The following is a 55,111-nucleotide window of genomic DNA, read 5'->3' as shown; positions in this document are numbered from 1 at the left end:
CGCGCGCCCATTCCCTGGTGGCGCGATGCGCCCGGCGGCGGCGCGCAACCGCATGCCGGTGCGGTGCTGCGTCATGTCGGCCTGTACGGCTACCACGCCGGTTTCCTGCGCCGCTTTCCCAGCTTGGCGGTGAGCCCGCTGGAGCAGATCGAGGCCCTGGAGCAGCTGCGCGTGCTCTGGCATGGCGAACGCATCGCGGTGCATGTGAGCGAGCAGCAGCCTGGGCCCGGCGTCGACACCCCCGAGGATCTGGCGCGCGTGCGTGCGCTCGTTGCCGCCGGCCCGGCGGCCGGCTAGCCCCGGGTTACACCCCATCGTCGGCCTGCCGCGCGTCAGCGGCCAGTAGGCTTGCCCATGCTATCCTCGCCGGCAGTGTCTGGGGCCGGCCCGCCGTATGGGCAGCCCTTGTTGAGTATTGAGGAGACCCATGCGACTGATTCTTCTTGGCGCGCCCGGCGCCGGTAAAGGCACCCAAGCGGCCTACATCTGCCAGAAATTCGGCATCCCGCAAATTTCCACCGGCGACATGCTGCGTGCCGCCGTCAAGGCCGGCACCGAAATGGGTCTGGCCGCGAAGAAGATCATGGACGCCGGCGGCCTGGTCAGCGACGAGATCATCATCGGCCTGGTGAAGGAACGCATTGCCCAGGCCGATTGCGCCAAGGGCTTTCTGTTCGACGGTTTCCCCCGCACCATCCCGCAGGCCGACGCCATGAAGGCGGCCGGCGTGAAGCTGGATTTCGTGCTCGAGATCGATGTGCCCAACAGCGCCATCATCGAACGCATGAGCGGCCGGCGCGTGCATGTGGCCTCGGGCCGCACCTACCACGTCAAGTTCAACCCGCCCAAGGTGGATGGCAAGGACGACCTCACGGGCGAGGAACTGATCCAGCGCGACGACGACAAGGAAGAAACCGTGCGCAAGCGCCTGGACGTCTACCAGGCGCAGACGCGACCGCTGGTGGACTACTACTCGAACTGGGCAGCCCAGGGCGATGCCCAGGCGCCCAAGTACCGCCGCATCGAAGGCATCGGCTCGGTGGATGAGATCACCCAGCGCGCCCTCGCCGCACTGAGCTGATCCGGCGCAAGCCGCAAAGCCCACAAGCCGCTTCTCAGCGGCTTTGTTTTTGCCCGACAATTGACGTTTACGTTAACGTCACTCAGCAGGAGACATCATGGAGATCGCAGGCAAGGTATTCATCGTCACAGGCGGCGCCTCGGGCCTGGGCGAAGGCACGGCACGCATGCTCACGCGCGAAGGCGCCAAGGTCGTGATCGCGGACTTGCAGGCCGAGCGCGGCGAGGCCTTGGCGGCCGAACTGGGCGGCGCATTCGTCAAGTGCGATGTGAGCCAGGAGGCCGATGGCCAGGCAGTGATCGCCAAGGCGCTGAGCCTGGGCAAGCTGATGGGCCTGGTGAACTGCGCCGGCATCGCACCGGCGGTGAAAACGGTGGGCAAGGATGGCGCGCATCCGCTGGCGCTGTTTGCCAAGGTCATCAATGTGAACCTGGTGGGCAGCTTCAACATGATCCGCTTGGCCGCCGAGGCCATGTGCAAGAACGAGCCCGAGGCCACCGGCGAGCGCGGCGTGATGATCTCGACCGCCTCGGTGGCCGCCTACGACGGCCAGATCGGCCAGGTGGCCTACGCCGCGTCCAAGGGCGGCGTGGTGGGCATGACGCTGCCGATCGCGCGCGATCTGGCGCGCAACGGCATCCGCAACATGACCATCGCCCCCGGCATCTTCGGCACGCCGATGCTGTTCGGCATGCCGCAGGAGGTGCAGGATGCGCTGGCCGCCAGCGTGCCCTTCCCCTCGCGCCTCGGCCGCCCCGAGGACTATGCCAAGCTGGTGCACCAGATCGTCACCAACGAGATGCTCAACGGCGAGGTGATCCGCCTGGACGGCGCGATCCGCATGGCACCGAAATAATCCTACGCGGGCTTGCAAGACAAAAGGCCCCGGAGTGTTGCCACTCCGGGGCCTTTCTCGTACGGGCTCAAATCAGCCGCGCATCACTTCTTGCTGGTGCGCGCCTGCACGCTCCACAGACGTGCCAGATCGGCGACGCCGTCCGTGCCCTTGACGCCGCGCCAGGTGGCTTGGGCCTTGACCGCATCGCCGCCGATGAACTGGGCCAGACCCAGGTAGAGCTTGGCATCTTCGGGGCGCTTCAGATTGCCCTTCTCGATGCCCTGCTCGATCAGCTTGACGCCCTTGGCGGCCTCGCCGCGATGGGCAAAGGCCAGACCCAGGGTGATCAGCGCATTGCCGTCCTTGGCTTCCTGAGCGTCCTTCTCGGCACCCGTCTGGGCGGCCTTGGCCTCAGCGATCTTCTTGGCCAGCAGGTCGGCCAGGCGCTTGTGGCGCGCACCCTCGGTACCCTGGCCCAGCACATTGGCGGCCAGGCCCTTGTCGACCACCTGCTTGCCCTCGTCGGGATAGCCGGCCTGGGCAGCGAGCTGCGCCATTTCCATGTAGTCGTTGGCGTCGCGCATATTGCCGGTGACCAGCTTGAGGCGATAGACGTCCAGGGCGAAGCGGTCCGAGAAACCCTTCTTGCTCGGCAGGCTGCCGAGCAACTGGGCCCACAACTGCTTGGTGGGGTAGTAGTTCAGCAGCTTCTCGGTGGCAAAGGCCTCCGCGCCGGCGTCGTTCTTCTTCTGGGCCGCGTACAGCAGCAGGTTCAGCTTGTCCTGAGTCGGCACCTTGCCGGCCTTCTCGTCCGCCTGCAACTCGGCCAGCGTGTCCTTCAGCACGGCGCCCATGTCGCCGGACTTGAACTGCGCCTGGCTCTGCACCTGCTTCATGGTCGGGCTGCTGCCGCCGGCCGCGAAGTATTTGTTGGACCATTCCAGCGCCTTGGCGGCATTGCCACCGCGCAGATAGGTGCCGGCAATCGACTCCATCATCTGCAGCTGGCTGGGGCCGGCCAGCTTGCCGGCGGCCTTCAGCGCCTCGAAGCCCCGCACCATGGACTCGGCGTCGCCCGCGCCCGACGCAGCGGCCACGCGCATGCCTTCGATCGCGTTGTTCTCGGCGGCGGTTCGGCCCGCCACGGCCTCGGCGTCACGCACCTTGGCCAGCGCTTCCTTGTACTTGCCACCCTTGATGAGGGCTGAGGCATCTTTCAGATGCTTGCCCACTTCGGGACGCACGGTTTCGGCCTGCGCGACGGCTTGAGCAAACCCAAGCTCTCCCTGCGGGCTCAGGCTGAACACCAATGCCGCGGCACACAGGGTCGCCGAGGCCAAGCTTTTGAGCTTCATTCGTCTATCTCCTACGAAGAAAAACGCGCCGGCCTTGCGGACAGCGCGTTCAATTCAATCAAGCGGTCATCAGTTCAGGAACTGTTCGTTGCCGACCATGCCCATCTTCTTGACACCGAGTCGCTGCGCCGCGGCCATCACTGCGGCCACATTACCGTACTCGACCAGTTTGTTGGGCTTGATGTGCACCTCTTCCTGGTCAGCCATGGCAGCGATTTCGGCCAGCTTGGCTTCCACGCTGGCCTGATCGGCCAGCGCCACGCCATCCCAGCTCACCGTGCCGTCGAAGTCGATGAACACTTCGTGCACCACCGGCTCCTTGAGCGGAGGCGGCGGGTTGCCCGCGGGCATGTCCAGATTCACCGAATGCAGCTGGATGGGGATGGTGATGATCAACATCACCAGCAGCACCAGCATCACGTCGATGAGGGGCGTCGTATTGACGTCCATCATCACTTCCGGTTCGTCCGAGCCGCTCGAACTACCAACATTCATTCCCATGCTGTTCTCCTGGGCTCAACCACCGCGAGCCGGAGGCTCGGTGACGAAGCTGATCTTCAGGATGCCGGCACGTTGGCAAGCCACCATCACGCGGCCCACCGATTCGTAACGAGCCTTGTCGTCGCCGCGAATATGGACTTCGGGCTGCGGATTGAGCACCGAAACCTTCTTCAGGCGTGTGACCAGGGCCTCGTTGTCCGGCACCAGGGCGGTGTACCAGTAGACGTCGCCGTCCTTGGTCACCGCGATTTCAATGTTTTCCGGCTTGGTAACGCGGACTTGGTTGGTCTCCTTGGGGAGATTCAACGCCACCGACTGCGTCACCACCGGAATGGTGATGAGAAAGATGATCAGCAGCACCAACATCACGTCCACGAGGGGCGTGGTGTTGATGGCCGAGACCACTTCATCATCGCCGGAAGATGATCCGACGTTCATGCCCATGATGGTGCTCCGGGGCTATCGATTAGCGCTTGACTTGACGGTTGCCCATCAGCACGCCGTGCAGGTCGCCAGCGAAGGCACGCACTTGCGCGATCACCGACTTGTTGCGGTTCACCAGCCAGTTGTAACCCAGCACGGCCGGCACAGCGACGGCCAGACCGATGGCGGTCATGATCAGGGCTTCACCCACAGGGCCAGCCACCTTGTCGATCGAAGCCTGGCCGGCCACACCGATGGCGGTCAGCGCTTGCAGAATGCCCCACACCGTGCCGAACAGGCCGATGAAGGGAGAGGTCGAACCGACGGTTGCCAGGAAGCCCAGGCCACCTTGCACGCGGCTCTGCACTTCTGCCACCGAGCGATCGATGTTCATCGTCACCCAGGTGTTGTGGTCGATGTTCTCGGTCAGCGCGCCTTCATGGTGCTCGGAAGCCTCGATGGCGCTCTGAGCGATGTAGCGGAATGCGCCGGTTTCGTTCAGGCCCTTGACGCCTTCAGCCAGATTGGCCTTCTTGAAGAAGGTGGCGCGGACTTCCTTGGCTTCGCTGCTCAGCTTCTGGGTGTCCCACAGCTTGGTGAAGAGGATGTACCACGAACCCATGGACATGATCAGCAGCAGGCCCAGCACGCCCTTGGACACCATGTCGCCATGCGACAGGGTATGCATCAGACCGTAGGGGTTTTCTTCCTTCTTCGCGGCAGGCGCGGCGGCAGGAGCGGGAGCGGCATCGGCAGCCACTGCGGAAGCGGCATCAGCAGGAGCTTGAGCTTGAGCCATGGGCGAAACGGCCAGGGTCGCAGCAAAGGCGATTGCCGCAAACAAGGCGGAGATACGAGAGATCATGGAGTCAACTCCTACGCAAAAGAGATCGGGAACTCAGGTTAGACAGAACGGGATGGGTCCCAGCCACATCCCGGTATTCGGAAACTAGGGTGATCAGTTGATACGGAACAGGAATTCCTGCTCGAACACGTGATCGCCCGGGCATTCATAGCTGTCGCGCAGCGTGGCTTCGATCGCACCCAGCATCGCGCGTTGCGCCTTGCGGTCGTTGCCGCCCTGCATCTTCACGCTGGTGACTTCGATGGCCGTGACGCGACCCGACTTGACGGTCGCCAGCACCTTGAACAGCGCTTCACCACTCCAGCTCACGCCAGGCACTTCGGGCTGACCCATCTTGGTACAGACCATGCTCGCCTTGGGCGGGCCTTCGCGCTTCACCGGCGCCGGCGGAGCTTCCACAGGCCTGGGCGGAGGCGTGGCAGACACTTCGCGCGTCGGCGGCGGCGTGTTGCTCTGGACGGAAATCGTTTGTTGCGGCGGCGTCGGCGCGGTCACCTGCACCTCAGGCGGCGGCACGAACGGCGGCGGCGGCGCCTTCATGTCGGGCGGAGGCGGCAACAGCTTCTCCACCGGCGGCGGCGGCTTGACCTTCTCCTCCACCACCTTCACATCGATCGGACCCTTGATGGCCTCGACGGCCTTGCGGGCCAAACCGCTTGCCAGCGCCCAGATCAGGAATACGTGGATCACCACCACGACACCGAAACCTGTCACGCGCGACGAGCCGTTGTTCTCCTGCGCAAAGTTCATGCGCGCTCCTTCATAAGACTGCGAAACTCATTCATCAAGACACGTGGGGGAGTACGACTCTTCACAGCGCCTGCACGAGGGACGCCTCCTGACCCAGCATTTCAAGACCTGCGATCAACGAAAGCACTGGGCACGACGGAAACCCGACTCAACAAAAAATGCCCGCTGGCTTGCGGCCACGGGCGCAACGAAAGCCGGCTTCCGTCTGTAGTTTCACTACATTTGGACCCTGCTCCGTCGGGCGAGATCATAACCGAGATGGGATTCGCGCCTGACATGGGGCTTACCCCAGCCCGGCGCGAAGCTCACTTGGCGCCGATGCCGCCCCGCAGGCCGCATCGCAGACCCCACGTCTTCATATTTGGTATCTTACTGGTATTTGATTGGTGCAATGCAACGCGCGGTTCCGTGTTTACCCGCAGCAGCTCATACTCAGAGGTCGAAGCCCCCCGCCCTGCCCAGGAAGGCCTGTTCGGCCTGGGTCAGCAGAGTGACGGCGCGGCGCTCCGCTTCGCTGAGGGCCGGATGCCAGACGTCGAAGATCAGGACCACGCGCAACTTGTCGCTGTCATTCCAGGCTTCGTGCTCGATGGTGTCGTCGAACACCCAGGCCTGGCCGGGCACCCATTCACGAACCTGGTTGCCAACCCTGAAGCCGCAACCCGCCGGCACGATCAACGGCAGATGCGTCACCAAACGCGCGTTGCTGATCCCCACATGCGGCGGAATGCGGGTGCGCGGCTTGAGCAGCGAGAACATCGCCACCGGCGTACGCCCGAGCTGATCGGGCTGCGGGGCGGCGCGCAGCGCCTGCATGGTGCGGGGGCATTTGGCCGCGTTGGCGGGCACGGGCACGCCGTCCTTGAGCAGGTGAAAGGCGCTCCAGCGCGGCGAGTTGTTGAGTTCGGCCCATTGGTTCAAGGGCGCGTCGCTGCCGTAGGTCAGATAGGGCGTGAAGCCCTCCTCCTGCGCCAGCACGCCAAGAAATTCGTCGCGTATCGCATCGGTCGCCGCTTCGATCTCGTCCAGCCAGGGAAATGTCTGGCGCTCGAAGAACTCGACGGGCACGAGTTGCGGCATGAAGTAACCCATCGGTTGCGCGTCATAGCGCTTCTTGCGCCCGAACTGAATATCGAGCGACAGGCGGAAGCGGTCCAGCTCCCTGGACTCGAGCTGCACGCCCTGCTCGGCGATGAAGCGATCGACAAAATCGCCGAAACGCTGCTTGTAGCGCAGCACGTAATCGCGCGCATGCTGGACCGGCGCACGCAACTCGGCGACGACGCGTTCAGCATCCGGCGCCACCGCGGTGACACCCTCGTAGGCGCTCACCGCCTCGTGCGTGCGGCCCTGCCGCTCCAGCAACTTGCCGCGCATGATGAGCGCCATCAAGTCATGCGAGTCGGCCTCCAGGGCGCGGTGCAGCACGCGCTCCTCGTTGGCCTCGTCCTTGAGCATGCGGAACAGCATGGCCAACTGCAGCCACGGCTGCGGGTTGTTAGGCTGGAGCTCGCTGAGGCGCTCCAGCAGGGCACGGGCAGCCGCCACGTCGCGCCGCATCAGGGCCTGCTGCGCACGCGCCGCCAGGTCGGCGAGTTCGCCGGGCAGACCGGGCACAGCGCCGGATGTCGAAGTGTTCATGTTCAGACGGTACAACAGCAAAGAAAAAAGCGCCTGTGCAAGCACAGGCGCTTTGACTTACGCGCTGGAACTTAGAACTTGGCGTTCAGGTTCAGCGTGATGCGACGGCCCAGGGCGTCGTACACCACCGGGTAGGTGTTGCCGTTGCCGAAGGGGGCGCCGGTCACGGCCAGCGGGGGATCCTTGTCCAGCAGGTTGTTGATGCTGGCAGCCAGCGTGATGTTCTTCGTCAGCTTGTAAGAGGCCGACAGGTCCAGATAGTTCTGGGCGCTGAAGGTCTTGCTGATTTCGCTCACCGTACCAGCCAGTTGCTCGTTGCTGCTGCTTGCATCCACGTCAACCTTGCCGAAATAGCGCCAGGTCAGAGCTGCGTTGATGCCCCAGGGGGTAGCCCAGGAAGCGCGCAGCTTGTGACGCCACTTCGGAGCGGGCGTGCCGCAGGTCGAGCCGTAGTAGCCAGCGCAGTCAAACGAACCCAGGCCAGGCACGGTCTCGTAGGCCAGTTCCTTCAGGTAGGTACCCAGGAAGCTCAGGTCCAGCTTGCCCATGTCGCCCAGGCGCATGCCGTAGTCCACGCCCACGTCCAGGCCCTGGGTCTTCTGCGACGCAACGTTGATGTTGGTCGAGATGATCTGGGCGCCGGTGGTCAGCCACAGCGAGCCGAACTTGTCGCGCTGGATCAGGCTGCAGAACTTCGGATCGCCAGTCTTCAGGCACTGCGACAGCGTGGTCGTCGGCGGCAGGGCGCTGATGGCGTCCTTCAGCTTGATCGAGAAGTAGTCCAGCGAGACGTTCAGGTCCTTCAGCGGCGAGGCCACCACACCGAAGGTGATACTGTTGGCAGTCTCAGGCTTCAGGTTGGGGTTGCCACCGAACAGACCGTTGTACTGGCCAGCCGGGCTGTCGATGATCTTGCCGTACTGGGCCGCCGTCACGCCGGTGCGTGCGCATTCCGCCAGGGTGGCGGTAGGCGCGGTGCCGGCGCAAGGATCGCTGTCGTTGTTGTAAAGGCCTTGCGACTGCGAAGCGTACAGCTCAACCACATTGGGCGAACGTGCGGCCTGCTGGTAGCTGGCGCGCAGCTTCACTTCCTTGACGGGCGACCACTCGAGGCCGGTACCGTAGGTATCGGTCTGCGGGCCGGTGCTGTACTTCGAATGGCGGTACGAAGCGTTCAGGTTCATCGCATAGGCGTAGGGCTGACGCTCGGCCAGCGGCACGCGCACTTCGCCGTAGATGTCGTCCACGCTGTACTTGCCGCCCACGCCGATGGTGGGGCCGCCCTGACCAGCCAGGTCACCGGTGGTGAAGGCCGAGTCGGTCGACAGTTCCAGCTGCTCGGTGCGACGCTCCACACCGAAGGCGACGCCCACGCCAGAGCGTGCGGTCGGCAGCTTCAGGCCGTACTCGGTCAGGTCACCGGCCACCGAGGCGCCGAAAACGCCCTGGTTGGTGAAGCCCTTCTGGAAGCCCGGGGTCTGCAGATAGGCCAGCGCCTCAGGAGTCACCTTGCCCAGCGCCCAGATGTTGTAGGGCACGCAGTTCGGGTCGGAGCCGTCCAGGGCCGAGCGGCAGACGATGTTGCCGTTGGCGTCCTTCACGGCGTCCAGCGACTTGCCGATGCGGTTGTTGGAGAAGTCGTTCTTGTAAGTCTCTTGGTAGACCACGCGAGCGACCTGGCCGAAGGCGTCATAGCTCCAGGCACCGATATCGCCCTTCACGCCGACGATGGCACGGTAGGAGGTGTGGCGCAGGTCGTCCTGACGGCCGCCGCCTTCGACGTTGCGACGCGCGATCAGGATGTTGGCGACATCGCCAGCCTTGTTGAAGGTCTTGCCTTCATCGGCGTTGGACGCGGCCAGCACGGCCTTCCACGAGTCCGTCAGGAAGGGGTTCTCGAACTTGATGCCACCGGCGGTGGAGGTGTCGAACACGAACAGGCCGCTAGGTGCGATCTGTGCCACGGTGTGGTCATCGTGGAAGCCCAGCTGTGCGTACACGCGGGCCATGTCGTTGATGTCGTAGTGCGCGATCGCGGTGGCCGAGTAGCGGTCAGCCGGGCGCTGGAAGTAGTTCAGCGGGCCGAAGTTGTACTGGTCGGTCGCGGCCGAGAACGGACGTGCATTGCCGGCGGCATCAGCCACCGTGAAGCTGCCCTGGTTCAGGAAGAAACGGCCGGGGTAGCTGGTGGACGAGCCACCGCAGTTGAAGGCCTTGCCGCCAGAAGCAATGCCCAGCGAGCAGGACGAGAAATCGCGCTCGCTTTGCAGCAGCGCGTTTTCCTTGTGGGCCGTGAAGTTCAGCGTGGCGTTGCCCTTGCCGTCGGCGAAGTTGCCGCCCACGGTGACGCTGAATTCGCGCGTGATGCCGTCCAGGCCCTTGTCGCCAGGGACTTGGAAGCCGGTCGGGTTGGTCTTGGCACGGCCGGCGACGATGTCAGCCACGCCCGAGGGGTTGTTCTGCTGGTGGTTGTAGCCCGAGTAGGTGGCGTCGAACTCCACACCCTGGAAGTTGTCCTTCAGGATGAAGTTGACCACGCCGGCCACGGCGTCGGCACCGTACACGGCGGAAGCGCCGCCGGTCAGGATTTCAACGCGGCTGATCATCGAAACCGGGATCTGGTTCAAGTCAGCGGCGGTGTTGCGCGGGCTGCCGGCAGGCATGCGGCGACCGTTCACCAGCACCAGGGTGCGGCTCGAGCCGAGGTTGCGCAGGTTGACGGTGGCGGTGCCGGTGGAGCCGTTCGACACGCTGCCGCCGTAGTCGGCGAAGACCTGGGGCAGGTTGTTCAGCAGGCCTTCCGCGGTACGGATACCGTCGGCCTTGATGGCTTCGGCGCCCAGCACCACGACCGGGCTCTGGCCCTCGGTGTCGATGGTCTTGATGCGCGAACCGGTGATCTCGACACGCTGCAGTGATTCTTGCGCCATTGCAACGCCGGGCAGGGCAGCGCCCAGGGCGAGCAGGACGGCGACGTTAACGCTCTTCCTCTTGAACATGTAAGGACTCCTTTGTGAGAAACATTCGCGTACTGAAACTGGGCACGCTTGGCGAGCCACGATAAGGCTCGACCTTGGCCTGAGCATCCATCTCAGATTGGGGTCGTGCGAGTGTCAATTCAGTCACGCGTCAGCTTCCCCCGTAATGTCCCTAGGGCCTTCGGCTAAGTGCCGTAAGTCATTGAAAACACAGCGCTTACCCCAGGAAACCCAGCGGTAACCTCGGGGGCCTTCGTTGCAACAACGCCACGCCGGACGGCCCACGTGAACAAGGGCTTGTCAACTGCCTAAGGTCATGGGCGCCGAGCCCAGCCGCGGCACGGCCTGCAGCAGGCTGCGCGTGTAGGCGTGCCGCGGCCGTTCAAGCACCGAATCGGTGCGTCCTGCCTCGACGATCGCACCGCCCTGCATCACCGCCACGGCGTCGGCGATGTACTCCACCACGCCGATGTTGTGGGTGATGAAGAGAAAGGCCAGGCCCTGGCTGCGCTGCAGTTCGCGCAGCAGATTGAGGATCTGGGCCTGCACCGAGACATCCAGCGCCGAGGTCGGTTCGTCGCAGACGATCAGCCTGGGCTGGACCGCGAGCGCACGCGCGATCGCGATGCGCTGGCGCTGGCCACCCGAAAACTCGTGCGGAAAACGCTCCAGGGCATCGCGCCGCAGGCCCACCTGGTCCAGCAGCGCCAGCAGCAGCCCGCGCCGCGCCGGCGCGTCCAGCTCGGGGCGCAGCGCCAGCAGGCCCTCCTCCAGCACCTCCATGACGCGCATGCGCGGGTTCAGCGACGCGAACGGGTCCTGGAAGATGATCTGCACCTGGCGGCGCGCCGCGCGCAAGGCCTGACCCTGCAGACCGAACAGGTCCACCCCATCCAGCAAGGCCTGACCCTCGATGCGCGCCTGCTGGCGCAGCAGTTGCACGATGGCCTTGCCCGAGGTGGTCTTGCCGCAGCCCGATTCGCCCACCAAAGCCAGGGTCTGCCCTGCAGGGATGTCGAAGGACACGCCGTCCACCGCCCGGAACTCGCGCTGGCCGCCGCCCCACAACCCACCACCCAGGCGGTAGACAACGCGCAGATCGCGCACCGCCAGCAGGGGCTGCGCGCCCGGCGCTGGCGCCGCGGCCGGGGCGGTGTCGGGCCGCGCCGGTGCGGCGGCCGGCAGGGCCTCGCCCGGCGCGCTATAGAGCAGGCAGCGCACCTCATGCGTCGGCGCCACCTGGCTCAGCAGCGGCGGCTGCGCGGCGCAGTGCCGCATGGCGCGGTCGCAGCGCGGCGCAAAACGGCAGCCCTCGAACTGCAGCCACAGCGGCGGCACCGTGCCGGCGATGGCCGCCAGGGCCGCGCCGCGCTTGCCGGCATCCGGCAGGGCCTGCAGCAGCAGCCGCGCATAGGGGTGTTTGGGCTCGGCAAAGAACTCGGCCGCCGGCGCCAGCTCGACGATCTGGCCCGCATACATCAGCGCCACCTGGTGCGCCATGCCGGCCACCACCGCCAGATCGTGGGTGATGAGCAGCAGGCCCAGGCCGCGCTCGCGCTGCAGTTCCTTGAGCAGCTGCAGGATCTGCGCCTGTATCGTCACGTCCAGCGCGGTGGTGGGCTCGTCGGCGATCAGGAAATCCGGCTCTGCGGCCAGCGCCATCGCGATCATGACGCGCTGCTTCTGCCCTCCCGACAGGCGGAACGGGTATTCGTCGATGCGGCGCTCGGGCTCGGGAATGCCGACCCGCCTCAGCCAGTCGATCGCCTTGGCGCGCGCCTGGGCGCCGCGCAGGGCGGTGTGCGCCTCGATCGCCTCGACGATCTGCGCGCCCACCCGCATGACCGGATTCAGGCTGGTGGCGGGCTCCTGGAAAATCATGCCGATGCGGCCGCCGCGCACGCCGCGCATCTGCGCCTCGCTGAGGCCGAACACCTCGCGCCCGTCCAGCTCCAGCCGCCCTGCCGTGATGCGGCCGTTGTCGGGCAGCAGGCGCATCAGCGCCAGCGCCGTCATGCTCTTGCCGCAGCCCGATTCGCCCACCAGGGCAAAGGTCTCGCCGCGCTGGAGCGTCAGCTGCATGCCGTCGATGGCGCGCACCAGGCCGGCATCGGCATCCAGGGTGACCTTGAGATCGTCGATGTGCAGCATGTTCAGGCCTTGCGGGTCTTGGCCAGGCCCAGCACGCGCGGGCGCAGGCTGCGGGCGCGCGGGTCGAAGGCATCGCGCACGCCATCGGCAAACAGGTTGGCGGCCAGCACCAGGCTCACCATGAAGCCGAAGGCCGCGGCAAAGCTCCACCACACCAGCGGGTCGCGCGACATCTCGGCGCGCGCCAGATTGATCATGCCGCCAAAGCTGTTCATGCCCGGGTCCACGCCCACCCCCACATAGGTCAGCACCGCCTCGTAGAGGATCAGGTCCGAGAAGCTCAGCACCGTGGTGATCAGCACCAGGTGCATCACATTGGGCACGATGTGGCGCCACATGATGCGCAGCGGCCCGACGCCGAAGGCGGTGGCGGCCTGCACATAGTCCAGCTCGCGCAGCTTGAGCGTCTCGCCGCGGATCAGCCGGCACAGCGTGGCCCAGCCCGTCACGCCCAGGATCAGGCACAGCAGGAACATCTTCAGGTCCGCGCGCTCCACGCCGGTCTCGAACAGATCGGGGTTCTTGTCGAGGAAGACCTGCACCATCAGCACGCAGGCGGCGATCAGCAGCACATTGGGCACCGAGGTCAGCAGGGTGTAGAGGTACTGGATCAGCTCGTCCACCCAGCCCTTGAAGTAGCCGGCCAGGATGCCCAGCACCAGGGCCAGCGGCAGGGTCGCGAGGGTGGAGAGCGCGCCGATCACGAAGGCGGTGCGTATGCTCTTGAGCGCCTGGTAGAGCACGTCGTTGCCGGTGCGGTCGGTGCCGAACACATGGTAATGGTCCATCAGCGCGATGCTGGGTCCGCTCAGCAGCGCGGTGACCGCCAGGGTCAGCAGCACCGCGCGCAGCGGGTAATGCGTGCGGTCGCGCAGCAGGTCCTGCAGCGCCCTCCGCCAGCCGCCATGGCCGGCGGCGAGCGCCGCCGTCATGGCCAGGCCCAGCAGCAGCACGGCCAGCAGGCCCCAGGCCAGCCCGCGCAGGGCGCGGCCCAGCACATCGCCCGCCCATTGCTCGGCCGGCAGGCGCAGATGGGCGCCGCCGAACTGCAGGCGCGGGTAGTCGCGGCGCACCTCACCGCCCTCGCTGATGTTGTCCTTGTTGAAACCCTGGTAGGCCAGCGGCGCCGAATAGCTGGTCTCGCGCATCGCCACCTGGCGCGCCAGCAGCAGGTCCAGCAGCGATTCGGTGCGGGTGCTGTAGAACTGCTGGCCCGTCGCGCCGGCGCCCTCGGCGCCATCCAGGGCGCGGCGGAAATGCAGGCTGTCCAGCAGCGTCACCGCCATGAACAGCAGCAGCACCACGCCGGCACAGCAGGAGGCCGCATCGCGCAGCACGCGCGCCCAGGTGACGCGCACATGGGGCTGGCGCAGGATGCGCAGCAGATAGCCCAGCAAGGCGGCGAACATGGCCCACAGGGCCACATCGGTCCAGAGCACGACGATCTTGAACGACGACATGATTACTAATCTTCGATGTGGGGCTCAGGACAGCCGCACGCGCGGATCCACCCAGGTGTAGGCCAGGTCGATGAGCGCATTGCTGGCCACATAAAGGGCCGCGCCCAGGAACACCATGGTGCGCACGATGGCGAAGTCCTGGCCCGAGATGGCCTCGATGATGAAGGCGCCCAGGCCGGGGATGCCGAAGAAGCTCTCGAACACCAGGCTGCCCAGGAACACATAGGGCAGGTAGGAGCCGGCGCTGGTGATGATGGGAATCAGCGCATTGCGCAGCACGTGGCGGAACAGCACCACCGGTTCGGAGAGCCCCTTGGCGCGCGCGGTGCGCACATAGTCCTTGCCCACCTCCTCCAGGAACATGGCGCGGTACAGGCGCGCCTCGCCGCCCAGGCGCGAGAGCAGCGAGAGCACGATGGGCAGGGCCAGGAACTTGATCGCATCGAGGCCCGGCTCGTAGCCGCCGATGGGCACCAGCCGCAGCAGGCGCGAGAAGAAGTACTGGCCGACGATGATGTAGAACAGGCTGGAGATCGACAGCATCAGCACGCACAGCACCACGCCCCAGAAATCGATGCGGGTATGGCGGAAGAACACCAGCAGCAGCGCGAAGGCGGTGCTCACGATCACCTGCAGGACGAAGAGCGGCACCGCCAGCTGCAGGCTCACGCCCATGCGCACCTTGACCTCGTGCCCGATGTTGACGGCCTGGCGTGCATCCGAGCGGCCGAAGTCCAGCAGCATCAGCGAGATCGAGCGCTCCCACAGAATCGTGTGGGTGAACTTTTGGCTGCCCGCCTGCGCGGCGTCGTAGTACAGCGGCTTGTCGTAGCCGCGCTCGGTCTTCCACTTCTCGATCTGCTCCTGGGTGACGCGCTTGCCGCCGATGTTCAGGCGCGCCATGTCGTCGGGCGTGTTGACCGAGAAGAACAGGAAGAAGGTCAGCAGGTTCACGCCCACCAGCACGGCGATGCCGTAGCCGAGGCGACGTAGCAGGTACTTGATCATGTCGTCAGGCCTCAGGCGCCGCGCGCGGTGGCGAGCTCGCGGGCGCGGAAGGAGCGGCTCGTCAGCCAGGCGATCACGGCCGCGCCCGCCGCCAGCAGCAGCAGGGGCCACCAGATCGGATGGTTCCACTCGGCCTGCCTGCGCGCGCGCTCGGCGGCATCGACGCGGTAATAGCGCCCCACGTCGCGCACCACGATGCTGGGCTTGCCGTTGTAGACCCAGTGCTGGAAGGCCAGGCCCACATAGGGCCAGTAGCCCCAGGACCAGGGCGCGTCCTCGCGCACGATGGCCAGCATCTCGTCCATCACGCGCTGCTTTTCCGGGCCATCGTCCAGGGTCTGCAGGCGCTTGTAGAGGCGGTCGTAGGCGGGATTCTCGTAGTTGGAGGCGTTCTCGCCCTCGAACTTGGACTTGCTGTTCGGGCCGTAGAGCAGGAACAGGAAGTTCTCGGCATCCGGATAGTCGGCCAACCAGCCCCACCAGTAGATCTGGTGCTTGCCCTTGAGCACCTTTTCCTGGAACTGGTTGAAGTCGGTGGCGCGCACGTCCAGCTGGATGCCCAGCTTGGCGAACTGCTTGACCATCCAGTCGTTCTCGGCCTTCATCTCGGGCGTGACCACGCGCATGAAGTCATAGCTCAGCACCAGGGGCTTGCCGGTGCCGGCGTCGCGCCCCTCCGGGTAGCCGGCCTCGGCCAGCAGGGCCTTGGCCTCTTCGATGGAGCGCCGTTGCACCTTGCCGTCCACCAGCTTGTGCGTCACCGGGTTGTGCCAGCCCGGCTGGCCCTCGCGCGAGCCGAACACGCCGGGCGGCGTGGGGCCATGGGCGGCATCGCCGCCCTTGTTGCGGAAGATGCGGCCATAGCCCTCCTCCCAGTCGATCGCGATCGAGATCGCCTGGCGCAGCTTCTTGTTGCGCTCGCGCTGCTCGGGCGTGCTGCCCTGCCCCACCACCGGATCCAGCCAGTTGAAGCCCACGTACCAGCTGCCGATGTCGGTATCCATGGGCAAGCGGTAGCCCTTGGCCGCGTAGTTGCGGAACACCTCGTCGGAGTCGCTCTTGTCCACCATGAACTCGACGCCCCAGTCGGTCCGCTCGATCTCGGGCAGGTCCAGATAGCCCTGCTTGAACAGTTCCTTGCGCGGCACCCGCTCCTTGATGATGTTGGCGACGATCTTGTCGACAAAGGGCAGGCGCTTGCCGCAATCGTCCAGCAGCCCGGCGGCCTGGTCGCCGGCGGCACCCTCGCAGGGATAGCTGTCCTGCCGGTAATAGGGGTTGCGCGCCATCACATGGCGGCGGTCCTGCACATACTCGGTCATCATGAAGGGGCCGGTGCCGACCGGCCATTGATTCCACGACAGGCTGTTCTCGTTCATGCCCGGCTGGGCATAGAAGGCATCCACCTCCCAGGGCACCGGCGCGAAGAAGGTGGTGGCCAGCCAGTACTGGAACTGCGGGTACTTGCCGTTCAGGCGGATGCGCAGGGTGTGCGAGTCCAGCGCCTCGGCCCCCTCCAGCGGCCAGCGGCGGAAGTCCAGGAAGGGCTTGTCCGCGCTGTTCTCGGGCAGGCCCTTGAGCAGCTTGGCGTTCTCGGCGCGGATCAGCTGGCTGTAGGCCTTGAGGCCGCGCACATGCTCGGAGAACACGCCGAACAGCGGCGCCTCGATGCGCGGCGTGGCCTGGCGCTTGATCGCGAACACGAAGTCCTCCGCCACCAGCTCGCGCGTGCCCTGCTGGGCAAACTCCCAGGGCGAACGCTTGTCCCCCAGCTCCGCCCGCGTGAGGTGGTGGTAGATGTACTGCCCCTGGGCATTCTTGGCAAAGGCCGGGTGCGGCGCGTAGCGCAGGCCCTTGCGGATGGGGATGTCGTAGACCGCCTGGGCGATCTGCTCGGACGGCGCATCGTCGGGCAGGCGCACGCCCTTGGCATCCAGGTAATAGGGCTTCACCACCTCGGTGGCGGCGTGGCCCTCCAACTGGTAGGGGCGCTTGAGGTAGTGGTAGCCGTAGAGCGGCTCGTAGATATGGTAGGCGTAGGCACCCTCAGGCGCGGTGTAGGAGGCGGTCGGGTCCAGATAGCGCGGCGAGCGCTCATCAAAGGACATGTAAAGCGTGTTGTCCTTCTCGGCGCCGATCGGATAGGGGCTGTTGTTGCAGGCGCTCAGCAGCGCCGCGGCCAAGATGCCTCCGATGAACCCCGCAATCCGCTTCAACAACACATGACCCCTTCTGCACGCGCTTAGGCACAAAAAACGAGCCTCTGGCGGCGCCTGGGCTGATGGCCCGGCGTGCAGAGGCTGGCGCGCGATCATAGTGGAGCCGGGCGCTGTGCGCCCTCATGGAATTCACCCGAACACGGGGGGTATCAGTGCGTATGCCCCCAGGCCAGCAGGGCGTCGCGGCCCTGCACCACCATCTCCACCTTGGCGCCCACCGGCAGGCAGACCTTGGTGGCCACATGGCCGAAGGGCAGGCCGGTGAAGATCGGCGTCTTGGTGCGCGCACGCACCGCCTCGATGGCCGCCTTCAGGTTGTAGCCGCGGTCCAGCGGCGACTTCTTCCAGGCGCTGAACTCCCCCAGCACGATGGCCTTCTGTGCGTCCAGCACCCCCGCCTGCTGCAGCTGCAGCAGATTGCGCTCGACCCGATAGGGATGCTCGTTGACATCCTCCAGGAACAGGATGCCGCCCTTGATGCGCGGAAAGTAGGGCGTGCCCAGCAGCGAGTTGAGGACGCAGAGATTGCCGCCCCACAGGGTGCCGCGCGCCTCGAAGCCGTCGTGCCCGGCCTCGGTGCGAAAGCCCACCGCCTCCAGCAGCCCGCTCATGGCCTCGGTGAAGCAGTCCTGCGTCACATCGTCCACGCCGCCCTCGTCATCGCTGCGGCCAAAGTCATCGCAGGCCAGCGGGCCGGCCCAGCTCTGCAGCTTGGCCTTGGCCAGCAGCCCCAGCTGCAGCGAGGTCAGATCGCTCTGCCCGACCCAGCGGGTGCCGCGCTCCACGCTCTTGGCCAGCAGCTTCCAGTCGAGCTGGTCCAGCAGGCGCGTCAGACCGTAGCCGCCGCGCGTGGCCAGCGCCACCGAGGGCGCGGCCTGGGCCACGCGATGGATGGCTTGCAGGCGCGTGGCATCGTCGCCGGCAAAGCGCTGATGCTTGGCCAGCGCCGCTGCGTCTATCGTCACCTCGAAGCCCAGTGCGCCCAGGCGCTTGGCGGCACGCTTGAGGGGCTGGGCCTGTGCCAGCACGCCGGCCGGGGTGTAGAGGGTCAGGGAACTCATGGTTTGAAATCGTCCAGGTGAATGGCATCGCCCGTGGGAATGGGCTGGGATTCGCAATCGGCGTCGCTATGGGATGGCGCAAGCGCCGCGCGCGCCAGCTCGCGGCGCTTGCGTGCGGCCTCGCGCCGCTCGGCAAAGAATTCGCGCAGCAGCCTGGCCGAGGCCTCGCCCAGCAGGCCGCCCTGGATGCCGGTGTGGTGGTTCAGCTTCCCTTCGGCGAACAGGTCCAGCACCGAACCGGCCACGCCGGTCTTGGGATCGGGCGCGGCGAACACCACGCGCTTCAGGCGCGCATGCATCATCGCCATCGCGCACATCGCGCAGGGCTCCAGCGTCACATAGAGCTCGCACTCGGGCAGGCGGTAATTGCCCAGCAGGGTGGCGGCATGGCGCAGCGCCACGATCTCGGCATGCGCGGTGGGGTCATGCGTGGTGATGGGCCGGTTGTAGCCGGTGGCGATCACCTGGCCCTGGCGCATCAGCACCGCACCCACCGGCACCTCGCCCACCAGCAGGGCGTTATGGGCCTGGTCCAGCGCGAGCCGCATCGCGTATTCGTCGGCGGCACTGAAGGCGGCCTGCGGCGGATGGGGGATGAATGGCTCGGTCATGGGCAGGCGCGCAAGTGTAGCAAGCGGCCCGGGCCGGCCCGCTATGCTGGCCGCATGCAAGATGCATTGTTCCCCGAGGCCCCTAGCGCCACCATGCCGGCTGCCAAGCCGGCCAGCAAGCCCGGCAGCAAGATCCAAGCCCAACCGGCCGACGCAAGCATCCAGGCCTTGGCGGCGCAACTGCCGCAGGTGCTGCGCCTGGGCACCTCGTCCTGGGCCTATCCGGGCTGGGCCGGCCAGGTCTGGCAGCGTGCCTACCCGGCCAGCGCCCTGTCCAGGCAGGGCCTCGGCGCCTACAGCCAGCACCCGCTGCTGCGCGCGGTGGGCATCGATCGCAGCTTCTACCAGCCCCTGCAGGCCAGCCAGTACGAGCGCTACGCGGCCCAGGTGCCGGCCGACTTCCGCTTCACGGTGAAGGCGCCGAGCTTGGTCACCGACGCCTTGCTGCGCGACCCGCAGGGCCGCGGCGGCCGCAGCAACAGCGCCTTTCTCGATCCCGCCCTGGCCCTGCAGGAATTCGTACGGCCCGCCATCGAGGGGCTGGGCGACAAGATCGGTGCGCTGGTGTTCCAGCTCAGCCCGCTCTCGCCGGCCCTGCTGGCGCGGCGCGGCGAGGTGCTGGACCGGCTGCATGCCATGCTGAGCGCCCTGCCTCGGCTGGACGGGGCGGCCAGCATCGCCGTGGAGCTGCGCGACCCGGAGCTCTTGTGCGAGGACCTGGTGGCCCTGCTGCGCGACACCGGGGTCAGGTATTGCCTGGGCCTGCACGCCAAGCTGCCGGCGCTGCAGGAACAGCTGTGGATACTGCGGCGGCTCTGGCCCGCTCCCCTCGTCTGCCGCTGGAACCTGCACCGGCGCTTCGGCCCCTTCGGCTACCAGGAGGCGCTGCGCCGCTACGGCGATTTCGAGGCGCTGCAGGACCCCGACCTGCCGACGCGCGCCCTGCTCGCCCATGTGATCCGCGGCACCGCCGCCGCCGGCCTGCCCTGCCAGGTCACGATCAGCAACGAGGCCGAAGGCTCGGCCCCCGCATCGGTGCTTGCGCTGGCGCAAGAAGTCCTCAATGTTGTGGACGCCGCGGCGCCAAAAGCATAGAGTGATCGGGCAGATCCCGACTTCCTTTTAGGAGCAGATCATGGCAAGCGGAAAGATTCACAGCTTCTCCGACAGCGGCCTGCATACTGCACTCTTGGCCGCGCTGATCGGCATCCTGGCGCTGATTCTGGTCGACGCCTTCTTCTTCACGCCCGAGGGTCGCACGCCGGTCATCTGGCGGCTGGATCGGGTGGTGGTGGAAGGCCAGGCCACGCCGCCCGGCCACCCGCCAGGCCGCTGAGTTGCGCGCCCTGGCTACATCTGCCGGAACAGGTGCAGATAGCTGCGGCTGACCGGCAGGACCTCGGGCCGACCCTTGAGATGCAGGTCGGCGGTTTCGTTCGGCCCGCGCGTCACATGGCTGACCGCATGCAGGTTCACCACCACCGAGCGGTGCACCTGCACAAAGCACTGCGGGTCCAGCTGCTCCACCAGCTCGCGTATCGGCGTGCGTATCAGCGCCTCGCCCTCGTGCCAGACCACCAGGGTGTATTTCTCGTCCGAACGCATGAAGACGATCTGGTCCACCGGGATCAGCTTGAGCGTCGACCCCACGGAGGCGCGTATCCATTGCAGATGGCCCGCCCCTGAGGCAGTTGTCGAGGCCGCCGCGCCGGCGCCGCTCTCGGGCTGCATCAGCTTGCGCGCCAGGGTTTCGATCGCGGCCTGCAGATCGAGTTGCGGCTGCGGCGTGCCCGCCGCCCGCGCCCGCAAGCGCTCCTGCAGGCGCTGCACCGTGTCGGCCAGGCGCAGCTCGTCCACCGGCTTCACCAGATAGTCGAGCGCCCCCTGCTCGAAGGCCTGCACCGCATACTGCTCGTAGGCCGTGACGAACACGACCTGCGCGCGGCGCGCGATCTGGCGTGCCGCCTCCACGCCGTTCATGCCGGGCATGTGGACGTCGAGGAACACGATGTCGGGCTCATGCTGCTCGAACAGCTCCACCGCCTCGCGGCCGTTACGCGCCTGGGCCAGCACGCGCAGCTCGGGCCAGGCCGTGGCCAGGGCGCGCTGCAAGCTTTCGCGCAGCAGGGGCTCGTCGTCGGCGATCAGGGCGGTGGGTGCGGTGCTTGCGGTCATGGCGTGAAGCGGATCTCGGCGCGCAGGCCGTGGGGCTGATTCTCCTGCAGGTCGAGGGCGGCGCCCTCGCCATAGACCACCTGCAGGCGCTCGCGCAGATTGCGCAGGCCGGTGCCCGAGCCCATCTGCTGCACCAGGCCCACCCCGGTGTCGGAGACCCACAAACGCACCTGCCCGTCCTCGAGCAAGCCGCCCAATTCGATGCGCCCGCCCTCCTCGCTGGGGTCGATGCCATGGCGCACCGCGTTCTCCACCAGGGTCAGCAAGGCCATGGGCGGAAAGCGCAGGCGCAGCAGCTCGGAGGGCACCGCGATCTCGTAGACCAGGCGATCCGGCATGCGCAGATGCATCAGCTCCAGATAGGCCTTCACCAGACCCAGTTCGTCGGCCAGGCAGGCGGTCTCGTCCTGCAGCCTCGGCATGGCGGCGCGCAAATAGGCGATCAGGCTGCGCAGCACCGGCGCGGCCTGCGGCGAGCCCGCTTCCACCAGGGCGCGCACATTCGCCAGGGTGTTGAAGAGAAAGTGCGGCTCCACCTGGGCCTGCAACAGGCGCAGGCGGGCGTCGAGCGCGCGCCGCTCCAGCTCGCTGCGCTCCAGCTCGAAGCTGAGCGCCTGGTTGCGTGCCTCGGCGTCGCGCTGCCGGTACAGCGCGCCCATCGCCAGCAGCGGCCCCACCAACAGGCCCGAGCCGGCGATCCACAGAAAGCCCATCACCCGCCCCTCGCTGCGGATCAGCGAGGCGAAGTCGCCGCCCACCGCCACCAGGTAGACCAGCAGGGTGGCCACCGGCACCGCCAGCGCCACCACCAGCACCTGGAACAGCCAGCGCGCCCACCAGCGCGGCAGGCGCCGCGGCCATTGGCCCGCGGCGGCGAAGGCCAGCAGCGCCCACAGGCCGACGAACATGGTGCGGCCCAGCAGCACCGGGAAGGGAATGATGAAGATCGGGCCCAGCATCACCGCCGCCAAGCCCGCCAGGCCCAGGGCCAGCGCCAGCCGCAGCGGCGTCAGATAGGCAACGAAGCCCTGCCAGGGGCTGGGTGCGGCGGGCGATGCCGCGGGGGCAATGGGGCTGGCGGTCGACATGGGGCGCACGATAGCGGCCTTGCGCGCCCCCACCAAGCGTCGGCGGCTGCCGGCGCGACGAACGACCGAAATCGGGCCCCGGGTGGCGGGGCCGCTGCCTCAGGAGATGGCCGCGCGGCCACACATCACCGCATCGCGCCCGGCATTGAGCGCGAAGCGCAAGGCCTCCGCGGGCGATGACCAGGCAAAGCCGCCCGCCAGGCTCTCATCGCGATAGGTCTCGCGGCGCGGCTGGCCCACCGGCATGCGCACCACCACCACGGCGGCCACATAGCCGTACTGGCGTGGCCGCTCCAGCGCCCCCGCATAGATCCTGAAATCCCCTGTGTCTACTTCTTGGAAATGCATGACCGACTCCTGTGCGATCAAAGCCTCGCTGACCGCAGCGCGACTGTGAACCGATGCGCGGCGGCGCGCACCTCCCACTGAGGGGGGATGCAGATGTAAGCGGCCGGCCCCGGCGCGGCTATGCCAAAGCCGGATAGCTGCGCCGAAAACTCCCATAGATCGGCGTTGGCAGCGCGCCCTAAGCTTGCCGCCAATCTGGCATTCCAGCCATATATCTAACCCAATCCCATGCAATCCAGCCGCCCCCACGCGCTGCGCCGGTGGACCGTCCAGCTCTGCCTGTTGATGCTGCTGCCGCTGTCGCTGCAGGCGGCGCCGCCCGCCGCGATCAAGGTCCTGCGCCTGCCGCTGGAGCAGGCCGAGACCAGCTTCGATCCGGTGCGCGCCGACGACGTCTACTCGCTGCGCGTGCTCAGCCATGTGCTGGAGGCGCTCTACCACTACGACTACCTGGCGCGCCCCGCCAAGCTGGTGCCGCTGACGGCCGCCGCCCTGCCCGAGGTGGCCGAGGACTACAAGCGCTGGACCATCCGCCTGCGGCCCGGCATCTTCTTCGCCGACGACCCGGCGTTCGGCGGCAAGCCGCGCGAGCTGGTGGCGGCCGACTATGTCTACAGCTTCAAGCGCTATGCCGACCCGGCGCTCAGCAGCCCGCGCTTTGCCGAATGGTTGGAGGCCGGCATCCTGGGGCTGCCGGGCTTGCGCGAAGAGGCGCTGCGCAGCGGCAAACCGATGGACTACGGGCGCGAGATCGCCGGCCTACGCGCGCTGGACCGCTACACGCTGCAGATCCGCCTGGCCGAACCGCGCCCGCGCTTCGCCCAATGGTTGGCGGGCAATGACAAGGCCGGGGCGCTGGCGGCCGAGGTGGTGCAAGCCTATGGCGCGCAGATCGGCGAGCATCCGGTCGGCACCGGCCCCTTCCGCCTGGCCGAGTGGCGGCGCAGCTCGCGCCTGGTGCTGGAGCGCAACCCCGGCTACCGCGAGCGCTATTACGACGCCGAGCCCGCCCCCGACGATGCCGAGGGTCAGGCCTTGCTGGCCCGCTTCAAGGGCCGGCGCCTGCCCATGGTGGACCGCGTCGAACTGTCGGTGATCGTGCAGAACCAGCCGCGCTGGCTGGCCTTTCTGAACGGCGAGCTGGACCTGATCGAGGTGCCGGGCGACTTCATGCCCAAGGCGGTGCCCTTGGGCCGGCTGGCCCCGCACCTGCGCCAGCGCGGCATCCGGCTCTACCGCAGCCAGAAGGCCGACGTCACCTATATGTACTTCAATATGCGCAGCCCGGCGCTGGGCGGCAACTCACCCGACAAGGTGGCGCTGCGGCGCGCCATCGGCCTGGGGCTGGACGTGGCGCGCGAGATCCGGCTCACCCGCGGTGGCCAGGCCATCCTGGCGCAGTCGGGCGTGGTGCCCTTCACCAGCGGCTACGACGAGCGCTTCCGCTCCGAGAGCGGCGAGCACGACCCCGCCAAGGCGCGCGCCCTGCTGGACACCTACGGCTACCGCGATCGCGACGGCGACGGCTGGCGCGAGCAGCCCGATGGCAGCCCGCTGGTGTTGGAGATCGCCACCCAGCCCGACGACTTCTCGCGCGCCCAGGACGAGCTGCGCAAGAAGGACCTCGACGCGCTGGGCCTGCGCACCCGCTTCGTCACCGCGCAATGGCCCGAGCAGCTGAAGGCGGCACGCGCCGGGCGGCTGATGATCTGGCAGCTCAGCGAGACCGCCGTCAACCCCGACGGCCAGGACCTGGGCATGCGCAAGCTCTACGGCCCCGAGGCCGGCAGCACCAACCTGAGCTATTTCCGGCTGCCCGCCTTCGACGCCCTCTACGAGCGCGTCACGCGCCTGCCCGACGGCCCCGAGCGCGAGGCCGCCCTGCACGAGGCCAAGCGCCTGCAGGTGGCCTATATGCCGCTGAAGTACATGACGCACCGCATCGGCAACGAGCTGACCCAGCCGCGCCTGCAGGGTTACCGGCGCGGCCTGTTCTCGCAGGAGCTCTGGCACTACGTCGACCTCGCCCCCTGAACGCTTTTTGTTGTTCTTTCCCTCAGACCAAAAAAACCAATGGAGACCCCATGAAATCCAAGACCTTGCACCCGCTGGTCGGTGCCCTCATGCTCGCCGGCCTGGCCCACAACCCGGCCAGCGCCCAGACCGCGCCCGCCCCCGACAAGCTGACCCGCGTCGAGGTGATCGGCAGCCACGTCAAGCGCCTCAACATCGCCGATGAGGGCCCGGCCGCGGTGCAGATCATCTCGCGCGAGGAGATCGCGTCCAGCGGCATGGCGACGGTGCGCGAGCTGCTGGAGCTCTCGGCCGCGGTGACCGGCGAACTCTCGGACATCGGCGGCGGCGGCTCCTTCGCCAACGGCGCCACCGGGGCCTCGCTGCACAACCTGGGCAAGCAATCGACCCTGGTGCTGCTGAACTCGCGCCGCCTCTCGATCTATCCGCTGGCCGACTACAACCAGACCTTTGCCAATATCGACGCGCTGCCGCTGGAAGCGGTGGAACGCGTCGAGATCCTGAAGAGCGGCGGCTCCTCGCTGTACGGTTCCGACGCGGTGGCCGGTGTGATCAACATCGTCACGCGCAACAACTACCAGGGCCTGAGCGCCAAGCTCACCCACGAAAGCTCGCTGCTGAGCCAGCGCTTCGGCAACCGCGCCGGCTCGATCGCGGGCGGCATCGGCGACTACGCCAAGGACGGCTTCAACGTGCTGGCCAATATCGACGTCTACCACCGCGACGGCAACTTCTCCTGGCGCGATGTGCTGGACGATGCCAACCCCGCGATGAAGGCCTATTCGGGCAGCTTCGGCAGCCTCTCCAGCTACAGCTATCCGGGCAATGTGATCGGCGCCGGCCCGATCGCCGGCTGCAACACCTTCAATGCCAGCAAGTCGCTGTGCATGTATGACCGCTACGAACGCTTCGCGGTGCAACCCTCGGCCGATCGCGTCAGCGCCCTGGTATCGGGCAAGCTCAACATCTCCGAGCATCTGCAGGGCTTTGCCGAGGGCATCTACTCCAACACCAAGACCGCCTACTGGGGCCCGCATGGCGCTTACGGCTGGGCACTCGGCGCCTCGGTCTGGGCCGACCCCTCGACCAAGCAGGTGCGCACCTTCTATCCGCGCGGCCTGCCCGCCGAACATCCGCTCAACCCGCTGGGCGAGGAGGCCGAGCTGCGCTACCGCTTCGTCGACGACGGCAATGGCAACCATCTCTCCACCGACCAGTACCGCGTGCTGGCCGGCCTGAAGGGCGACTGGCAGGGCTGGGACTGGGAGGCCGCCGCCGGCGTGATGGGCGGCAAGACGCGCCAGCGCACGCGCGGCTCCTTCAGCGACAGCGGCTTCAAGGCCCTGATCGGCGATTACAACAAGGACAGCTTGGACGCCGACTTCTTCAACAAGCCGGGCGGCTACAGGATCGGCCAGGTCAACAGCGAGGCGGTGCTGGCCCGGCTGTTCCCCGAATACGGCTACCACGCCAGCACGCGCCAGACCTTTGTGGACGGCAAGCTCAGCGGCGAACTCGGCCGGCTGCCGGCCGGCCCCATCGGCGTGGCGGCGGGCTTCGAGCTGCGCCATGAGTCGATGGCCATCCTGCCCACCGAGAACCTCGCCAAGGGCGACATCGTCGGCTGGGGCAGCGTGCGCACCGATGCCGCGCGCAGCTTCGGCGCCGTCTACACCGAGGCCAATTTGCCCTTGGCCAAGAGCCTGGAGCTGCAGGCCGCGGGCCGGGTCGACAAGTTCCACGGCTTCGGCGCGCATTTCTCACCCAAGCTGGCGCTGCGCTTCCAGCCCATGCCGGAACTGCTGCTGCGCGCCTCGCTGGAGAACGGTTTCCGCGCACCCAATCTCGCCGAGAGCTCACCCTCCACCAAATCGGTGTTCGCCAACGGCCTCAGCGACCCCAAGCGCTGCGACGCCGCCAACCGCCTGACGAACGACCTGCGCGCCCAGGCCGCCGCCCTGCCCGACAGCGATCCCAACAAGACGCTGCTGCAGGCGCGCGCCGACGGCATCGTCGGCAGCGAGTGCAATTTCGGCGCCGCCAGCCTGGTGCAGTACAACCCCAACCTCAAGCCCGAGACCTCGCGCATCATCACGCTGGGCCTGGTGCTGCAGCCGATCAAGCAGATCAGCACCTCGGTGGACTACTACAAGGTGGAACGCAAGAACGAGATCCAGACCATCAATGCGCAGGACCTGCTCAGCGCCGAGGCCCAGCAGCCCGCCGGCACGCTGGTGCGCGCGCCCGACTTCAGCAACGACCCCACCTTCATCAATGCCGCCGAGGTCGCCAAGTACCAGCCTGGCGCGCCCAAGGTGCTGTACCTGAACGACCATTTCCGCAACCTCGGCAAGACGCGCGTGAGCGGCATCGACTGGGCCATCAAGAGCCAGTTCAACACGCCCCTGGGTGCGGCCGGCGCCGAGCTGGACGCCAGCTACCTGATCGAGTACCGCAGCTTCAGCACCGCCGAGAATCGCTGGGGCGACAACCTCGCCGGCCGCTACGGCTTCCCGCACTGGTGGGCACGCCTGTCGGGCCACCAGCAATGGGGCGACTGGAAGCATGGCCTGAGCATGATCTGGCAGCAGCCGACCCCGCTCACGGGCGACTACTACGACCAGAGCTGGAACACCCAGGACTGCGTGGACAACAAGGGCCTGACGGCCGAGCAGTGCCGCGTCGCCAGCTACATCCGCTGGGACTACAACCTGCGCTTCACGCCGATCAAGTCGCTCACGCTGACCGCCAATGTGCGCAACCTCTTCAACCGCCGGCCGCCGATGGACTACCGCGCCTTCGGCCAGGGCGGCATCATCCCCGCCAACCGCGAGGACGTGATGGGTCGCATGTTGCGCATCAGCGCCGAGTACAAGTTCTTCTAAGCTAGCCACCTCGACCCAAGGCCGGCCCGGTCTGCGCAAGCAGGCCGGGCTTGCTACCGACCCGCCATGCACAAACTCCTTCCCACTGCCCTGCTCGGTGCCAGCCTGCTGCTGAGCGCGCATGCCCAGATCCCGGACTTCCAGCCGCGCTGGCGGCTCGAGGCCGGGCAGATCAGCTGGACGGTGCGCGACGCGCACCGCGACCAGCTCGAGATGAGCGGCCGCCAGGTCTCGGCGGTGATCGACTATGGCAGCGACGCCCAGGGCCGGCTCGCGCTCAAGCGCACCGTGGTCTGGCCGATGCTGCGCACCCTGCCCGACGACACCCATGCCAGCCTGATGCGCAGCTACGAGCTGGGCATCACGCCCGAGCTGCTGATCGACGGCCGGGCGGCAGCGCCCGAGACGCTGCAGCAGGTGCGCTTCGACGGCATGCTGACGCTGGAATCCGCGCTCGGGCAAGACCTGACCCTGGTGCGCCGGCTCAGCCCCTCGCCCGACGAGCCGGCGCTGGTCGAGCGCCTGGAGCTCGTCAACCGCGGCACGCGCAGCGTGCGCTACCAGTTCAAGCCGCTGCTGCGCAGCGAGGCCACCGCGGCCGAGGCCGGCACCCACGGGGCTTACCGCATCCAGGTCAGCGCCGCGGGCCGCGAGGGCGAACTGGCACCGCAGCAGCGCGTTGCGGTGGACCTGGTGTTCATGGCCCGGCTGGCCAACGAGATGGTGCATGTGGACACCGACGAGGCCTTCGAGCGCCGCGCCGCCAAGCTGGCGCAATGGCGCGGCCAGCTGGTGCTGGAGACGCCCGAGCCGGCGCTCAACACCATGTTCGACTTTGCCAAGATCCGCGCCGCCGAGAGCATCTTCGCCACCCGCGGCGGCCTCATGCACGGCCCCGGCGGCACGCGCTACTACGCCGCCATCTGGGCCAACGACCAGGCCGAGTACGTGAACCCCTTCTTCCCCTATCTGGGCGACCAGGCCGGGGTCGAATCGGCGTTCAACAGCTTCCGCTGGTTCGCCAGCTATATGAACGCGCAGTACAAGCCCATCCCCTCGTCCATCGTGGCCGAGGGGCGCAGTTTCTGGAATGGCGCCGGCGACCGCGGCGACTGCGCCATGATTGCCTACGGCGCCAGCCATTTCGCGCTCGCGCAGGGCGACCGCGACGGCGCGCAGCGCCTGCAGCCGCTGATAGCCTGGTGCCTGGAATACAACCGCCGCCAGCGCGACGCCACCGGCATCATCCGCTCCGACAGCGACGAGCTGGAGGGCCGCTTCCCGGCCGGCAAGGCCAATCTCAGCACCAATGTGCTGGCCTATGCCGCCCTGCTGGGCGCGGCACGCCTGGCCGAGGATCTGGATCCTGCCGGAGCACCGGCGCTGCGCGCCGAGGCCGCGGCGCTGCGCCAGGCCATCGACCGGCACTTCGCCGCGCGCGTGGGCGGCTTCGACACCTACCGCTATTACGAGGGCAATGACAAGCTGCGCGCCTGGATCGCCCTGCCGCTGAGCTTCGGCATCCACGAGCGCCAGGCGGGCACCGTCGAGGCCCTGCTCTCGCCCCAGCTCTGGTCGGCCAACGGCGTGCTCACCGAGGCCGGCGACAGCACCTTCTGGGACCGCTCCACCCTCTATGCCTTCCGCGGCCTGATGCGCAGCGGCGAGCTGGAGCGCGTGCTGCCCTATTTCCGCTACTACTCGCAGCGCCGCCTGCTGGGCGAGCATGTGCCCTATGCGGTGGAGGCCTGGCCCGAGGGCCAGCAGCGCCATCTGTCGGCCGAGAGCGGCCTGTACGCACGCGTGGTGGTGGAGGGGCTGTTCGGCATCGAGCCGCTCGGCCTGCGCCGCTTCGCGCTCGCGCCACGCCTGCCGCAGGCCTGGCCCCGCATGGCGCTGCGCCAGATCCGCGCCTTTGGCAGCCAGGGCCTGGACATCAGCACCGAGCGCAAGGGGAGCCAGCAGCAGGTGCGCGTCAGCGCGCAGGGCAAGCTGCTGCTCGACACCTTGTGGGACGGCCGGGCGCCCCTGCAAGTCACGCTACCCTGATGACCATGACGCCACAACAACCCCACGATCCGGTCGCCGCCACGCTCACCGCCGATGCCCCCAATCCCTGGGGCGCGGTGGTGCCGCCGATCGCGCAGACCTCGCTCTTCACCTTCGCCAGCTACGAGGCCATGGCGGCGCGCTTCGCGGGCGAAACCAGCGGCCCCATCTACAGCCGCGGCGACAACCCGACGGTGATGGAGTTCGAGGCCAAGCTGGCGGCACTGGAGGGCGCCGAGGCGGCGCGCGGCTTTGCCAGCGGCATGGCGGCGATCTCGGCCGCCATCCTCTCAGTCGTGAAGGCGGGCGACCGCATGCTCTGCGTGCGCCATGTCTACCCCGACGCCTATCGCTTCATGGAAAAGTTGTTGCCGCGCCTGGGCGTGCGCGTCGAGTACGTGGACGGCAGCGACCCGGCCGCGGTGGCCGCCGCCCTGCCCGGCGCCGCCCTGCTCTACCTGGAGAGCCCCAGCTCCTGGGTGATGCAGACCCAGCCGCTGCGCGAGCTCTGCGCGCTGGCGCGCCAGCATGGCGTGGTGACCATTTGCGACAACAGCTGGGCCACACCGGTGTTCCAGCGCCCGCTGGATTGCGGCGTCGACCTCGTCGTGCACTCGGCCTCCAAATACCTCAGTGGCCACAGCGACACCGTGGCCGGCGTGGTGGCCGGCAGCAGCGCGCGCATCGCCGCGCTGAACGATCTGGTCTACCCATATCTGGGCGCCAAGCTCGCACCGATGGAGGCCTGGCTGCTGGTGCGCGGCATGCGCACCCTGCAGCTGCGCATGCAGCACCACGCAGCGGCGGCGGCGACGCTGATCGAGCGGCTGCGGGCCCATCCGGGCGTGACCGCGGTGCTGCACCCCAGCCAGGCGCCCGCCGCCGCGGGCAATGCCAGCCTACGTGGCTTCAGCAGCCTGTTCAGCCTGGAACTGGCGCCGCACCTTGACGTGCCGGCCTTCTGCAATGCGCTCAAGCTGTTTCGCATCGGCGTCAGCTGGGGCGGGCATGAGAGCCTCGTCTTCCCCTCGGCCATCGGCCGGGCGCAGAACGCCGGACCTAACCCGCTGCTGGCCTTTGATGTCAGCGGCCGCCTGGTGCGGCTCTACATCGGGCTGGAGGGCGTGGACGACCTCTGGGACGATCTGCAGCAGGCGCTTGCCAGCGCCCGCCGCCCCTGAGGCTGGCCCTCGTGCCTCAAGGCGCCGCCAGGCCCTCCAGCCAGGCGGCAAATTCGCCGTCCAGGCTGCTGCCCCAGCCGCGCAGCAGGGCCTGGTAGCGCGGATAGTCGCCGGCGCGGGTGAAGGCCAGCATCTGCTCGAGCTTGTCGCGCTGGCGCTCCATCATGAAGCGCACCGCCAGATAGCCCCAGCTGTAGATGCGCGCATCGCCGCTGTTGGCCTCGTAGCCGGTGTCGAACAACTGGCTCAGCGCAAAGCTCTTGGCGGCCGCCGCCTGCAGCGCCTTGGGATGCTCGTTGCCGCGCGCGACGTACTCGGCCACACCCTCGGTCCACCACACCAGATAGGGCGTCAGCGGCGCCGGCCGCGGGCAGTTCTCGGGTGGCGCATGCGAGTCATGCAGATTCGCGCAGAAGTCGCCGTAGAGGTTGTAGCGCCCATCGAGGTAGTGCACATACTCATGGCCGAGATTGCGCACCGTGCCATCGGCCCGCTGGTTGGCGACGAACTCGGCATGGTTGCCCGGCTGACCGGGCAGGCCCTCCAGATACATGCCGCCGTTGTTGGTGGGCATATTGAAGTGGGCACCGGCATAACGCACGAAGTCATCGCCCGATCGGTAGATATTGGCGCGCAGCGAGGTGTTCAGGTCATGCGGCACCGGCTTGCCGGCGGTGTGGAAGAGCGCATGAAAGCGCGTCTCGATGGCGGCCAGCTCGCGGCAGATGGCCGCCTCCTGCTGGGCATCGAGCGCCTGCGAGCGCAGGCTCAGGCTGGCGCTGCAGCGGTGGACGCGGCCCAGCACCTGCTCGACGCCCGGGCCGGCGCTGGGTGGCGCCGTGGGCGTGGCGCAGGCGGCCAGCATCAGCGTCGCGCTGGCCGTGGTGAGGGCGCGCGCGAACGGGCGGCAACGGAAGGATGAAGAGGACATGGATGCGAGCGCTTGGCTTTGAAACAGCGTCGCATATTACGATATATTTACAAAATACAAATCACTTCAAAATCCGTCCGAGGCGCCCGCGTTCAGGCGCTTTTCTGGGTGCGGCCGCACAGAGCGCAGGTCTGCGGCTGATCCGGTCCGACCGGACGAAACTTGCTGCAGGAGAGCAGCTTGGACGGCGGCACGCCCTTGGGGCATTTGGCTCGCTTTGGCAGTGCCGCGGGCTGCTCGGCCGTTGCGTCGTTGGTGGTGGTGGGTTTGCCGCTCATATTGAAGTCCTCGGTGTGTGCGCCGGGCGCGCGTCGGGGTATGAGCCCGCTTGTACGCGATGGCCGGGGCGCTGGCAACGCGCTGCACAGGCGACGCCGGAAAGAAAAAGCCCCGACGCTTGCGCGACGGGGCTTTTTGTTTGGAGGAGAGGGGGGGATTCGAACCCCCGAGACGTTTCCGTCCGCCTGATTTCGAGTCAGGTACATTCAACCACTCTGCCACCTCTCCGGTATTCGGTGCTCGCGTGGTTCGGTGCGAGTCAAGCCCGCTAGTATAGCGAACTTTTTCCAGCTTGCCAGGGTTTTGCGACTCAGCCGCGCAAAATTTCTCGGCCGCCCAGATAGGGGCGCAGCACCTCGGGCACCGTGATGCTGCCGTCGGCGTTCTGGTAGTTCTCCAGCACCGCCACCAGGGTGCGGCCGACCGCAAGGCCGGAACCGTTCAGGGTGTGTACCAGTTCGTTCTTGCCCTGCGCATTCTTGAAGCGCGTCAGCATGCGGCGCGACTGGAAGGCCTCGCAGTTCGAGCAGGAGCTGATCTCGCGGTAGGTGTTCTGCGCCGGCAGCCAGACCTCCAGGTCATAGGTCTTGGCGGCGGTGAAACCCATATCGCCGCTGCACAGGCTCACCACGCGATACGGCAGGCCCAGCTTCTGCAGAATGGCTTCGGCATGGCCCACCATCTCCTCCAGCGCCGCATAGCTCTGCTCGGGGTGGGTGATCTGCACCATCTCGACCTTGTCGAACTGATGCTGGCGGATCATGCCGCGCGTGTCGCGGCCGGCGCTGCCCGCCTCCGAGCGGAAGCAGGGGCTGTGGGCGGTCAGCTTGATGGGCAGCTGGGCGGCGTCCAGCATCTGCTCGCGCACGCTGTTGGTGAGCGAGATCTCCGAGGTGGAGATCAGGTACTGCTCGGCCTGTTCCTCATCGCCGCCGCGCAGCACCCAGAACATGTCTTCCTTGAACTTGGGCAGTTGACCGGTGCCCTCGAGCACCTCGCGGTTCACGATATAAGGCGTGTAGCACTCGGTGTAGCCATGCTCATCGGTCTGGGTGTTGAGCATGAACTGCGCCAGCGCGCGGTGCAACTTGGCGGCCGGGCCGCGCAGGAAGGCGAAGCGCGAGCCGCTCAAGCGGGCGCCGGTGTCGAAGTCCAGGCCCAGCGGGGCGCCCAGGTCGACATGGTCCTTGACCTCGAAATCGAAGCTGCGCGGGCTGCCCCAGCGGCGCACTTCCACATTGGCACTTTCGTCGCCGCCCGCCGGCACCGACTCATGCGGCAGATTGGGCACGCCCATCAGCATGGCATTGAGTTCCTGCTGGATCGCGTCCAGGCGCTCGGCGCCGGCCTTCAGTTCCTCGCCGATGCCGCCCACCTCGGCCATCACGGCGCTGGTGTCTTCGCCCTTGCCCTTGAGCATGCCAATCTGCTTGGACAGGCTGTTGCGGCGCGCCTGCAGCTCTTCGGTGCGAGTCTGCACGCCCTTGCGTTCGGCTTCCAGGGCGCCGAAACGCGCCACGTCGAGAAAGGGCTGGGGATTCTTGCGGGTATTGAGTCGTGCGATGACCGCATCCAGGTCTTTGCGCAGCAGGCTGATGTCTAGCATGGGGATTCCTTGTTCTGTCCGAATTCTATGGGGCAAGAAAAAAAACGGCGCCACCAGCGGGCGCCGCTTGCAGCGACAACGCCCGCATCAAGATCGGGATGAATTCACCTCGGCCATGGACTTGTCGCCCAGGCCCAGCGGCAGCGGGAACTGCACATGCTCCTCCACGCCGGGCAGGCTGCGCACCGAGGTAGCACCCAGGGCGCGCAGGCGGCTGATCACCGCCTGTACCAGCACATCGGGTGCCGACGCGCCGGCCGTCAGGCCCACGCGGCTGCGGCCGTCCAGCCATTCGGCCTTCAGGTCTTCGGCGGCGTCCACCATATAGGCGGGCGTGCCCAGCCGTTCGGCCAGCTCGCGCAGGCGGTTGCTGTTGGAACTGGTGGGGCTGCCCACCACCACCACCACGTCGACCTGCGGTGCCAGCACCTTGACGGCGTCCTGGCGGTTCTGGGTGGCGTAGCAGATGTCCTGCTTCTTGGGCTCGCGCACCAGCGGGAAACGGCGCTTCACCGCCGCCAGGATCTCGGCGGCATCGTCGACGCTCAGCGTGGTCTGCGTCACCACCGCCAGCCGGCTGGGATCCTGCACCTGCACATGAGGCACGTCTCCCACCTCTTCCACCAGGTAGATGCCTTCGCTGAGCTGGCCCATCGTGCCCTCGACCTCGGGATGCCCCTTGTGGCCGATCATGATGAACTCATAACCCTCGCGGTGCAGCTTGGCCACCTCCACATGCACCTTGGTGACGAGCGGGCAGGTGGCGTCGAACACATGGAAGCCGCGCTCGGCCGCCTCGCGCCGCACCGCCTGGCTGACGCCATGGGCACTGAACACCAGGGTGGCGCCGGGCGGCACCTCGGCCAGGTCCTCGATGAAGATCGCGCCCTTGGCCTTGAGGTCGTTCACCACATAGGTGTTGTGCACGATCTCGTGGCGCACATAGATGGGCGCGCCGAATTTGACGATGGCGCGCTCGACGATCTCGATGGCGCGGTCCACGCCGGCGCAGAAGCCGCGCGGTTCGGCCAGCAGGACTTCCTGCGGTAGTGCAATGCTCGCCGTCATGCTCACAGCACCCCGATGACCTGCACTTCGAAGCTCACCGGCTGGCCGGCCAACGGATGGTTGAAATCGAACAGCAACCAGTCCTCGCCCACCTCGCGCACCAGGCCGGCATAGCTGCCCTGCCCATCCGGCGTGGGGAACTGCACCACGTCGCCGACGCCGTACTGCTCGTCCGGGTCGCCCAGCTGGCGCAGCAGCTGCAACTTCACGCGCTGCAGCAGCTCCGGGTTGCGCTCGCCGAAGGCCTCGCCCGGCGCCAGCTCGAAACGCGTGTGCGTGCCCTCGGCCAGCCCGATCAGGCGCTGCTCGATGGCCGGGGCCAGCTCGCCATTGCCCAGCGAGAGCGTCGCCGGCTTGTCGGCAAAGGTATTGATCAGTTCGCCGCCATCGGGGCCGGCCAAGCGGTAATGCAGGGTCAGGAAGGACCCTTGTTGAATCAGATTCACGGCGTTTCCGGGTTGTCCGGCTGCATTGGTTTGGGGGGATTTTAGGCTTGGCCGACAATGTGCTCTTCTCCAGCCCGTTCCGTCCACCTTCCCATGCCGCTCGATTCCCTGCCGCCCGACGCGCGCCCGCGCGAAAAGCTGCTGGCCCGCGGCCCCGCCAGCCTGGCCGACGCCGAACTGCTGGCCCTGCTGCTGCGCACCGGTTTCAAGGGCGTGTCGGTGCTGCAACTGGCGCAGCAATTGCTGGACCATTTCGGCGGCCTGGCCGGCCTCCTGCGTGCCGGCGTGACGGACCTTGCAGCCGTCAAGGGCCTGGGCCCGGCCAAGCAGGCCGAGATTGCCGCGGTGCTCGAGATCGCGCGCCGCGCCCTGCATCAGCAGCTGGAGCGCCGCACCGTCTTCGATGCGCCCGAGAGCGTCAAGCAGTTCCTGCGCCTGCAGCTCGACGGCCTGGATCACGAGGTGTTCGCCCTGCTCTTCCTCGACGCCCAGCATCGCCTCATCGCGATGGAAGAACTGTTCCGCGGCACCCTCACGCAAACCTCGGTCTATCCGCGCGAGGTCGTCAAGCGGGCGCTGGCGCATGGCGCAGCGGCGGTGATCCTGGCGCACAACCACCCCTCCGGCGTGGCCGAGCCCTCACGCGCCGACGAGTTGCTGACTCAGGCCCTGAAGAGCGCGTTGAGCCTCGTGGATGTGCGGGTGCTGGATCATTTCGTGGTCGGCGGCGGCAACGCCGTGTCGATGGCCGAGCGAGGCCTGCTGTGAGCCCCAAGCCCGCCACCTTTCACAGCCTGCAGGATCTCAAGGCGCTGCAGCAGGAGTTGATGCTGCGCCGCCGCGAGGCCGAGGAGCGCGCCGAGCGCGCCGCCGCCGCGGCGCGTCTGCGCGAGCAGGAGCAGCGCCTGTTCGAGCTCAGCATCGGTGCCGTGACGCGGCTGCCCGATGCACAGCGCGTGCTGCTGCGCGCCGACCCGCCCGAACCCGAACCGCGCCAGCGCCAGCTCGACGAGCAGGCGGTGCTGCGCCAGGCGCTGTCGGACGATTTCGACGTCGACTCACTGCTCGAGACCGACGAGACCCTGTCCTTCCGCCGCGTCGAGCTGGGCCCCGAGACGGTGCGCAAGCTGCGCCGCGGCCACTGGGCCCTGCAGGCCCAGATCGACCTGCACGGCCTGCGCCGCGACCAGGCGCGCGAGGCCCTGGGCGCCTTTGTGAACGAGAGCGCACGGCGCGGCCTGCGCTGTGTGCGCGTGGTGCATGGCAAGGGCCATGGCTCGCCGGGGCGCGAGCCCGTCCTGAAGAGCCGCGTGCGCCGTTGGCTGGTGCAGAAGCAGGAGGTGCTGGCCTTTGTGCAGGCGCGCGCCAGCGATGGCGGGGCCGGTGCGTTGATGGTGCTGCTGGGTCAGCCCTGAGCCGGCTCAGAGATTGCGCATCCAGTCGGCCGTGTTCATGAAGGAGGCGTCCAGGCGCTGGCGCAGCGCCGGGTCCAGCGCGGTTTCCAACATGGCGCGGCGCATGCAGTCCATCCATTGATCGCGCTCGGCAATGCCGATCGCAAACGGCAGGTGACGCGCGCGCAGGCGCGGATGACCGAAGCGCTCGATGTAGTGGTCGGGGCCGCCCAGCCAACCGCACAGAAACCAGTGCAGCTTGTCGCGCGAGCCCTCCAGGCTGGTGGGATGCAGGGCGCGCAGCGGCGCGTAGGCCGGCTCCAGCTCCATCAGATCGTAGAAGTGGTCCACCAGGGCGCGCACGGCGGCCTCGCCGCCCACCCAGTCGAAGGCCGTCGCCGGCGTGTTGGTCTCAGCCATGCGGCGCCTCAGGCGAGCAGCTTGCTGGCCAGCGCCTTGATCGCCTGCGCCGCGTCGCTGCCGGGGTAATGCTCCAGCAGCAGCTGGCGCTTCAGCACCGCCTGGCGCACCGCCTGGTCGTTCTTCACCTCGCCCAGCAGCTCGAGCCGGAAGGTCTGGCCGGGCGTGGGGCCGACGAAGCGCTGCAGCACCTGCTGCAGCTGGCCGCAGATCAGCTTGCCTTCGCCGGGCCGGTTGGCCTGGTTCACCACCAGCCCCACCTCGCGGCGCCCCTGCTGGGTGGCCAGCACCTTGATGGTGGCGTAGGCGTCGGTCAGCGAGGTCGGCTCCGGCGTGGCCACCACCAGCACATCGGTGGCCAGCGAGACGGCGAACAGCACCACGTCGGAGATGCCCGCGCCGGTATCGAGCAGCACCCAGTCGAAGCGCGGCTTCACCAGGTCGATGATGTAGAGCAGCTTGTCGCGCACCTCGGGCGTGAGGCGCGAATACTCCACCATGCCCGAACCGGCCAGCAACACATGGAAGCCCCCGGGCGCGGGCAGGATGGCCTGCTCCAGCGTGGCCTTCTCGGTGAAGACATCGTGCAGGGTGAGCTTGGGATGCAGGTTCAGCACCACGTCCAGATTGGCCAGGCCGAGGTCGGCATCCAGCACCAGCACCTTCTGGCCGCGCGCGGCCAGGGCGGCGGCCAGATTGGCCGTGACAAAGGTCTTGCCCACGCCGCCCTTGCCGCTGGTGACGGCAAGGGTGCGCGCGAGGGCGCGACCCGATTTCGATGTAGCAGCAGCAGGCGCCATGTTGGTACTCATTCGCTTTCCTGTTGCGTTACGGCAAACAACATGCCTTTTTCCTCTGCGCTGACGAGCGACTCCACCTGACTCTCCAGGCAGGCACGGTTGCGGCCCTCGGCCTTGGCGCGATACAGCTGACGATCGGCGCGCTCCATCCACAGCAGGGACGATGAACGCACCCATTGCGGGGCAAAAGCGCCGCCCAGGCTGATGGTGACGCGCAGGCTCTGCGCCGGCGTGACGGGCACCTCCATCGCAGCCACTCGCTCGCGTATGCGTTCGGCCACCGTGACACCGAAGGTGGGCAGGCAACTCGGCAAAATGATCGCAAACTCCTCCCCACCCACGCGCGCCACGGTATCCATGGGCCGCACGGTCTGGCCGATGGCATCGGCCACCGCCTTGATCACCAGATCCCCGGCGGCATGGCCATAGGTGTCGTTGACGGCCTTGAAATGATCGATATCGAGCACCAGCAGCAGCGCCGATTCACCCGAACGCGCCACCCGGTCGACCTCGCGCGACAGCGCCATCTCGAAGCTGCGGCGGTTCACCAGGCCGGTGAGCGCATCCTTGCTGGAGAGATCGCACAGCGCATCGACCACGCCTTGCAGCCATGCCGCACTGAAGGGCTCAGCCTCGGGCAGCATCGCACCGGCCTGCTGCAGGAGCTGCAAAGCCAGGTCGAGTCGCAATTCGCTGGCATCGACCGGACGGGGTGTTGCGCTGGGTTCCAAGGGGCTCCTGGGGAAGTGCCGGGGCAGTCTAGCAGCGGGCAATACTGCGCACCGGTGCAAAAAAACATCCAAGCACCGCCCTGTTCCGCTTTTAGCCTTGTTAGGCTGGCGCACAAACTCCAGAAACCCGAGAATCCTCGGGAGCGCATGCCTGCGCATCCAACCAGAAGAAGCGAGCCCTACATGCGCCCAGGAACGCCTCAGTCCACGGCAACCGAAGCGGTCGACCACGAGTTCAGCTTCAGCCGCGCAGACTTTGATCGCGTACGCCAACTCATCTACCAACACGCCGGCATCAGCTTGCACGATGGCAAGCACGCCATGGTCTACAGCCGGCTCTCGCGCCGCCTGCGCGACACCGGCCACCGCAGCTTCGGCGAGTACCTGCAATGGCTGGAACAGGCCAGCGGCCCGCAGGGCGAGCAGGAGTGGCAGGAGTTCGTCAACTGCCTGACCACCAACCTGACCTCCTTCTTCCGCGAAGAGCACCATTTCCATTGCCTGGCCGACGACCTGAAGGCGGTCAACACCAAGCCGGTGCGCATCTGGTGCTGTGCCGCCTCCACCGGCGAGGAGCCCTACTCGATCGCGATGACCTGCGCGGAATCGCTGGGCTCGGGTTCGCAGGTGCAGATCGTCGCCAGCGACATCGACACCAATGTGCTCAACACCGCCCGCCGCGGCGTCTACAGCGCCGATTCGCGCGGCCTCTCGCCGGCGCGGCTGAAGAACTTCTTCATGCGCGGCACCGGCGCCAACGACGGGCGCATCCGCGTCAAGCCCGAGCTGGCGCGCTGCATCGAATTCCGTACCCTCAACCTGATGCACACCCAGTGGTCGCTGGGCGACCCCTTTCACATGGTGTTCTGCCGCAATGTGATGATTTATTTCGACGCGCCCACGCAGCGCAAGGTGCTGGAGCGCATCCACAAGGTGATGCGGCCGCACGGCCTGCTTTTCGTCGGTCACTCGGAGAACTTCACCGAGTCCAAGGACTTGTTCCGCCTGCGCGGCAAGACCATTTACGAGCGCGTCTGAGGCTGCGCTCAAGTCCACCCTGTAACCGGCCGAAAATCATCCAATGAGCACGCCCCTGCCCCCGTCCGGAGCCAGCGCCGGCAGCTATCTCGCCGGTGGCCCCGGCGCCGCCCGCGTCGCCCAACTCAAGGCGCAGACGCGCAAGCAGGGCGAAGCCTCCTTCTTCTTCTATGACGCGCATTTCAAGAACGCCGCGGTCAAGGTGCTGCCGGGCGAATACTTCGTCGACAACGAGGACCTGCTGGTGATGACCACGCTGGGCTCCTGCATCGCCGCCTGCCTGTGGGACCGCCACGCGCAGATCGGCGGCATGAACCACTTCATGCTGCCCGAGGGCACCGGCGATTCGGGCCGCTACGGCTCCTTCGCGATGGAGTTGCTGATCAACGAGATGATGAAGCGCGGCGCCTCCAAGAGCCGCATGGAAGCCAAGATCTTCGGCGGCGGCGCCGTGATCTCGGGCATGAACACCATCAACGTCGGCGAACGCAACACCAACTTCGTGCTCGACTACCTCAAGACCGAGCGCATCCCGATCGTTTCCAAAGACGTCATGGACATCTATCCCCGTAAAGTCTGTTTTCTGCCGCACAGCGGCAAGGCCATGGTCAAGCGCCTGGCGCCGACCAATACCGAGGCGCTGATCCAGCAGGACCGCGCAGCGGCGCAGAAGGCCCAGCCCGTGGTGGCCAGCGGCGGCTCCATCGACCTGTTCTGAGCCGGCGCGCACGAGGAGTTTTCAACAATGGCCAAGATCAAAGTCGTGGTGGTGGATGACTCGGCGCTGGTGCGCAGCATCCTCACCGAGATCATCAACCGTCAGACCGACATGGAATGCATAGGCGCGGCCGCCGACCCCCTGGTGGCGCGCGAGATGATCCGCAACCTCAACCCGGACGTGATCACGCTGGACGTGGAAATGCCCAAGATGGACGGGCTGGACTTCCTCTCGCGCCTGATGCGCTTGCGGCCCATGCCGGTGGTGATGGTGTCGACGCTGACCGAACGCGGCGCCGAGGTCACCATGAAGGCGCTGGAGCTGGGCGCGGTGGACTTCGTCGCCAAGCCCAAGATCGGCGTGGCCGACGGCATCCGCCTGCTGGCCCAGGACATCACCGACAAGATCCGCATCGCCTCCAAGGCCCGCATCCATCGCAGCCATGCCGCCCCTGCCAGCGCCGCGGCGCCTGGCACGGCGCCGGCGCCCAAGCCCGCGCCGATGGCCAGCCTGGGCCGGCTCTCCACCGAGAAGATCATCTTCATCGGCGCCTCCACCGGCGGCACCGAAGCCACCAAGGACGTGCTCATCAACCTTCCGGCCGACTGCCCGGCCGTGGTGATCACCCAGCACATGCCGCCCGGCTTCACGCGCAGCTATGCGGCGCGCCTGGACGGGCTGTGCCGCATCCGCGTGAAAGAGGCCCAGGACGGCGAGCGCGTGCTGCCGGGCCACGGCTATATCGCGCCCGGCGGCATGCACCTGAGCGTGGAACGCTCGGGCGCCAACTACATTGCGCGCGTGCAGGACGGCGAGCCGGTGAACCGCCACAAGCCCTCGGTGGAGGTGCTGTTCAACTCCGCCGCGCGCGTGGTGGGCCCCAACGCGCTGGGCATCATGCTCACCGGCATGGGCGCCGACGGCGCCAAGGCCATGAAGGCCATGAAGGACGCCGGCGCCTACAACCTGGTGCAGGACGAAGCCAGTTGCGTGGTGTTCGGCATGCCGCGCGAGGCCATCAACGCCGGCGCCGCCGACGAGGTGCTGCCGCTGAGCCAGATCGCACCGCGCCTGCTGGAGCGCCTGCGCAGCACCGCCGGCTTCTCCACCAATCGCGTCTAGGGTTTCGCAACCCTGTCATCAAGTGTCGGCAAGCTCGCTGCTTGAGCGAGCGTACCGACATGATGACCACCATCCCTGACTGCAAGCGCGCCCTGCCCTTGCAGGTGCAGACCCTCATTGACGAGGACCTGCTGCACACCCTGTTCCAGCCCATCGTGAAGCTTGACTGCGGCGAAATCTACGGCCATGAGGCGCTGGTGCGCGGGCCCGCCGGCTCGGCGCTGGAGTACCCCGACGCGCTGTTCGCCGCCGGCCGCCGCGAGGGCCTGACGGTGGAGCTGGAGGTGCGCTGCGCGCTGCAGGCGCTGAAGGACTGGGCGCGGCTGAAGCTGCCCGGCAAGCTGCTCGTCAACATGAGCGCCGCGGCGCTGGCACGCGCCGTGAGCGACGCCTACTGGGCACGCGGCCTGGGCCTGTGCGAGCGCATCGGCATCACGCCGGCCGACATCATCATCGAGCTCACCGAGCATGAGCGCGTCACCGACATCGAGGCGCTGCGCCAGGGCCTGACGCGCCTGCGCCGGCTCGGCGTGGGCATCGCGCTGGACGACTTCGGCGACGGCCGCTCCTCGCTGCGCCTGTGGTCCGAGATCCAGCCCCAGCTGGTCAAGATCGACAAGTACTTCACCCACCACCTGCCCGCCCACGCCGAGAAGCTGCAGACCTTCCGCGCCCTGCTGCAACTGGCCGAGACCTTCGGCGCCCAGCTGGTGGCCGAGGGCATCGAAAGCCCGGAGGAGCTGCGCGTGCTGCGCGACCTGGGCGTGGCCTTCGGCCAGGGCTGGCTGCTCGGCCGGCCCGGCCCGGCGGGCCATCGCGAGGTGCTGGGGCCGGCGGCCGAGGTGCTGGCCAGCGCCGACATCGCGGTGCTGCCCGAGCTGCGCCGCGCCGGTGGCAGCAGCATCTGCGCCGAGCAGCTGATGCTGACCGCGCCGGCCCTGCATGAGAGCGCCAGCAACGAGCAGCTCTACCGCCTCTTCAGCGCGCATGAGCAATTGCACGCGGTGGCGGTGCTCGACGACGCCGGTGCGCCGGTGGCCCTGGTGGACCGCGCCCAGTTCATCGGACGCTGGGCCAAGCCCTTCTTCAACGATCTCTACGGGCGCCACGCCTGTACCCTGTTCGCCAACGCCTCACCGCTGATCGTCGATGCCGGCACCGGCATCGAGGCACTCACCCGCGTGCTGACCTCGGCCGACCAGCGCTATCTGCGCGAGGGCTTCATCATCACGCGCGCGGGTCGCTATCTGGGCCTGGGCACGGGCGAACAGCTGGTGCGCTCGGTCACCGAGGCGCGCATCGAGGCGGCACGCCATGCCAACCCGCTGACCTTTCTACCCGGCAACATCCCGATCAGCCAGCACATCGGTCGCCTGCTGACGAGCGGCCGCGAGTTCGTCGCGGCCTACGCCGACCTGAATCACTTCAAGCCCTTCAATGACGAGTATGGCTACTGGCGCGGCGACGAGATGATCCGCCTGCTGGCGCGCGTGGCCAGCGCGCATTGCGACAGCCAGCGCGACTTCCTCGGCCATGTGGGTGGCGACGACTTCGTGATGCTGTTCCAGAGCGACGATTGGGAACAACGCTGCGAGCTCATCGTCGAGCGCTTCAACGAACTGGCGCGCAAGCTCTTCGACGCCGCGGCACTGGAAGCCGGCGGCATCATGGCCGAGGACCGTCAGGGCAATCTGCGCTTCCACCCCTGCACCACGCTGTCGATCGGTGCGGTGCGCGTCAGCCCGGGCAGCCTGCATCGCTCGGAGGACGTGGCCAGCGCCGCGGCCACGGCCAAGCGCCATGCCAAGCATGGCGCCCTGGGCATTTATGTGATGGCCAGCTGAGGCTCGCCGGCGATGAAGACGGCCGACTGGATCAGGCCGCCCTCCACCTCGTAGATGGCGGCCATCTGAAGCTGGCCCGGCCCCTCCGGAAAGGTCCGGGTGATGATCTCGACATCGATCACCATCTTGCCCATCACATGGCGCTGCAGCAGCCGGGCATGCAGATTGGGTTCAGCGAAGCGCGCCCGCATGCGCGCGCGGATCTGCTCATGCCCCTCGGCCACTAGCGTGGCCGGGTAGAGGTACTGGCGGGCCTGGGGCGCATAGGTCGCCAGCCAGGCGTCCAAGTTGCGGGCGTTGTAGGCCTCCAGCTGGCGCTGGATCAGCTCGGCAGGGCTCGTTGGCAGATGCATGCGATTGGGCCAGAAGTTGGGTGGCAGAGATGGGCTGAGGCTGCGCAGGCGGCGACTCATGCAGCGCCGCCCCCAGCTGCGCCGGTGCCGCCCAGCAGGTGCACAACAGGCTGCTGGCAGCGGCGGCGCTCAGGGCCATGGCGGTGGTGGCGAGATAGACGGCGAGGGGATGTTTGCTCATGAGAATCTCCTGATGCAGTGCTGGTCATATTAAGCATTCATACCCGCCGGCAATAGCGCGAAAATCGGGCCATCTTGTTCAGATATGCTTACCAGCATGCCCAGAGCCCCACGCCTGCCCCTGCAATACCTGGCCGCTTTCCGCGCCACGGCCCAGACCCAGAACCTGCGCGCAGCGGCCGAGCGCCTGCACCTCAGCCACAGCGCGGTGAGCCAGCAGCTCACGGCGCTGGAAACGCAGCTGGGCTTCCAGCTGTTCGAGCGCAGCGGCCGCCGCATCCGGCTCAACGAGGCGGGCGAGGCCTTGCAACGCGGCGTGGAGCGCGCCTGGGTCGAGCTGGAGCGCGGGCTGCAGGCCGCCAGCGCTGCGCATGGCAGCGCGCTGCAGGCCTTGCGCATCACCGCCCTGCCCTCCTTCGCGCAACGCTGGTTGATGCCGCGGCTGGGGCGCTGGCATGCCCTGCATCCGGAGATCGCCTTGGAGCTGAATGTCTCGCAGCAGCTCGTCGACCTGGAGCGCGAGGGCTTTCATCTCGCGCTGCGCCAGGGCGTCGGGCCCTGGACCGGCCTGGTCAACGAGGTGCTGCTGCAGTCGCGCTCGGTGCCGGTGGCCGCTCCGGCGCTGGCGCAGCGCCTGATCGGCGCACCCCTGGAGGAGCTGGCCGCGCAATCGCTGCTGGGCGACGCCGCCCAATGGACCCAATGGTTTGCCGAGGCGGGCCTGAGCCGGCAGATCCGCACCATGGCCAGCTTCAACGATGCCGGCCTGCTCCTGCAGGCGGCCGAGCAAGGCATGGGGGTGGCGCTGACGCGCGAGTTACTGGCGGCCGATGCCTTGCTGGACGGCCGCCTGGTGCGCGTCTCGGGCCAGGCCCTGGAGGGCTCGCAGGCGCAGAGCTACCACATCGTCTACCCGCCCGCGCTGAAGGACGAGCCCGCGCTCCGCGCCCTCTGCACCTGGCTGCACGCCGAGATCGAACTGTCGGCGCGCGCCCTGTATGGGGACTAGGCGAGGAACAGCGACTGCAGGTCGCTGAGGAAATCGAAGCCGCGCGGGGTGGGCTGGATGCGCAGCGGATCGAGCTCCAGCAGGCCCTTGCCGCGGCCCTGCTGCAAGGCCTCGGCGATGCTGGAAGGCGGCAGGCCGGTGCGCTCCAGGAATTGCTGCATCGGCACGCCCTCGCGCAGGCGCAGCGCGTTGAGCATGAACTCGAAGGGCAGTTCCTTGCGCGCCACCTCGTGCTCGTTGGACACCGCCGCGCCCTCGCCCGCCTTGGCCATATAGCTGGCCGGTTCGCGCCAGCGCACCTGGCGCAGCACCCGGTGCGGGAAGCTCAGCTTGCTGTGCGCCCCCGCGCCGATGCCCAGATAGTCGCCAAACTGCCAGTAGTTGAGGTTGTGCGTGCAGCGATGGCCGGCGCGTGCATAGGCCGAGACCTCGTAGCGCTCCATGCCCCGGGCGCCCGTTTGCGCGGTGATCAGGTCCAGCATGTCGCTGGCCAGATCGGCGTCGGGCACCACCGGCGGCGCGATCGCGAAGCGCGTATTCGGCTCGATGGTGAGGTGGTAGACGGACAGATGCGGCGGCGCATAGCCCAGCGCCAGGCTCAGGTCCTGCTCCAGCTCGGCCAGGCTCTGGCCCGGCAGCGCATACATCAGGTCGATGTTGAAGGTCTCGAAGGCCTGGGCGGCCTCCTCGATCGCGGCGTGCGCCTGCGCGCCGTCATGCACCCGGCCCAAGGCCTTGAGCTTCGCATCGTCAAAGCTCTGCACGCCGATCGACAGGCGCGTCACGCCGGCCGCGGCAAAGCCGCGGAAGCGGTCGCGCTCGAAGGTGCCGGGGTTGGCCTCCAGCGTGATCTCGCAGCCGGGCTCCAGCGGCAGGCGCGCGCGGATATCGGAGATCAGCTCGGCGATCTGCTCGGGGGCGAACAGGCTGGGCGTACCACCGCCGATGAAGATGCTCACCACCGGCCGGCCCCAGATCAGCGGCAGCGCGGCCTCCAGGTCGGCGCGCAGCGCGCCGAGGTAGGCGCGCGCGGCGTCCACTGGCAGTTGCCGGCCATCCTTCCATTCATGCGAGTTGAAGTCGCAATAAGGGCATTTCTTGAGGCACCAGGGCAGGTGCACATAGAGCGAGAGCGGCGGCAAGGCGGCCAGGCTCAAGGTGCCCGGGCGCATCAGCTCGGTGAGGCGCGCGCTGTTGAGTTCAGCCAAGTTGCCAGACCTCTTTGAACTGCTGCACCAGCGCGCCCGCAGCCAGGGCGCGATGGCTCAGCTGGTTCTTCACCTGAGCGCTCAGCTGCGCCACGCTCTGGCCCAGGCTGGGAATGAACATCAGCGGGTCGTAGCCAAAGCCGCCCTCTCCCTGCGCCGCGGGCAAGATCTGACCCTGCCAACGCCCCATCGCGATCAGCGGCACCGGATCCCGGGCGCTGCGCACGGCCACCAGGGCGCAGACGAACTGGGCGCGGTGCGGGCCGGCGCCCTTGCCGGCGAGTTGCTCCAGCAGCACGCGGTTGTTGTCGGCGTCCGACTTGGGCTGGCCGAACAGCGTGGCATAGCGCGCCGAGAGCACGCCGGGCGCGCCGTCCAGCGCATCGACGGCCAGGCCAGAATCGTCGGCCAGCGCCGGCAGGCCGCTGGCCGCAGCGGCGTGGCGCGCCTTCGCCAGCGCGTTCTCCACAAAGCTCTCGAAGGGCTCCTCGGCCTCCGCAATGCCCAGCGAGCCCTGCGTCACCAGCTCCACACCCAGCGGCGCGAACAGGGTCTGCAGCTCGGCGAGCTTCTTGGCGTTGTTGGAGGCAAGGACCAGCTTCATGCTCACAGACCCAGGGCCTTGCGCTGCGCCGCGAGCAGGTCCTTGATGCCTTTTTCGGCCAGGTCCAGCATGGCGTTCATTTCCAGGCGGTTGAAGGCCAGGCCCTCGGCCGTGCCCTGCAGTTCCACAAAGCCGCCCGAGCCGGTCATCACCACATTCATGTCGGTGTCGCAGGCCGAGTCTTCGGTGTACTCGAGGTCCAGCAGCGGCGTGCCCTCCAGCATGCCCACCGAGATCGCGGCGACGGCATCCTTGATGGGCGATTGGGCAATCTTGCCTTGCGCCAGCAGCCAGCTGACCGCATCGTGCGCGGCCACATAGGCGCCGGTGATGGCGGCGGTGCGGGTACCGCCATCGGCCTGCAGCACATCGCAGTCGAGGTGGATGCTGCGCTCGCCCAGCAAGGCCAGGTCGAACACGCAGCGCAGCGAACGGCCGATCAGGCGCTGGATCTCCTGGGTACGGCCGCTCTGCTTGCCGCGCGCGGCCTCGCGGTCGCTGCGGGTATGGGTGGCGCGCGGCAGCATGCCGTACTCGGCCGTGACCCAGCCCTCGCCCGAGCCGCGCTTGTGCGGCGGCACTTTCTCTTCCACCGAGGCGGTGCACAGCACCTTGGTGTTGCCGAACTCGATCAGTACCGAGCCCTCGGCATGGCAGGTGTAGTGGCGCGTGATGCGCACCGGGCGCAAAGCAGCGGCAGCGCGCTCGCCGGCGCGTTGGTATTCAGCAGACATCGGGGGAACCTTTCGGAGTTACTTTTTGCCGGCCTTGCGGATCGCGGCCTGGATCTCGCGCACCGACTGTTCGATCTCGGCCTCGCTGAGATCCTCGCGGCGTTCCTGCGCTTCCAGCGCGGCCGCCTGGATGGTGGAGGCAAAGCCGTCGTCGGCCAGGTTCTGGGTGGAGATCGAGTCGGCCGCGTCGGGCTCGTCCTCGCCTTCCCATTCCACCGCCAGCGCGGTGACATTGTCGCAGCGCGCGCCGCCATTGCGCAGCGCCTGCTCCACCAGCTCGGGCACGGCGTCCGAGATCACGCGGGTGGAGAGCTGGTCGGCAATGGCCAGGTCGGACACCGTGCTCCACATGCCGTCGGAACACAGCATGAAGCGGTCGCCGGTCTGCAGCGGGATCGGGCCGCAGATATCGATCATGGGCTTGCCGGGGCTGCCCAGGCAGGTGAACAGCACGTTGCGGTTGAAGCGCTCGGCGCCATTCGCATGGCGACCCAGGGCTTCCTGCAGCTCGCTGTAGGAATGGTCGCGCGTGCGCGCCATCAGCTCGCCGCCGCGCACCATGTACAGGCGCGAGTCGCCGCAATGGGCCCAGTGGGCATTGCCACGCTGCAGCACGCCGGCCACCACGGTGGTGCGCGGGGTGTCGCTGAGGCCCTTGTCCTGGCCGTAGCGCAGGAGTTGCTGGTGCGCGACCAGAATCGCGTCTTCCAGAAAGCGGTTCGGGTCGTCCAGCACCGGCTTGGCATCGCGCTGGAACATGCTGGCCACGGTCTGCAGCGCGATCTGCGCCGCCACCTCGCCCTCGGGGTGGCCGCCCATGCCGTCGGCAAGCGCAAACAACACGGCGTCGCGGGTATAGCAATACCCCATGCGATCTTCGTTCTTTTCCCGGCCGCCACGTCGGCTGACTTGATAGATACCGAACCTCACGCCTTGGCCCCTGCCTTGAGGTTCTCAAGCTGGAGCTTGAGGCGCTCGCTGAAGCTCAGCTTGGTGTAGCGGCGCTCGGTCTCGCGTGCCAACTCCTTTTGCAGCGCGAACACGCTCTGCGGGCGCGCCAGCGGGTCCAGCGACATGCACCACTCGGTCACCTCGATGAGGTTGTCGGAATAGACATTGCGCAGGCGCGACAGGCTCAGCGCCAGGCGGTCCTTCTCCAGGCGCTGCGGTGCGTCATTGGGCGGATAGCCCTGCATGCAGGCGTAGATGCAGGCGCCGATGGCGTAGATGTCGGTCCAGGGGCCTAAAGCGCCATCGCGGCGGTACATCTCGGGCGCGGCAAAGCCGGGCGTGTACATCGGGCGGATGAAGTTGCCTTCCTTGCTCAGCACCTCGCGCGCCGCGCCGAAGTCCAGCAGCACCGCCTTGTTGTCGTTGGTGATGAAGATGTTGGCCGGCTTGATGTCCAAGTGCAGCATCTTGTGCTGATGCACGATGCGCAAGCCCTTGAGGATCTCGTCGAACAGCGAGCGGATGGTGGACTCGCGGAACACCTTGTCGCGCTTCAGGTCGCGCGCGGTGACGATGAAGTCCTGCAGGGTGTCGCCCTGCAGATAGTTCATCACCATGTAGACGGTTTCGTTCTCGCGCAGGAAGTTCAGCACCGAGACGACGCTGGGGTGCGAGATCTGGGCGAGCGAACGCCCTTCCTCAAAGAAGCTGCGCAACCCGAGTCGATACAGGGGCTGCTTCTCGGGCTTGACGCGTGGAGTGAGTTCTCCGGGGGAGCGCTCCGCCAGGGACGAGGGAAGGTATTCCTTCAGGGCCACCAGGTGGTGCTCGGGATCTTCGGCGAGATAAACCACACCGAATCCGCCTGCCGCCAACTTCTTGATGATCTGGTAGCCCCCAACTACCGTCCCTGCAGGCAAGGGCGCCGGTTTCGGCTTTGACATAATCGCGCTTTGATTGCTCAACCGAATGCTCATGCCAGTTTACAGCATGACGGGTTACGCCAGCGCCAGCTCGCAACCCGTTACACCGAGCGAGACCGGCACCGTCTCGACCGCCAGCGTGACCGTGGAAGCACGCTCCGTCAATGGGCGTTTCCTCGACCTGGGCTTCCGCATGCCGGAGGATCTGCGCGGTCTGGAGCCCGCCCTGCGCGAGCTGCTCACCAAGGCGTTCAAGCGCGGCAAGATCGAGTTGCGCATCAACACCCAGCGCGAGGGGGACAACAACTGGCCCCAGCCGCAGGCCGAGCAACTCAACAAGCTGGCGCGCCTGGAGGGCACGGTGCAGAACTGGCTGCCCAAGGCGCAGGCGCTCTCGGTGCACGAGATCCTGCAATGGTGCAAGGGCGGTGGCGCGGCCGAGCGGCTCGACGAGGCCACGCTGGAGGCGGCGCGCCTGTGCGTGGCCGGCCTGGCCGAGGCGCGCGAGCGCGAGGGCGAAAAGCTGGTGGCGATTCTGCAGGAGCGCATCGACACCCTGCGCGGCCTGGCCGAGCAGGCCGAACCCCTGGTGCCCGCCGTGGTGCAGCGCCAGCAGCAGCGCTTCCTGGAACGTTGGCAGGAGGCGCTGGTGAGCACCGGTGCGGCCCAATCGATACCCGAGGAGGCGCTGCGCGAGCGCGCCCTCAATGAGGCGGCCGCCTACGCCATCCGCATCGACGTGGCCGAGGAGCTGGCGCGCCTGCGCGCCCATCTGGAAGAGATCGAGCGCCTGCTCAAGAAGGGCGGCGAGCTCGGCAAGCGCCTGGACTTCCTGATCCAGGAGCTGCACCGCGAGGCCAATACCCTGGGGTCCAAGTCCGCCGCGCTGGAACTCACCAACATCTCGGTGGAGATGAAGGTGGCGATCGAGCAGATGCGCGAGCAGGTCCAGAACATCGAATAAGCAAGCAGCCAGACAGACCCGACCATGGAATATCCCGGCAATCTCTTCGTCGTCGCCGCCCCCAGCGGCGCCGGCAAATCCAGCCTGGTGAAGGCCTTGCTGGAACTCGACGCCAAGCTGGACGTCTCGATCTCGCACACCTCGCGTGCGCCGCGCGGCCAGGAACAGCATGGCCGCGAATACTGGTTCACCACGCCGGAGGAGTTCCGCGCCATGGCCGACCGTGGCGAGTTCTTCGAATGGGCCGAGGTGCATGGCAATCTCTACGGCACCTCGCGCGCCGCCATCGAGGCCCGTATGGCGCATGGCGACGACGTGGTGCTGGAGATCGATTTCCAGGGCGCCCTGCAGATCAAGAAGCTGTTCCCCTACGCGGTGCTGGTGTTCATCCTGCCGCCCAGCTGGGAGGAACTGGAGCAGCGCCTGAAGCGCCGCGGCGACACCGAGCCGAACGTGATCGCCAAGCGCATGGCGAATGCCCGCGTCGAGGTGGCGCAGGCCCAGCAGTTCGATTTCGTGGTGGTGAATGCGGTGTTCGAGACCGCTCTTTTCGACCTGAAAGCCATCGTGCACGCGCAGCGGTTAAAATACGCGGCTCAGCGTCGCAACCGTTCCGCGGTTTTCCGAGCTCTGGACCTGCCCTGACGCTCCAAAAGATTCTCAAGATTCATTACCAGGACAACAAAATGGCCCGCATCACCGTTGAAGACTGCCTCGTCAAGATCCCGAATCGCTTCCAGCTGGTGCTCGCCGCGACCTATCGCGCCCGCATGCTGAGCCAGGGCCACACGCCCAAGATCGAAAGCAAGAACAAGCCCGGCGTGACCGCGCTGCGCGAAATCGCTGCCGGCGAAGTCGGCATCGAGATGCTGCGCAAGGTGCCGGTCTAAACACCGCATCACCCATGCCAAGGGCGCCTGCGGGCGCCCTTTGTCTTTGCCGGCCGTGCGGGTCATAGAGGCGCCCACCCAGGGTGGCCGGCGCGCATGCTGTAAATTCGGGCCATGGGTTTTCGCTCCTTCGCCGTCGCTCGCCTGCCTGCCGCACTGACCGGCCTCTCGGGCATTACCAAGACCAGCCCGGAACCGACACAGGCCGAGGCGGCGTCGTTCGACGCCCTGCTGCACAAGCTCGCCTACCTACCCAAGGGCGACATCAAGCGCATCCGCGAGGCCTACAAGTTCGCCGACGAGGCCCATCTGGGCCAGTTCCGCGCCAGCGGCGAGCCCTATATCACGCACCCGATCGCGGTAGCCGGCATCTGCGCCGACTGGCGCCTGGACGCGCAGGCCATCATGGCGGCGCTGATGCACGACGCCATGGAAGACTGCGGCGTCACCAAGACCGAGCTGATCGAGCGCTTCGAGGCCCCCACCGCCGAGCTGGTGGACGGGCTCACCAAGCTGGACAAGCTGCAGTTCTCCACCAAGGAGGAGTCGCAGGCCGAGAGCTTCCGCAAGATGCTGCTGGCGATGGCGCGCGATGTGCGCGTGATCCTGATCAAGCTGGCCGACCGTCTGCACAATATGCGCACCATGGGAGCGATGGCCTTCGAGAAGCGCCGCCGCATCGCGCGCGAAACCCTCGATATCTATGCCCCGATCGCCCACCGCCTGGGGCTGAACGAGATCTACCGCGAGCTGCAGGAGCTCTCTTTCCAGTACATCCACCCCTGGCGCCACGCCGCCCTGTCCAAGGCGATCGCGAAGGCGCGCGGCAATCGGCGCGACCTGGTTTCGCGCATCGAGCGCGACGTCATCAAGGCCTTCACCGAGGCCGGCCAGAAGGCCGAGATCCAGGGCCGCGAGAAGACCTTGTTCTCGATCTACAAGAAGATGCGCGAGAAGCACCTGAGCTTTGCCCAGGTGAGCGATATCTTCGGCTTTCGCATCATCGTGGCCGAGCTGCCCGAGTGCTATCTGGCGCTGGGCGTGCTGCACCAGCTCTACAAGCCGCAGCCCGGGCGCTTCAAGGACTACATCGCCATCCCCAAGCCGAACGGCTACCAGTCGCTGCACACCACCCTGGTGAGCCCGCTGGGCACACCGGTGGAGTTCCAGATGCGCACCGAGACCATGCATATGGTGGCGGAAAAGGGCGTGGCCGCGCATTGGCTCTACAAGAACAAGGGCGACCCGCTGGCGGCCCAGCAGCTGGGTTCGCGCTGGCTGCAGTCGCTCATCGACATCCAGGACGAGACACGCGACGCCAACGAGTTCCTGGAGCATGTGAAGATCGACCTGTTCCCGGACGCGGTCTATGTCTTCACGCCCAAGTCCAAGATCATGGCGCTGCCGCGCGGCGCCACGCCGGTGGACTTTGCCTACGCCATCCACTCGGACGTGGGCGACCATTGCGTGGCCGCCAAGGTCAACGGCGAGCCGGTGCCGCTGCGCGCCGAGCTGCGCAGCGGCGATGTGGTGGAAATCATCAGCGCCGCCGGCGCCCGCCCCAATCCCGCCTGGCTGAGCTTTGTGCGCACCGGCCGCGCGCGCTCCAAGATCCGCCATTTCCTCAAGAACCTGGAACAGGAAGAGTCGCGCGAGCTGGGGCAGAAAATGCTGGCCCAGGCCCTGCGCGCCGAGGGCCTGGCGATGCCCAGCCTGGACGACGAGGACAACAGCGCCTCCCAGCTCTGGCAAGACCTGGCCCGCTGGGCCGGCAACCGCCATGTGGACGAGCTGCTGATCGAGATCGGCCTGGGCCGCAAGATCGCCACCATCGTGGCCAAGAAGCTGGCGCGCATGCTGGCCGAGCAGGGCCAGCGCCCCGACGCGGTGATGCTCAGCATGGGCCGCTTCGGCGCCGACGACGGCCCGGCCCAGGGCCAGGTCACCATCGACGGCACCGAGGGCGCCTCGGTGCGGCTGGCGAGCTGCTGCCGCCCCATCCCGGGCGACGACATCAAGGGCTATCTGGGCCGCGGCGAGGGCCTGGTGGTGCACACCGGCGAATGCCAAGTCGGGCGCCGCCTGTTCCAGCGCGACAGCGAGCATTGGATTGCGGTGGCCTGGGGCGAGGAACTGAGCCGCAGCTTCGAGGCCGCGGTGGGCGTGCTGATGAAGAACGGCAAGGGCGTGCTGGCGCAGATTGCCACGGCCGTCAGCTCGGCCGAGGCCGACATCACCCATATCGCGATGACCGACGAGGCCCAGGCGCGCGAAACCGCCGAGATGCAGCTGCTGCTGAGCGTGCGCGACCGCCTGCATCTGGCCGATGTGCTGCGCACGCTGAAGCGCTCGCCCGCCGTGCTGCGGGCCTGGCGCATCAAGCCCTAGCCGAGCTGGGGCTTGGGGTAGTGCACCTCAAGCACCTCCAGGCGCTCCACGCCGCCGGGCGTCATCAGCTGCACCTCGTCGCCCTCGCGGGCCTTCAGGAGCGCGCGCGCGATCGGCGAAACCCAGCTCACCTCGCCGTTCAGGCTGTCGCTCTCGTCGATGCCCTTGATGGTGATGGTGCGTTCCTCGCCCTTGGCATTGGCATAGGTGACGGTGGCGCCGAAGAAGATCTGGTCACTGCCATGGTGCAGGCTGGGATCGGCCACCTCGGCGATGTCCAGACGCTTGGTGAGGAAGCGCAGGCGGCGGTCAATTTCGCGCAGGCGTTTCTTGCCGTAGAGGTAGTCGCCGTTCTCCGAGCGATCGCCATTCTTGGCCGCCCAGGAGACGATCTCGACGATCTTGGGGCGCTCCTCGTCCAGCAGTGTCATGAACTCGGCACGCAGCCGCGCATAGCCCGCGGGGGTGATGTAGTTGCGTGTTCCCGACGGCAGGGCGGGCAGCGCCATGTCCTCGTCGTCATCGCCGTCGCTTTCCTTGGTGAAGGCCTTGCTCATCCGTATATTGTGCCCGGCGACCTTCATCGAGCAGCACACAGGAGCACAGAATGAGTCAGGGGCCATTGGCAGGCTTGCGCGTGATCGAATTTGCCGGCATCGGGCCGGGCCCCATGGCCGGCATGCTGCTGGCCGACATGGGCGCCGAGGTGATCGTGGTGGAACGCCCCGCGGCGTTGCGCACCCTGGGCGGCGGCGAGGCCATGAACCGCGGCAAGCGCTCCATCTGCGTGGACCTGAAGTCGGCCGCCGGCGTCGCCGCCATCAAGCGCCTGGTGGAGAGCGCCGACGCGCTGATCGAGGGTTACCGGCCGGGCGTGATGGAACGATTGGGCCTGGGGCCCGAGGCCTTCGAGGCGCAGCACCCGCGCCTGGTCTACGGCCGCGTCACCGGCTGGGGCCAGACCGGGCCGCTGGCCCAGGCCGCCGGTCACGACATCAACTATGTGGCACTCACCGGCGTGCTCGCGATCGCCTCGCGCGCCGGCCAGGCCCCCACCCTGCCCGCCACCCTGCTGGGCGATATGGCGGGCGGCGCGATGTTCCTGGCCTTCGGCGTGGTCTGCGCCCTGCTGGAGGCGCAACGCTCCGGCCGCGGCCAGGTGGTGGACGCCGCCATGATCGACGGCGTGGGCGCACTCAGCAGCCTGGTGCATTCGCTGCGCGGCATCGGCATGTGGGGCGACGATCCGGCGCAGAACTTCTTCCTGCACGGCTCACCCTTCTACGACAGCTTCGAGTGCGCGGACGGGCGGCACATCACGCTGGGCGCGATCGAGCCGCCGTTCTACAAGCTGCTACTGCAGAAGCTGGACCTGGAGCATCTGGACGCCCAGCTGCAATACGACCACCGCCGCTGGCCGGCGGCACGCGCCGAGGTCGCCGCACGCATCAAGCAAAAGACCCGCGATGAATGGACCGCCTTGCTGGAGGGCAGCGACGTCTGCTTCGCGCCGGTGCTGAGCTTGGCCGAAGCGGCCCAGCATCCGCACCAGCGCGCGCGCGGCAACTTCGTGGAGGTGGATGGCAAGATCCAACCGGCAAGTGCGCCACGCTTCGCGCGCACGCCGGGCCCGGCGCCGCGCCCATTCCCGCAGCCCGGCCAGGACACGCAAGCCGTGCTGGCCGCACTGGGCCTGGGCGAGGCCGAGATCGCCGCCATGGCTCGCGCATAAACCCGCGCATAAAAGCTGCAACAAAGCAAAAGGGCCGGTGATTACTCACCGGCCCTTTGCCATTTCTTTTTATTCT

Annotated in this window: 52 protein-coding genes and 1 tRNA gene (1 of these 53 running past the window's edge); 21 read left to right on the top strand and 32 right to left on the bottom strand. The window is 67.4% G+C overall.

Annotation, left to right across the window (positions count from 1 at the left end; translation table 11 throughout):
* From kdsB to AC3WQY_RS02130, 3 genes are all read left to right on the top strand, one after another.
* Positions 1-297, top strand: the final stretch of a protein-coding gene (gene kdsB / locus AC3WQY_RS02140; protein WP_492705366.1) for a 3-deoxy-manno-octulosonate cytidylyltransferase. The gene continues 471 nt to the left of window position 1, outside the view; 297 of the gene's 768 nt are visible here — the last part of the coding sequence; its start codon lies off the left edge, out of view; it ends in the stop codon at positions 295-297.
* Positions 298-427: 130 nt separating this feature from the next.
* Positions 428-1,081 carry an adenylate kinase gene (gene adk / locus AC3WQY_RS02135; protein WP_492705364.1) on the top strand — a complete coding sequence of 218 codons (654 nt, stop codon included), beginning with the start codon at positions 428-430 and terminating at the stop codon, positions 1,079-1,081.
* A gap of 97 nt (positions 1,082-1,178) precedes the next feature.
* Entirely contained in the window at positions 1,179-1,937 is a 759-nt protein-coding gene (locus AC3WQY_RS02130; RefSeq protein ID WP_339605273.1) for a 3-hydroxyacyl-CoA dehydrogenase, read from the top strand.
* A gap of 83 nt (positions 1,938-2,020) precedes the next feature.
* Here the strand turns inward: AC3WQY_RS02130 and AC3WQY_RS02125 are convergent, their stop codons facing one another.
* The 13 genes from AC3WQY_RS02125 to tadA all read right to left on the bottom strand — a co-directional run bounded on the left by AC3WQY_RS02125 (position 2,021) and on the right by tadA (position 18,942).
* Entirely contained in the window at positions 2,021-3,274 is a 1,254-nt protein-coding gene (locus AC3WQY_RS02125) for a hypothetical protein (protein ID WP_492705362.1), read from the bottom strand.
* A gap of 69 nt (positions 3,275-3,343) precedes the next feature.
* Positions 3,344-3,775 carry an ExbD/TolR family protein gene (locus AC3WQY_RS02120; RefSeq protein ID WP_285232766.1) on the bottom strand — a complete coding sequence of 144 codons (432 nt, stop codon included), beginning with the start codon at positions 3,773-3,775 and terminating at the stop codon, positions 3,344-3,346.
* A 15-nt stretch (positions 3,776-3,790) separates the two neighbouring features.
* A complete protein-coding gene (locus AC3WQY_RS02115) occupies positions 3,791-4,219 on the bottom strand; it encodes an ExbD/TolR family protein (protein ID WP_285232767.1) in 429 nt (142 codons plus the stop codon).
* Between the two features lie 22 nt (positions 4,220-4,241).
* Positions 4,242-5,063 carry a MotA/TolQ/ExbB proton channel family protein gene (locus AC3WQY_RS02110; RefSeq protein ID WP_285232768.1) on the bottom strand — a complete coding sequence of 274 codons (822 nt, stop codon included), beginning with the start codon at positions 5,061-5,063 and terminating at the stop codon, positions 4,242-4,244.
* Positions 5,064-5,156: 93 nt separating this feature from the next.
* Positions 5,157-5,813, bottom strand: coding sequence for an ABC transporter substrate-binding protein (locus AC3WQY_RS02105; RefSeq protein ID WP_285232769.1), 657 nt, complete (start codon positions 5,811-5,813; stop codon positions 5,157-5,159).
* A 432-nt stretch (positions 5,814-6,245) separates the two neighbouring features.
* The gene (locus AC3WQY_RS02100; protein ID WP_492705359.1) at positions 6,246-7,454 is read right to left on the bottom strand and encodes an aspartyl/asparaginyl beta-hydroxylase domain-containing protein; all 1,209 of its coding nucleotides are present in this window, start codon (positions 7,452-7,454) and stop codon (positions 6,246-6,248) included.
* A gap of 71 nt (positions 7,455-7,525) precedes the next feature.
* Positions 7,526-10,453 carry a TonB-dependent receptor domain-containing protein gene (locus tag AC3WQY_RS02095; RefSeq protein ID WP_285232771.1) on the bottom strand — a complete coding sequence of 976 codons (2,928 nt, stop codon included), beginning with the start codon at positions 10,451-10,453 and terminating at the stop codon, positions 7,526-7,528.
* Positions 10,454-10,732: 279 nt separating this feature from the next.
* Positions 10,733-12,583: an ABC transporter ATP-binding protein gene (locus tag AC3WQY_RS02090; RefSeq protein WP_492705356.1), complete on the bottom strand. Its 1,851-nt coding sequence runs from the start codon at positions 12,581-12,583 to the stop codon at positions 10,733-10,735.
* 2 nt (positions 12,584-12,585) lie between these two features.
* Positions 12,586-14,043 (bottom strand): ABC transporter permease, encoded by a 1,458-nt coding sequence (locus AC3WQY_RS02085; RefSeq protein WP_492705354.1) that lies wholly within the window; start codon positions 14,041-14,043, stop codon positions 12,586-12,588.
* Positions 14,044-14,067: 24 nt separating this feature from the next.
* Positions 14,068-15,051 (bottom strand): ABC transporter permease, encoded by a 984-nt coding sequence (locus tag AC3WQY_RS02080; RefSeq protein ID WP_285232774.1) that lies wholly within the window; start codon positions 15,049-15,051, stop codon positions 14,068-14,070.
* Positions 15,052-15,062: 11 nt separating this feature from the next.
* Complete coding sequence (locus AC3WQY_RS02075) at positions 15,063-17,366, bottom strand: ABC transporter substrate-binding protein (protein WP_492705352.1); 2,304 nt, start codon at positions 17,364-17,366, stop codon at positions 15,063-15,065.
* Positions 17,367-17,419: 53 nt separating this feature from the next.
* Positions 17,420-18,331: an LD-carboxypeptidase gene (locus AC3WQY_RS02070; protein WP_285232776.1), complete on the bottom strand. Its 912-nt coding sequence runs from the start codon at positions 18,329-18,331 to the stop codon at positions 17,420-17,422.
* Positions 18,328-18,942, bottom strand: a complete 615-nt coding sequence (tadA, locus tag AC3WQY_RS02065) for a tRNA adenosine(34) deaminase TadA (protein ID WP_492705349.1) — start codon at positions 18,940-18,942, stop codon at positions 18,328-18,330. The genes AC3WQY_RS02070 and tadA overlap by 4 nt, the downstream gene beginning before the upstream one ends.
* A gap of 54 nt (positions 18,943-18,996) precedes the next feature.
* On the opposite strand from tadA, the gene AC3WQY_RS02060 reads away from it, so the two are divergent.
* Both AC3WQY_RS02060 and AC3WQY_RS02055 read left to right on the top strand, forming a co-directional pair.
* Complete coding sequence (locus tag AC3WQY_RS02060; RefSeq protein ID WP_492705347.1) at positions 18,997-20,037, top strand: DUF72 domain-containing protein; 1,041 nt, start codon at positions 18,997-18,999, stop codon at positions 20,035-20,037.
* Between the two features lie 40 nt (positions 20,038-20,077).
* Positions 20,078-20,278 carry a hypothetical protein gene (locus tag AC3WQY_RS02055; protein ID WP_285232779.1) on the top strand — a complete coding sequence of 67 codons (201 nt, stop codon included), beginning with the start codon at positions 20,078-20,080 and terminating at the stop codon, positions 20,276-20,278.
* A gap of 14 nt (positions 20,279-20,292) precedes the next feature.
* On the opposite strand, the gene AC3WQY_RS02050 is transcribed toward AC3WQY_RS02055, so the two are convergent.
* The 3 genes from AC3WQY_RS02050 to AC3WQY_RS02040 form a co-directional block, all read right to left on the bottom strand.
* Positions 20,293-21,117: a LytR/AlgR family response regulator transcription factor gene (locus tag AC3WQY_RS02050; protein ID WP_492705345.1), complete on the bottom strand. Its 825-nt coding sequence runs from the start codon at positions 21,115-21,117 to the stop codon at positions 20,293-20,295.
* The gene (locus tag AC3WQY_RS02045) at positions 21,114-22,205 is read right to left on the bottom strand and encodes a sensor histidine kinase (RefSeq protein ID WP_492705343.1); all 1,092 of its coding nucleotides are present in this window, start codon (positions 22,203-22,205) and stop codon (positions 21,114-21,116) included. Before AC3WQY_RS02045 ends, AC3WQY_RS02050 begins: the two co-directional genes overlap by 4 nt.
* Before the next feature lie 99 nt (positions 22,206-22,304).
* The gene (locus AC3WQY_RS02040) at positions 22,305-22,553 is read right to left on the bottom strand and encodes a hypothetical protein (protein ID WP_492705342.1); all 249 of its coding nucleotides are present in this window, start codon (positions 22,551-22,553) and stop codon (positions 22,305-22,307) included.
* A gap of 228 nt (positions 22,554-22,781) precedes the next feature.
* Between AC3WQY_RS02040 and AC3WQY_RS02035 the strand changes: the two genes are divergently transcribed.
* The 4 genes from AC3WQY_RS02035 (at position 22,782) to AC3WQY_RS02020 (ending at position 30,702) form a co-directional block, all read left to right on the top strand.
* Entirely contained in the window at positions 22,782-24,587 is a 1,806-nt protein-coding gene (locus AC3WQY_RS02035; RefSeq protein ID WP_492705341.1) for an ABC transporter substrate-binding protein, read from the top strand.
* A 50-nt stretch (positions 24,588-24,637) separates the two neighbouring features.
* Complete coding sequence (locus AC3WQY_RS02030; protein WP_492705340.1) at positions 24,638-27,472, top strand: TonB-dependent receptor domain-containing protein; 2,835 nt, start codon at positions 24,638-24,640, stop codon at positions 27,470-27,472.
* Between the two features lie 66 nt (positions 27,473-27,538).
* Positions 27,539-29,521 (top strand): hypothetical protein, encoded by a 1,983-nt coding sequence (locus AC3WQY_RS02025; RefSeq protein ID WP_492705339.1) that lies wholly within the window; start codon positions 27,539-27,541, stop codon positions 29,519-29,521.
* A gap of 5 nt (positions 29,522-29,526) precedes the next feature.
* A complete protein-coding gene (locus AC3WQY_RS02020; RefSeq protein ID WP_492705338.1) occupies positions 29,527-30,702 on the top strand; it encodes an aminotransferase class I/II-fold pyridoxal phosphate-dependent enzyme in 1,176 nt (391 codons plus the stop codon).
* Positions 30,703-30,718: 16 nt separating this feature from the next.
* On the opposite strand, the gene AC3WQY_RS02015 is transcribed toward AC3WQY_RS02020, so the two are convergent.
* From AC3WQY_RS02015 to AC3WQY_RS01990, 6 genes are all read right to left on the bottom strand, one after another.
* Positions 30,719-31,633, bottom strand: a complete 915-nt coding sequence (locus AC3WQY_RS02015) for a collagenase (RefSeq protein ID WP_492705337.1) — start codon at positions 31,631-31,633, stop codon at positions 30,719-30,721.
* A gap of 92 nt (positions 31,634-31,725) precedes the next feature.
* Positions 31,726-31,911, bottom strand: coding sequence for a hypothetical protein (locus tag AC3WQY_RS02010; RefSeq protein ID WP_492705336.1), 186 nt, complete (start codon positions 31,909-31,911; stop codon positions 31,726-31,728).
* A 141-nt stretch (positions 31,912-32,052) separates the two neighbouring features.
* Positions 32,053-32,140: transfer RNA gene (locus AC3WQY_RS02005), tRNA-Ser, on the bottom strand.
* An 82-nt stretch (positions 32,141-32,222) separates the two neighbouring features.
* A complete protein-coding gene (gene serS / locus AC3WQY_RS02000) occupies positions 32,223-33,518 on the bottom strand; it encodes a serine--tRNA ligase (RefSeq protein ID WP_492705335.1) in 1,296 nt (431 codons plus the stop codon).
* Positions 33,519-33,605: 87 nt separating this feature from the next.
* On the bottom strand, positions 33,606-34,586 hold the full coding sequence (gene ispH, locus AC3WQY_RS01995) for a 4-hydroxy-3-methylbut-2-enyl diphosphate reductase (protein ID WP_492705334.1): 981 nt from the start codon (positions 34,584-34,586) through the stop codon (positions 33,606-33,608).
* Positions 34,587-34,588: 2 nt separating this feature from the next.
* Complete coding sequence (locus tag AC3WQY_RS01990) at positions 34,589-35,032, bottom strand: FKBP-type peptidyl-prolyl cis-trans isomerase (RefSeq protein ID WP_285232790.1); 444 nt, start codon at positions 35,030-35,032, stop codon at positions 34,589-34,591.
* A gap of 93 nt (positions 35,033-35,125) precedes the next feature.
* Between AC3WQY_RS01990 and radC the strand changes: the two genes are divergently transcribed.
* Positions 35,126-35,800, top strand: coding sequence for a RadC family protein (radC, locus tag AC3WQY_RS01985; RefSeq protein ID WP_492705333.1), 675 nt, complete (start codon positions 35,126-35,128; stop codon positions 35,798-35,800).
* Between the two features lie 59 nt (positions 35,801-35,859).
* Positions 35,860-36,447, top strand: a complete 588-nt coding sequence (locus tag AC3WQY_RS01980) for a Smr/MutS family protein (protein WP_492705389.1) — start codon at positions 35,860-35,862, stop codon at positions 36,445-36,447.
* A gap of 6 nt (positions 36,448-36,453) precedes the next feature.
* On the opposite strand, the gene AC3WQY_RS01975 is transcribed toward AC3WQY_RS01980, so the two are convergent.
* Genes AC3WQY_RS01975 through AC3WQY_RS01965 form a run of 3 tightly spaced genes read right to left on the bottom strand, consistent with a single transcriptional unit; the run spans position 36,454 to position 38,695 of the window.
* A complete protein-coding gene (locus AC3WQY_RS01975) occupies positions 36,454-36,846 on the bottom strand; it encodes a group II truncated hemoglobin (RefSeq protein WP_492705332.1) in 393 nt (130 codons plus the stop codon).
* Positions 36,847-36,854: 8 nt separating this feature from the next.
* Positions 36,855-37,658: a MinD/ParA family protein gene (locus AC3WQY_RS01970; RefSeq protein ID WP_425334638.1), complete on the bottom strand. Its 804-nt coding sequence runs from the start codon at positions 37,656-37,658 to the stop codon at positions 36,855-36,857.
* Positions 37,655-38,695, bottom strand: a complete 1,041-nt coding sequence (locus AC3WQY_RS01965; RefSeq protein WP_492705331.1) for a GGDEF domain-containing protein — start codon at positions 38,693-38,695, stop codon at positions 37,655-37,657. The genes AC3WQY_RS01970 and AC3WQY_RS01965 overlap by 4 nt, the downstream gene beginning before the upstream one ends.
* On the opposite strand from AC3WQY_RS01965, the gene AC3WQY_RS01960 reads away from it, so the two are divergent.
* The 4 genes from AC3WQY_RS01960 to AC3WQY_RS01945 are packed head-to-tail and all read left to right on the top strand — an operon-like array spanning position 38,654 to position 43,099.
* Positions 38,654-39,415: a CheR family methyltransferase gene (locus tag AC3WQY_RS01960; protein ID WP_492705387.1), complete on the top strand. Its 762-nt coding sequence runs from the start codon at positions 38,654-38,656 to the stop codon at positions 39,413-39,415. The two genes, AC3WQY_RS01965 and AC3WQY_RS01960, sit on opposite strands and share 42 nt — an antisense overlap.
* A gap of 43 nt (positions 39,416-39,458) precedes the next feature.
* Positions 39,459-40,133, top strand: a complete 675-nt coding sequence (gene cheD / locus AC3WQY_RS01955) for a chemoreceptor glutamine deamidase CheD (RefSeq protein WP_285232794.1) — start codon at positions 39,459-39,461, stop codon at positions 40,131-40,133.
* A 27-nt stretch (positions 40,134-40,160) separates the two neighbouring features.
* Complete coding sequence (locus AC3WQY_RS01950) at positions 40,161-41,255, top strand: protein-glutamate methylesterase/protein-glutamine glutaminase (RefSeq protein WP_492705330.1); 1,095 nt, start codon at positions 40,161-40,163, stop codon at positions 41,253-41,255.
* A gap of 59 nt (positions 41,256-41,314) precedes the next feature.
* Positions 41,315-43,099 (top strand): EAL domain-containing protein, encoded by a 1,785-nt coding sequence (locus AC3WQY_RS01945; protein WP_285232796.1) that lies wholly within the window; start codon positions 41,315-41,317, stop codon positions 43,097-43,099.
* Here the strand turns inward: AC3WQY_RS01945 and AC3WQY_RS01940 are convergent.
* Entirely contained in the window at positions 43,081-43,452 is a 372-nt protein-coding gene (locus tag AC3WQY_RS01940) for a nuclear transport factor 2 family protein (protein WP_492705328.1), read from the bottom strand. The genes AC3WQY_RS01945 and AC3WQY_RS01940 overlap by 19 nt on opposite strands.
* Positions 43,453-43,717: 265 nt before the next feature.
* Here AC3WQY_RS01940 and AC3WQY_RS01935 point away from each other — a divergent pair, with 265 nt between their 5' ends.
* Positions 43,718-44,641: a LysR substrate-binding domain-containing protein gene (locus tag AC3WQY_RS01935; RefSeq protein ID WP_492705327.1), complete on the top strand. Its 924-nt coding sequence runs from the start codon at positions 43,718-43,720 to the stop codon at positions 44,639-44,641.
* Here the strand turns inward: AC3WQY_RS01935 and hemW are convergent.
* From hemW to AC3WQY_RS01910, 5 genes are read right to left on the bottom strand one after another with little or no spacing between them, the layout of a single operon-like run.
* Complete coding sequence (gene hemW / locus AC3WQY_RS01930; RefSeq protein ID WP_492705385.1) at positions 44,638-45,813, bottom strand: radical SAM family heme chaperone HemW; 1,176 nt, start codon at positions 45,811-45,813, stop codon at positions 44,638-44,640. The two genes, AC3WQY_RS01935 and hemW, sit on opposite strands and share 4 nt — an antisense overlap.
* 28 nt (positions 45,814-45,841) lie before the next feature.
* Entirely contained in the window at positions 45,842-46,453 is a 612-nt protein-coding gene (locus AC3WQY_RS01925) for a non-canonical purine NTP pyrophosphatase (RefSeq protein WP_492705326.1), read from the bottom strand.
* A gap of 2 nt (positions 46,454-46,455) precedes the next feature.
* Complete coding sequence (gene rph / locus AC3WQY_RS01920; RefSeq protein WP_492705325.1) at positions 46,456-47,187, bottom strand: ribonuclease PH; 732 nt, start codon at positions 47,185-47,187, stop codon at positions 46,456-46,458.
* Between the two features lie 18 nt (positions 47,188-47,205).
* Entirely contained in the window at positions 47,206-48,117 is a 912-nt protein-coding gene (locus AC3WQY_RS01915; RefSeq protein WP_285232801.1) for a PP2C family protein-serine/threonine phosphatase, read from the bottom strand.
* Positions 48,114-49,082 (bottom strand): serine/threonine protein kinase, encoded by a 969-nt coding sequence (locus tag AC3WQY_RS01910; protein WP_285232802.1) that lies wholly within the window; start codon positions 49,080-49,082, stop codon positions 48,114-48,116. The genes AC3WQY_RS01915 and AC3WQY_RS01910 overlap by 4 nt, the downstream gene beginning before the upstream one ends.
* 31 nt (positions 49,083-49,113) lie before the next feature.
* Here AC3WQY_RS01910 and AC3WQY_RS01905 point away from each other — a divergent pair, with 31 nt between their 5' ends.
* The 4 genes from AC3WQY_RS01905 to AC3WQY_RS01890 all read left to right on the top strand — a co-directional run bounded on the left by AC3WQY_RS01905 (position 49,114) and on the right by AC3WQY_RS01890 (position 53,303).
* Positions 49,114-50,025, top strand: coding sequence for a YicC/YloC family endoribonuclease (locus AC3WQY_RS01905; protein ID WP_492705324.1), 912 nt, complete (start codon positions 49,114-49,116; stop codon positions 50,023-50,025).
* A 24-nt stretch (positions 50,026-50,049) separates the two neighbouring features.
* On the top strand, positions 50,050-50,670 hold the full coding sequence (gmk, locus tag AC3WQY_RS01900; RefSeq protein WP_492705323.1) for a guanylate kinase: 621 nt from the start codon (positions 50,050-50,052) through the stop codon (positions 50,668-50,670).
* A gap of 41 nt (positions 50,671-50,711) precedes the next feature.
* Positions 50,712-50,915 (top strand): DNA-directed RNA polymerase subunit omega, encoded by a 204-nt coding sequence (gene rpoZ / locus AC3WQY_RS01895; protein WP_285232805.1) that lies wholly within the window; start codon positions 50,712-50,714, stop codon positions 50,913-50,915.
* A gap of 114 nt (positions 50,916-51,029) precedes the next feature.
* Complete coding sequence (locus tag AC3WQY_RS01890; RefSeq protein ID WP_492705321.1) at positions 51,030-53,303, top strand: RelA/SpoT family protein; 2,274 nt, start codon at positions 51,030-51,032, stop codon at positions 53,301-53,303.
* Here the strand turns inward: AC3WQY_RS01890 and greB are convergent.
* Positions 53,300-53,860: a transcription elongation factor GreB gene (greB, locus tag AC3WQY_RS01885; RefSeq protein ID WP_492705319.1), complete on the bottom strand. Its 561-nt coding sequence runs from the start codon at positions 53,858-53,860 to the stop codon at positions 53,300-53,302. The genes AC3WQY_RS01890 and greB overlap by 4 nt on opposite strands.
* Positions 53,861-53,910: 50 nt before the next feature.
* Here greB and AC3WQY_RS01880 point away from each other — a divergent pair, with 50 nt between their 5' ends.
* The gene (locus AC3WQY_RS01880) at positions 53,911-55,035 is read left to right on the top strand and encodes a CaiB/BaiF CoA transferase family protein (RefSeq protein ID WP_492705317.1); all 1,125 of its coding nucleotides are present in this window, start codon (positions 53,911-53,913) and stop codon (positions 55,033-55,035) included.
* Positions 55,036-55,111: the final 76 nt, after the last annotated feature.

The organism is Roseateles sp. FW301-B2, assembly GCF_058788955.1.
The sequence above is the reverse complement of the archived record's forward strand: the minus strand, read 5'-3'. Positions and strand labels throughout refer to the sequence as shown.

Excerpts from the sequence above, each read along its gene's own strand:
- AC3WQY_RS02010 (WP_492705336.1), bottom strand. The coding sequence starts at position 31,911 with ATGAGCGGCAAACCCACCACCACCAACGACGCAACGGCCGAGCAGCCC.
- AC3WQY_RS02130 (WP_339605273.1), top strand. The coding sequence starts at position 1,179 with ATGGAGATCGCAGGCAAGGTATTCATCGTCACAGGCGGCGCCTCGGGC.
- AC3WQY_RS02110 (WP_285232768.1), bottom strand. The coding sequence starts at position 5,063 with ATGATCTCTCGTATCTCCGCCTTGTTTGCGGCAATCGCCTTTGCTGCG.
- radC (WP_492705333.1), top strand. The coding sequence starts at position 35,126 with ATGCCGCTCGATTCCCTGCCGCCCGACGCGCGCCCGCGCGAAAAGCTG.
- AC3WQY_RS02070 (WP_285232776.1), bottom strand. The coding sequence starts at position 18,331 with ATGAGTTCCCTGACCCTCTACACCCCGGCCGGCGTGCTGGCACAGGCC.
- AC3WQY_RS02085 (WP_492705354.1), bottom strand. The coding sequence starts at position 14,043 with ATGTCGTCGTTCAAGATCGTCGTGCTCTGGACCGATGTGGCCCTGTGG.
- AC3WQY_RS02040 (WP_492705342.1), bottom strand. The coding sequence starts at position 22,553 with ATGCATTTCCAAGAAGTAGACACAGGGGATTTCAGGATCTATGCGGGG.
- AC3WQY_RS02095 (WP_285232771.1), bottom strand. The coding sequence starts at position 10,453 with ATGTTCAAGAGGAAGAGCGTTAACGTCGCCGTCCTGCTCGCCCTGGGC.
- AC3WQY_RS01890 (WP_492705321.1), top strand. The coding sequence starts at position 51,030 with ATGGGTTTTCGCTCCTTCGCCGTCGCTCGCCTGCCTGCCGCACTGACC.
- AC3WQY_RS01950 (WP_492705330.1), top strand. The coding sequence starts at position 40,161 with ATGGCCAAGATCAAAGTCGTGGTGGTGGATGACTCGGCGCTGGTGCGC.
- AC3WQY_RS02050 (WP_492705345.1), bottom strand. The coding sequence starts at position 21,117 with ATGACCGCAAGCACCGCACCCACCGCCCTGATCGCCGACGACGAGCCC.
- AC3WQY_RS02020 (WP_492705338.1), top strand. The coding sequence starts at position 29,527 with ATGACGCCACAACAACCCCACGATCCGGTCGCCGCCACGCTCACCGCC.
- AC3WQY_RS01980 (WP_492705389.1), top strand. The coding sequence starts at position 35,860 with ATGCTGCGCCGCCGCGAGGCCGAGGAGCGCGCCGAGCGCGCCGCCGCC.
- AC3WQY_RS01935 (WP_492705327.1), top strand. The coding sequence starts at position 43,718 with ATGCTTACCAGCATGCCCAGAGCCCCACGCCTGCCCCTGCAATACCTG.
- AC3WQY_RS02045 (WP_492705343.1), bottom strand. The coding sequence starts at position 22,205 with ATGTCGACCGCCAGCCCCATTGCCCCCGCGGCATCGCCCGCCGCACCC.
- AC3WQY_RS02060 (WP_492705347.1), top strand. The coding sequence starts at position 18,997 with ATGCAAGATGCATTGTTCCCCGAGGCCCCTAGCGCCACCATGCCGGCT.
- AC3WQY_RS02055 (WP_285232779.1), top strand. The coding sequence starts at position 20,078 with ATGGCAAGCGGAAAGATTCACAGCTTCTCCGACAGCGGCCTGCATACT.
- AC3WQY_RS02025 (WP_492705339.1), top strand. The coding sequence starts at position 27,539 with ATGCACAAACTCCTTCCCACTGCCCTGCTCGGTGCCAGCCTGCTGCTG.
- AC3WQY_RS01905 (WP_492705324.1), top strand. The coding sequence starts at position 49,114 with ATGCCAGTTTACAGCATGACGGGTTACGCCAGCGCCAGCTCGCAACCC.
- tadA (WP_492705349.1), bottom strand. The coding sequence starts at position 18,942 with ATGACCGAGCCATTCATCCCCCATCCGCCGCAGGCCGCCTTCAGTGCC.
- AC3WQY_RS02080 (WP_285232774.1), bottom strand. The coding sequence starts at position 15,051 with ATGATCAAGTACCTGCTACGTCGCCTCGGCTACGGCATCGCCGTGCTG.
- rpoZ (WP_285232805.1), top strand. The coding sequence starts at position 50,712 with ATGGCCCGCATCACCGTTGAAGACTGCCTCGTCAAGATCCCGAATCGC.
- cheD (WP_285232794.1), top strand. The coding sequence starts at position 39,459 with ATGAGCACGCCCCTGCCCCCGTCCGGAGCCAGCGCCGGCAGCTATCTC.
- AC3WQY_RS02115 (WP_285232767.1), bottom strand. The coding sequence starts at position 4,219 with ATGGGCATGAACGTCGGATCATCTTCCGGCGATGATGAAGTGGTCTCG.
- AC3WQY_RS02015 (WP_492705337.1), bottom strand. The coding sequence starts at position 31,633 with ATGTCCTCTTCATCCTTCCGTTGCCGCCCGTTCGCGCGCGCCCTCACC.
- AC3WQY_RS01945 (WP_285232796.1), top strand. The coding sequence starts at position 41,315 with ATGATGACCACCATCCCTGACTGCAAGCGCGCCCTGCCCTTGCAGGTG.
- AC3WQY_RS01880 (WP_492705317.1), top strand. The coding sequence starts at position 53,911 with ATGAGTCAGGGGCCATTGGCAGGCTTGCGCGTGATCGAATTTGCCGGC.
- AC3WQY_RS02125 (WP_492705362.1), bottom strand. The coding sequence starts at position 3,274 with ATGAAGCTCAAAAGCTTGGCCTCGGCGACCCTGTGTGCCGCGGCATTG.
- AC3WQY_RS02030 (WP_492705340.1), top strand. The coding sequence starts at position 24,638 with ATGAAATCCAAGACCTTGCACCCGCTGGTCGGTGCCCTCATGCTCGCC.
- AC3WQY_RS02075 (WP_492705352.1), bottom strand. The coding sequence starts at position 17,366 with ATGATCGCGCGCCAGCCTCTGCACGCCGGGCCATCAGCCCAGGCGCCG.
- rph (WP_492705325.1), bottom strand. The coding sequence starts at position 47,187 with ATGTCTGCTGAATACCAACGCGCCGGCGAGCGCGCTGCCGCTGCTTTG.
- AC3WQY_RS01910 (WP_285232802.1), bottom strand. The coding sequence starts at position 49,082 with ATGTCAAAGCCGAAACCGGCGCCCTTGCCTGCAGGGACGGTAGTTGGG.
- AC3WQY_RS01970 (WP_425334638.1), bottom strand. The coding sequence starts at position 37,658 with ATGAGTACCAACATGGCGCCTGCTGCTGCTACATCGAAATCGGGTCGC.
- greB (WP_492705319.1), bottom strand. The coding sequence starts at position 53,860 with ATGAGCAAGGCCTTCACCAAGGAAAGCGACGGCGATGACGACGAGGAC.
- AC3WQY_RS02035 (WP_492705341.1), top strand. The coding sequence starts at position 22,782 with ATGCAATCCAGCCGCCCCCACGCGCTGCGCCGGTGGACCGTCCAGCTC.
- gmk (WP_492705323.1), top strand. The coding sequence starts at position 50,050 with ATGGAATATCCCGGCAATCTCTTCGTCGTCGCCGCCCCCAGCGGCGCC.
- adk (WP_492705364.1), top strand. The coding sequence starts at position 428 with ATGCGACTGATTCTTCTTGGCGCGCCCGGCGCCGGTAAAGGCACCCAA.
- AC3WQY_RS01925 (WP_492705326.1), bottom strand. The coding sequence starts at position 46,453 with ATGAAGCTGGTCCTTGCCTCCAACAACGCCAAGAAGCTCGCCGAGCTG.
- AC3WQY_RS02105 (WP_285232769.1), bottom strand. The coding sequence starts at position 5,813 with ATGAACTTTGCGCAGGAGAACAACGGCTCGTCGCGCGTGACAGGTTTC.
- AC3WQY_RS02090 (WP_492705356.1), bottom strand. The coding sequence starts at position 12,583 with ATGCTGCACATCGACGATCTCAAGGTCACCCTGGATGCCGATGCCGGC.
- AC3WQY_RS01975 (WP_492705332.1), bottom strand. The coding sequence starts at position 36,846 with ATGGCTGAGACCAACACGCCGGCGACGGCCTTCGACTGGGTGGGCGGC.
- serS (WP_492705335.1), bottom strand. The coding sequence starts at position 33,518 with ATGCTAGACATCAGCCTGCTGCGCAAAGACCTGGATGCGGTCATCGCA.
- ispH (WP_492705334.1), bottom strand. The coding sequence starts at position 34,586 with ATGACGGCGAGCATTGCACTACCGCAGGAAGTCCTGCTGGCCGAACCG.
- hemW (WP_492705385.1), bottom strand. The coding sequence starts at position 45,813 with ATGCGCCCGGGCACCTTGAGCCTGGCCGCCTTGCCGCCGCTCTCGCTC.
- AC3WQY_RS02120 (WP_285232766.1), bottom strand. The coding sequence starts at position 3,775 with ATGGGAATGAATGTTGGTAGTTCGAGCGGCTCGGACGAACCGGAAGTG.
- AC3WQY_RS02100 (WP_492705359.1), bottom strand. The coding sequence starts at position 7,454 with ATGAACACTTCGACATCCGGCGCTGTGCCCGGTCTGCCCGGCGAACTC.
- AC3WQY_RS01940 (WP_492705328.1), bottom strand. The coding sequence starts at position 43,452 with ATGCATCTGCCAACGAGCCCTGCCGAGCTGATCCAGCGCCAGCTGGAG.